Genomic DNA, 56,952 nt, shown 5'->3' on the forward strand with positions numbered 1-56,952 from the left:
ATCGCCGCTCCTTCCCGATCCAGATAGGCCTCAAGAAACGCCTCCGAAAACTCCCGCATCGTCAGACGCGGCGATGCCAGATGCTCCCAGATTTTCTCGCCCCCCTTATAAAGAACGACCGCCGTGCGCAGAACATGCGTCCGCCCCCGCAGCCGACGCAGATGCTCCCCCGCCTCCGCCACAGAACCCGGCTTGGCAAACGCCACCCCGTCCAGATCAAGAATCTGGTCCGCCGCAACCGTCAGGTCCTCAAACCCCGCCTCCCGTGTCGCAAGGTTCGCTTTCGCATCCGCCAGAGCAATCGCCGTTTCCGAAAGCGTCTGCCCCTGCGCCTCGCAGGATTGCCGCAACACCTCCTCATCAAGATCGATCGGTCTGGCCTGCACCGTAAGACCCGCGTTTTCGAGAAGCATCCGCCGGGCTGATGAGCCGCTGGCAAGAATCAGGGAAGTACTGAAAGACATCATAATGTACGACTCCGTACTATCGACTGTAAGAACGAGGGCGAGTACTGCAAAAAACCCTGTGAAGGCATTGCGTCAGTACTGGGGTACATGGGGATAGTACCTGCCCTCCCGAAAAGAGTACCGAGTACCGTGGATTGTACGGTACACCAGCCATAACTGGGGGTTGTACACAGCCTCTCTGTGGGCAATTCGGGATAGAATCAACGACTCCCTTGCAGACTGCGGCTTCCAGAGTTGTACACAGTGTGAACAAGACGGGGTACATTTTCAGAAAGCCGGGTACCCCGGTATCCACAGGGATCATCTTAACCTCCAGCATTTCTTTCTTTTTTCTTTTATGATTAGTGGGCGGCATGATTTCGGAAAACGCACCTTCCTCACCCTCGTCGAAACCGCTTTCGAAGCCCCTTCTGCGGGCCCTCCGTGGTGAAGCCATCTGGCCGCCTCCGGTCTGGCTCATGCGTCAGGCAGGCCGCTATCTCCCCGAATTCCGCGCCATGCGCGACAAGGCCGACTTCCTGACCCGGTGCATGACCCCGAACATGGCCACCGAACTGACGATACAGCCCATCCGCCGCTACGGCATGGACGGCGCGATCCTGTTTTCCGACATCCTGATCCTGCCCTGGGCCATGGGTCAGTCCCTGGACTTCATCGACGGCCGTGGCCCGGTCCTCAGCGCCATCCGTTCAGAAGCCGACCTCGCCCGGCTTGATCCCAAGCGCGTACAGGACGCCGTCGCACCCGTGCGCGAGACCTTGTCCCGCCTCGCAAAAGAGCTTCCCGACGTCACGACACTTCTGGGCTTCGCAGGCAGCCCGTTCACGGTCGCCTGCTACATGGTCGAGGGCGGTGGATCGCGGGATTTCGCCGAAACCCGCCGCATGATGCAGACCAACCCGGCCCTGTTTGATCGCCTGATCGACACCCTGACCTCGAGTACAGCCGAGATGCTCTGCGGCCAGATCGAAGCGGGCGCGGAAGCCGTGATGCTGTTCGATTCCTGGGCCGGAATCCTGCCGCCTTCGGCATTCCGCCGCTATGTGATCGAACCGACGCGCCAGATCGTCGCGTACATTCGCGCCCGTCACCCCAACACCCCGCTCATCGGCTTCCCGCGTCTCGGCGGCATCATGGTCCGTGAATACGCGCAGAAAACCGGCATCAACACGCTGGCGCTCGACACGGTCGCCGACCCCGCCCAGATTTCCGAACTGCTGTCCAAAGACGTTCCGGGCCTCACCCTTCAGGGCAACATGGACCCGATGATCCTGTTCTCCGGCGGTGAGGCAATGATCCGCGAAGCCCAGGCCATCCGCGACGCAATGCGCGGAAAACCCCATGTTTTCAATCTCGGACACGGCGTCATGCAGCATACGCCCCCTGAAAACGTGGCGGCCCTCGTCGAGGCGGTACGGTCTGTATGACAACCGCCCTGGATCCAGCAGGCCAGCTGAAGCTGGTCATTTTCGACTGTGACGGCGTTCTCGTGGACAGTGAAGGCCCGTCCTGCCGGGCCACGGCGGAATTCGCCCGATCCAAGGGCATGTCCATCTCCGACGAAGAGGCGCATGAGCGTTTTGCAGGCATGGCTCTGCCGCAGATCGTGACCGAAATCGAACACGAAATCGGTCATCCACTCCCGCCAGAAACGGCAGTCACTCTGCGCGAAAATCTCGTACAGATGATGCAGAAAATCGCAGAACCCGTAGGCGGCGCGCCTGAAATGCTGGCAGGCGTGCGGTCTTTGGGACTGCCGGTTCGCGTCGGTTCGAATTCTTCCGTCCGTGAGATGGAAATCAAGTTCGAAAAAACCGGAATATCGCAGTATTTCCCCGAAAAACGCGTCCATTCCGCCAATGATATGGGCTGCCCTAAACCCGATCCGGACGTCTATCTGTACGCGGCAAAAGCAGAGGGCATTCTGCCAGAAAGCTGTGTCGTCATCGAAGACAGCGATACTGGAGCAGAAGCCGCTTGGAAGGCCGGAATGGCCTGTGTGCTTCTTCGCCCTGAAGACATGTCTGCACCGCCTTTCTGGCCCGTCGAAGGCTCGGTCCGCATCGCCCATCTGGACGAGTTGGTACCGCTGCTGCGCCGGACGCTAGAAAGCCAGAAACCCGCATGACCGACTTTCTCGCGACGTATCAGAGCTGGATACTGTCCCTGCACATCATGGCGTTCATCGCCTGGATGGCCGGGACATTCTATCTCCCGCGTTTGTATGTCTATCACTGTCAGGTGGTACCGGGCTCGGCCGAAAGCGAGCGGTTCAAGGTCATGGAGCGCAAGCTCCTGCGCCAGATCATGACCCCCGCCATGATCGTGACATTCCTCGCAGGCGGCGCCCTCGCCTCCATCCCCGGTCTGATCGACTGGAATGCGGGCTGGTGGTGGACGAAGCTGATCTGCGTCCTCGCCCTCGCCGGGTTTCATGGAGCCTGCGGAACATGGCGTCGTGGTTTCGCCGAAGACCGCAACCAGCATCCCGAAAAATTCTACCGGATCGCTAACGAAGTCCCCACAATCCTGATGATGGTCATCGTCATCATGATCATCGTCCGGCCCTGAGGGATTTCTGATAAAAGTTTTTGGGTGTCGCCTTTTTTCAAAAAGGTGACGGTCTTTGAAGCTTTTTGAAAAAAGCTTCACCAAAAACTTTTATGACTTTCAGATCAGGCCGTATTTTACGCCGGTCATCTGTTCCGAGACGGTCCACAGACGCGCGGCCAGTTCGGGTACATGCGCCAGAGCCGGCAGCCCCGCGATCCCCGGCACGCCACGGCGTTCTCCCGGCCCCTGCGGACCATAATAGCTGCCGTCATGCGCCTGCGGACTGGCAAGAGCATAGAGCAGCGGCCACGCCCCCTCCTCGACCGTCTGCCCCATCGCATGAAACACCGGCCCGGCGACACTGCGCGCCAGACTGCGCATGAACCGTGCGGCTTTGTTGGCGGACTGATCCAGACTGCCGTTATTCGCGACGATATCACTCGCCGCCCAGCCCGGATGCGCCGCACGCGAATGAATGGGCCAGGGCGCTTTTGCTGCCCGGCGGTTCAGTTCGAGCGCAAACAGTAGGTTGGACAGCTTGCTCTGACGATACCGCACCATCGGATTGTAGGAATGCCGCGCATTCAGATCGCCAAACGGGATTTCGCCCTTCAGCGCCGCCAGGGACGCCACCGTCATGACCGTCGCATTCCCCGCCGCCAGCAACGGCAGCAGCCGTCCGGTCAAAGCGAAATGCCCGAGATGGTTGGTCCCGAACTGCAACTCGAACCCATCTTTCGTCGTCAGACGCGTCGCAGGCCCCATGACCCCGGCATTGTTCGCCAGAAGATGGATCGGCTCGCCCCGGCTGCGCATCGCGGACGCAAACGCCTCGATCCCGGCCAGCGACGCCAGATCCAGCAGCTCGAACCGCGATTTGACGAACGGCACGCGCTCCTGAAGCCGTGCCAGCGCCGCTCGTCCCTTATCATGACTGCGACCGCTCAGCACGATCGCAGCACCCTGCTTCGCCAGCCCGCAGGCGACCTCGAACCCCAGCCCCCCGGTCGATCCGGTGATGAGCGCCGTTTTTCCGTCCAGACGTTCAAGAGAGTCTGTGGACCACTCGGGAGCGGAGGGCTGTGTCATGACGTCTGTCCTTCCAGTCTGTGTCAGCTCGGTTTCTTGTCCACACGCGATTCCTCGCGCTTTTCGTCTTCCTCGGCCTGCCGGAGCGCCTCATCCGTCAGACGCTTCTCGTTCTTCTTGAGAAAAACGAGCGCCCCGATCAGACAGCAGACCCCCACGACCGCCATGGCGATCCCGACCGGCCCGGTGATCTTCTCGATCTGCTTGCCAAGCTCATAGGTCACAAAGGCATAGCCACCGGCCCAGCAGATGCCACCAAGCGCATTGAAGAACAGGAACGAATGCCAGGGCATCCGGTTCGCTCCCGCCAGCAATGCGACGAACACGCGCAACACCGCGACAAAACGCCCCAGAAACACGACGATCCCGCCATGCCGACGGAACAGATACCGCCCCAGCATCAGCCGCTCTTCGGTCAGACCGACTTTCTGGCCGTGCTTTTTCAGAATGCCGTAACCGAAGTGATGGCCGATCAGATAGCCGATATTGTCGCCCATGATGGCGCCAAGCACGGCTGCCAGCGCGATCCAGCGGATTTCAAGATGATGGGTGCTGCCCGCATAGAGCGAAGCGGCGATGATGACGCTCTCCGCCGGAAGAGGAAGGCCCATGCTCTCGAACATGACGGTGATGCCGACGACGCCATAGCCATACTGCACCAGCATGTGATCGAGAAAATGACTGAGATGAAACAGTGTCCTGGTCCTGTTCAAGCTGTGGCGGAAGAGAGTGCCACCGGCTACGATACTACGGCATCGGAGACAGGATGAAAAATGACGCCCCCTTCCCCCGCATCTTCCGCAGCCTTATCGGGACACTGGCCGTCCTGGGTGACGCCTGAACTCGTAGCCGGACGCACGGTGTCTTTCTCCGAACTGCGCACTGCTGGGGAGTGGATCTTCTGGCTCGAAAGCCGCCCGGACGAACAGGGCCGCTCCGTCATCACGGCCCGCGACCCTGAAGGGAACATCCGCGATCTGATCCCGCCGGAATATTCGGTCGGCACCCGTGTGCACGAATATGGCGGTGGCGCATGGGATGTGCGCCTGAAAGACAACGCCAAAGACAGTGCCCCGCAGGTCGTCTTCAGCGATCGCAAACGCGGTGGCGTCTGGTTCAGCGACGGTACCACCGCCACGCAATGGGCCACGTCGGGCGAAACTCCCGAACACCGCTACGCCGACCTGACATTCGATCCGGCTGCCGATGCCGTATTCTGCGTGCGCGAAAGTCACGGCGACGGTGTGCCGGTCGCAACGCTGGTCCACGTTCAGGCCGACGGACGCGAAACCGTGCTGGCCGAAGGCGCGGATTTCTACGCCGCCCCCCGGTCCTCACCCGATGGAAACTTTCTGGCCTGGTTCAGCTGGAACGACCCGGCCATGCCCTGGACCGTCACGACCCTTTCCGTCGCCCCTTTTGACCGCACAACTGGCGCACTCGGCTCCGTCACCGACCTGACCGGCCCCGAACCCTGCAGCATCATCGAACCCTGCTGGTCGCCCGACGGCATGCTCTACGCCACGTCCGACGCTGAAGGCCGCTGGACCCCCATCCGCTTTTCCCATGACGAGACAGGCTGGCACCCACACTCTTTCGACGGCGCCAACGCCGAAATTGGCCTGCCGCACTGGGTTTTCGGACAGCGCAGCATGGCCCCCCTGTCCGAAAACCGCTTGCTGGCCCTCGGCATCCGCCACGGCCTCAACCACGTCCTGCTGGAAGATCACGACCGCTGGACCGAGCTTGCGCTCGGCACGCCCGTCAACGTCCCCGAACCTCTCGGAAACGAGCAGTTCGCGTGGATCGACGCCCCTGCCGATGCCCCAGCCGCCATCGCCTTCGGCCGCCCCGGCGAAGCCTACAACCGCTTCCGAAGCAGCGTCACCCTCCCGCACGGCGTCACGAATGCCGATATCGCAACCCCCACCCCCTTGAGCTTCCCAACCGCAAACGGCGCAGAAGCTCATGCCTTGGCCCACGCCCTGTTCTACGCCCCCGCCAGCAGCACCAGCGCCCTGCGGGACGGTGAAAAACCCCCGCTCGTCGTCATGGCACATGGCGGCCCGACCGGCCGCGCCAATCCATCCTTCGCGTTCAAGGTGCAGTGGTGGACGTCGCGCGGTTTTGCCGTCCTCGACGTCAATTATCGCGGCTCAACCGGCTTCGGCCGCGCTTACCGCGAAGCACTGGACGGACAATGGGGTGTCGCGGATATCGAAGACTGTCTCGCCGGCGTGCAGGCCGTGCTCGATCGCGGCCTCGCCGACCCCGCCCGCTGCGTCATCCGCGGCAGCAGCGCCGGCGGCCTGACCGTTCTAGGCGCCCTCGCGCAGTCGAACCTCTTCGCCGCCGGAACCTCCCTCTATGGCGTCACGGATCTGCGGGCCCTCGCCGAAGAAACGCACAAGTTCGAAGCCCGCTATCTGGACGGGCTGATCGGCCCCTATCCCGAAGACGAGACCGTGTATCTGGAACGTTCTCCCATTACGCAGGCCGAGGGCATTACCGTTCCTGTCCTGTTCCTGCATGGCGGCGCAGATAAGGTCGTTCCCCTGTCACAGGCGGAGTCCATGCGCACAAAACTCGAACATTCCGCCCTGCACGTCTATCCGGAGGAAGCCCACGGCTTCCGCGCCCGCGAAACCATAGAAGACGCCCTGCAACGGGAACTCGCCTTCTATCAGCAGGTCTTCACTCCATAGATCCAGGCAGATCTCGGTTTCAGTCGTCGGCGAGCCCGAACTGGCTGGGATACGGCATGGCATTGCGGCTGAGCTTCTTCTTTTTCCAGTCCGCCAGCGCCCTGTCATATTCGACATGGCGCAACGCGAACTGCAACGCTTCCACATGCCGCTCGTCGGCCGGGTCCATCATGTTCCGGCGCCAACCCGCCGCAATCAGCCAGTATTCCCCAGCCAGTCGCCAGTCTCCGGCCTCATGATGCTCAAGCGCCAGTCGCTCAAGCCCATGATATTTATTCTTCGGATTGGCAAGCGCTTCGGGCGTAAGAATGAAATCATCCCCTTTCCAGAGGAAGGTCGATTTCATGTAGGGAAACTGCCGGGTCATCACACCCGGATCTCCAAAATGCTCTTTAATCAGCATCGGAACCAGTCTGTCGTAAGACCTACGCCATTCGCACTGCACAGACTGTCTCCTGAAGATCACGTTAAATAGAGTGCCGCCTCTATAACGAACCGCTCTTCCAGAGTCGATTTTTTGCCGATTTTGCCTTCTGGCACCTGATTTAAAAAACCGCTTTGAAAAATTACCGCACCAGACGGGACCAAATTTTAAAACATGGCATTAATAGCGAATTGTGGTGACGCCTGAATATTCTTGTTGTGTCCGGCAAAATAAAAAGGCGAACCAACAATTATCCCCCAATGCGGGTTCCAGTTATATTCAATGGCCGGAGCAATCTGCCAATCCGTGGCGGAAGCGCCTGTTTTATGGATGTAAGCGCCGTTATGGTCATGTCCACGCAAAGTGGAACCATTGGCCCAGTCCCGCGCAAGGTCCATGGCCAGAACCCATTTCTGGTTCACACCATATTCTAATGAAAACCCCGTCTGTCCGCTCATGCCAGGCTGACCCGAACCGCGAAAGCCATTTGTCGTTCCGTAGCTGGTCATATCAGTCAGTTTTGCTGACGTAACAGCACGCCGAAACCAGTTCCAGACCCGAAGACGCAGTTCATGATGACCTGGAAGGGTGTAAGTTGACTGTTCAGTCAAAGCAAAGCGGAAAACATAAGCACCGCTTCCCAGCCCGTCCTGGGAGCTGCCAAGTTTTGTATAATTTCCTGTGGGAAAAATCATGCCCACAAACAGATTAAAAGCCGGAATATAATGCGCGGGGTCAGGCCGAACGAGACGATAGATCAGGTCAACAGGCATATCCCCTGCCTGAGGGCCGTGAGAATGCCCTTCATCGTGCTTCCATCCGTAGTTAACGATGGTATGCAGCTGAATGCTGAAGTCTTGGGAAATGCCATATTTCCAGAGTGTGGAATTGGTAAACATGCGCTGCATGGGATGAGTGGCGGACAATGTCTGTCCGTGCGGACCGAACCGTCCCAGAGGCTGGGTATAGGAAGAATAAGGCTCAACATTCAGGACACCTTTTTGCGTAGTGCCTGATGGAGAAACCAGTGACCCTGTGTACCATTGGCCGGCATAAGCAGGAGATATGAAAAACCCTGCCGCAAAAAGAAGGCAAAAACCGGATTTTCTTATGAAGGATGCGCCTGTCCTACAGATCCTATGTTGAATGCGGCCTGCCATTTATCCATTTACCTTGTTTGTTTCTTTGAAAGACCGAAATAATTTTTTCTATAATTTCTGTAGGATCATCGATGCTTTTGCGTTTTCATGTTCCTCAGGACAGCGCGCGTGGACCATATAATGATGACGCCGGATTTTGAGAGACCTGCCCTGCCCTGCTTGTCATAACCAAAAAAAGCAGTGTCACCGAAAGGGGTTTCCCCCTTTCGGCTTCACACCGGATTCAGTTCTGGGATTTCAGAAACTCAGAATGATATTCGTCCAGCATCTGGCGTAATGAACGACCAATAGCGGCATATTGAAACTCATTAAGGTTCGCGAGAGATGCTCTGGCTGAAGGGCGGGTCGCCCCGAAACCGGCTCCCGGAAGCAGGACAATACCCGTTTCGTTTGCAATCCGGAACAGAACTTCCCCTGAGCTGGCGCGCTTGAGCATCCACTGCGTGAAGTCCTCGCCATAGAGCGCGCGACTGGTGTCCTCCAGATCGATCAACGTATAGTAATCAACGGCATTCGCATCTTCCGACGGCGCAACACCCAGTTCCTGATACAGCGCGGCTTCGCGACGACGGATAAGGCTTTTGAGTGTCGCCTTGTAACGCCCTTCATGATCCATCAGCGCAAACAGGGAAAAGAGCACCATCTGAACCTGCTGCGGCGTTGACAGTCCGGCAGTGTGATTCAGTGCCACGGCACGACTGTCGGCAACGAGCCTGTCAATAAACTTCAGATCCGCAGTATCTGTCGTCAGGCTGGAATAGCGCGTTGCCAGGGCGTCTTTTGCATCAGTCGGCAATTGCCGGAGATGGGCATCGATTGCGTTGTCCTTGTGCATGCCGATAACGCCCAAACGCCAGCCGGTTGCCCCAAAATACTTTGAGAAGGAGTAAACGAGGATCGTGTTACGGGGGCAGATGGCATAAAGCGACCGGAAACCGTCAGCGAACGTGCCATAAACATCATCCGTAAGGATCATCAGATCAGGGCGATCCTGCACGATGGAAGCAATTTTTTCCAACGATGCATCGTTCATTTTGACGGATGGCGGATTGCTGGGATTAACGCAGAAAAATATCTTTACGGCCGGATCACGGAGTTTTTCCAGCTCGCTATCCGGATACTGCCAATCCAGTGCCGGATCTGCCTGTATGGCAACAACTTCAAGGCCGTATTCTTCAAGCTGTGGGATTTCAATATACGGAGAGAAGATCGGCATACCGATCGCAACCTTGTCTCCCTTTTTGATCAGTTTGTTCTGTTTGAACGAATTGAACACATAGGCCATGGCGGCCGTGCCACCTTCGGTCGCAAAGAAGTCCGTGGAGTCCAGAGAGACCTGCCCTCCGACCATTTCACGCAGCACATACTGACCAACAATTTTTTCACTTAATGCCAGCATACGCGGAGGGGTTGGATAATAACAGCCGAGAATCCCTTCCACCATTTCAACAAGAAACTTATCGGCCGGAAGCCCCATCTGGTCACGGACATAGCTCAGAGCATGACCCAGAAGCTCTGCTTCCTTCTTCTCCTGATTGCTGGCGATAAAGTGGTCAAAACGCCCTTCAATGCCTTCAATCCGAACCGTCCCACCAAGATCGGGGGAAAGATAGGAAAGAGACAGACGCGCTTCTGACAGAGCATATTGCCCCAGAAGAAAGAATGCCGCGCGGGGAAGGGTTGCCAGAAAGTTGGGATTGCCACGCCCGGCATTCAGCATGACCCGGTCGGCTTTTGATGAGGCGAGTTCAATGAGCGTATCTTTAAGCTCAAAAGGGCTGAGATTGCGAAGTTTTGAATAATCGTAAGTCATTATTGAATATCCCTCTTAAAGATTTAGGAGAACGCGACCACAAGGGGGCCAAGAAGGGTAAGAAGAACATTTGCAACGGCGTATGTAATGGCGAAAGGCGTCGTGGGAACGGCATTCCCCGCCTTGTTCAGAACCTCACCAAAAGCCGGATTGGCACTGCGTGATCCAGCCAGAGCGCCAGCAAAAATGGCCGTGTTGTCGTAGCGAAGCACATAGCGCCCAAAGAGCATTGTCAGGATCAGTGGCACCAGCGTTACAACAACACCCAGAAGAAAGAGCGTCACGCCATGCTGCATGATCGTGGCAATGGCTTGCTGACCTGTCTGCAATCCCGTTACAGCCACAAAACCCGCCAATCCGAAATCGACCAGAAATGTCGAAGCCGCGCGAGGCATATTCCCCGTAGCGGGATGGCGGCTTTGATACCAGCCAAACAGAAGTCCCGACAGAAGAGCGCCTCCGCCACTGCCGAGTGTGAGCGGAACTGACCCCAGATGAACCACACCCAGACCGATCAATAACCCAACGGCTACACCCAGGGCATGGAAAACCAGATCGGTTTTGAGACTTGGAACAAGAGGCGTACCGATCTGCGCCACGGCTCTGTCCACGTCTGTGGACGTTCCCAATAACGTAACAACATCCCCGGCCATAATCTTCAGGGAGCCTGTAACAGGAACCGTCTTGCCCGCACGGGAAAGAGCCACGAGATAAACACCATGCCGGACAGCCGCCGAAACAGACTGCACGCATTGATCAATTGTCTGTCCCACAAAATCCTTGCGAGACAGAACAACATCCCGACGGATCAGGGAAAGATCCAGATCAGGCGATTCACCGATCTCCTGACCAATTTTTTGTCCCGCAGCCAGCACCTCTGAACGATGGCCAACCAGCAGCACCCTGTCACCCGGGACCAGCGCTGCAGTACCTTCTATTCCAATCGGCTTATCGTCCCGGATCACTTTCTCGACCGTGATCCCGGCTGCCATTTTCTCAATCATTTCAATGGTCAGCTCGGATTGGGTCAAACGGTAGGCGCGTCCAACCAGATGAGGGAAAGCAGATACTTCCCCCTCACCCATGATATGCACGCCACCAGCCTGCTCCGCTTCAGCCCGGATAGCATCTTCGCGAATGCTGCGTTTCATGAACCAGGGTAAAACATTGATGCACAGCAGAATGGGACCAATGGAGCCAAAAATATACGTTACGGCATATCCGACCGCGACATTGCCCTGGAGCTGCTGCACCTGAGCAAGAGGCAGCCCGATTTTTTCCAACGATGATCCCGCTGTGCCAATAATGGCCGACTGGGTAAGGCCACCCGCCGCAAGTCCTGCCGCAAGGCCTTTATCAAGATGGAAAATGCGGGCAACGGCCACGACGGTAATTAATCCCGTAACAGCCAGCACAACAGCCATTAGAATTTCTTTAAGAGACTGACGCCCCAGAGACCGAAAAAACTGAGGTCCGCTCTGATACCCAACGGCATAGATAAAAAGTGCAAACAGAACGGTTTTGATACCAGAGTCGATATGCACGCCGACCTGACTGATAAGCACTGCCGCGAGAAGAGATCCGGCTACACCACCAAGCTGGAACGAACCGAAACGAAAACGCCCTATCCAGCATCCCAGAACAAGAGCAAGAAACAGGGCCATTTCCGGACACGCACCAAAAACATGGGACAGAGAAGTAGTGAGTGCTTGCACAATTAGAGTCCCCGGAAAGCTATTGCCCAAAAGGTATAGATCAAAGGAAAATATGTAAATGATTCATATCAAATAATAGATACAAACAACCTATTACATTCCGCATAAAGAATAATAAAGTCAATGTATATGTCAATTTTGTTATGCTTATATTAAAATTAAATAGTAATTATTGAAAATAAACACTTTTGATTTACTTCATAAATCTTCGTCGTAATGAATTGTCTTAATTCAAAACTGTATTCTGGAGATATTGCTAGGAGAACGGTCTGTCCGCACCAGACCACACTGCTCCCCCGTGCTTTAAGTGAAGCAGCGCGTTCAGACAGTGCCGACACTTACGGGAGAACAGGCATGTGCGATGTGCTGGATTCCGCTCGAAATGATAGAGCGGGACATCACTGCTGCCAGCGACAATATCTGCCTGAGCGAGGAGCCATGCAGCAAACCCAATGCGGGAGATGTCGCTATGACTTTATAATATCCGGCTCCAGCTTCCGGATGACCCGGAACGCCGTCACCACGGCCAGACTGCCAAACAACACTACGCCCAGCGACTGCCCAATCAGAATCCCAACCGGCCCATAAGCCGACCCGATCCAGACGAACGGAATGGTCCCCAGTGTCGCCCGGCCCCAGTTGAAACCGGTGGAATAAAACGGGTGCCCCAGATTGTTGAACGCCGTATTGGCGACAAACAGCAGGCCCACAAACATGTAACTCAGCACCAGCCAGCAGCAGAACAGCCGCACGATGTCCACGCCTACACCCTGAAGCTCGAAAAGCTGGATGATGTAAGTGTGCGCCCCCGCCAGAACCAGCCAGGTCACGCCCACACACAGCGCCGTCAGCTTCAGTGCCGCCAGAAGCGCTTCCTGCACGCGGTGGATCTGCCGGGCGCCAAGATTCTGCGCCATGATCGGCCCGACCGATCCCGTCAGTGCAAAGACGAGCGAAAACGCCACCGGCACGATCCGGTCAATGGTCGCCTGTCCCGAAACAGCATTGAGCCCGAACCGCGCCATCGCATGCGTCACGAACAGCGCGCCCGTCGGGGTCGCCAGATTGGTCGCAATAGCCGGAACCGCAATCCCGCCAATCAGCCGCGTGGACGGCCCGAAAGCGGAACGCTGCGGCCATTCCAGCATGGCATGACCCCGAAGGTTCAGAAATCCGCTCGCCGTAATGGCCAGCCGCGCCAGAACCGTGCTGATCGCTGCCCCTTCAAGCCCCAGATGCAGCCCGAAAATCATGATGGGGTCCAGACATGCGGAAACGACGGCCCCCGTCAGCGTCACGCGCATCGAGCGTTTCGCATCCCCCACCGCCCGCAGAAGCGCCGACAGCGCCATCCCCAGACACACCAGCGGAAGCGCCGGTGACACGATGTGCAGGAACGTGGCCGCATTTTTCTGGGCCTCGCCATGCGCGCCCAGCAAACCTAGCAGAGGCGTGGCAAATGTCGCCGTCAGCAGTCCCAGAACGGCAGCAATCGCCACCATGACCACCAGAAACGCCGAGGCCATCCGGCGCGCCTCGGCATGCTGACACGCCCCGATCAGTCGTCCCGTGCAGGCGCCAAGCCCGATCGTCATCCCGATGGAAACCGACACCTGCACATAACTGACCGCCGTCGCAAACGCGATCGCCGCCGTCAGCGTCTTGTCATGCAGATGCGAAATATAACCGTAATTGAGCAGATCCACGGCAAACACGGCCATCAGCCCGATCGCCCCGGTCCCGGCCATCGTCACCACATGGCGCATGATGTTGCCATGAACGAATCTGGCCGGTTTTACCGGAGAATCGTCAGGAATACAGGGCTTTTTGGGATCGTCGTCTGGCTCTGGCATGCCGCCCCATCATGCCCGTTTCAGACCCGGAGAACCAGAGGTCGACAGCGTTTTTTCGTCTCCGTCTTTGTTCGTAACAGGCGGCGAATCCGCCCTTTTCACGCTTGTAAGGACTTCTTTAATATCCGTTGTGGAATCCTCGGCAGTGATGCTCGGGCATACGACCCGCAGCCTGTTCCATGTCCGGGAGTATGCCATGTCTTCGATCATCAACGCGGTTCACACCGCCGTCAGCGGCCTGAACTCGCAGTCACATGCCTTCAGTGACCTGTCCAACAACATCGCCAACAGCCAGACCACAGGCTACAAGGCCAGCACCACCAGCTTCGAGGACTACGTCACCAACAACGAACTGGCCAATGACGGTCAGGCGCTGAGCGACAGCGTCGTCGCCACCACCCGTCAGCACAACGACAACCAGGGCATGGTGACGACCTCGACCAATAATATGGCCCTGGCCATCTCCGGAAACGGCTTCTTCAACGTCGTGCAGGCTACCGGCCAGAGCAACAGTAATACTCCCGTTTTAGGCACACAGCAGTATTACACCCGCAATGGTGACTTCTCGCAGGACAAGAACGGTTATCTGGTCAACACGTCCGGCTATTACCTTGAAGGCTATAACGTCAACGCCTCTACAGGCACCCTGAGCACAGCCCTCAGCCCCATTCAGGTGCCCTCCACCGTCAAGTTCCAGCCGACGGAAAGCACGAAGCTGACCATGACCGGCCAGATCGGTAGCACCACCACACCAAGCGGCGGAAGCGCCACCACATCCGCCACGGCCTATGACAGCAAAGGCAATGCCCAGACGGTCTCCCTGAACTGGACACAGGTGAACGCCACGACCTGGACCGTCAGCAACGCCAATGACGCGACCAACAGTGCGACCGTGAAGTTTGATTCTTCCACAGGCGCCATCGCCTCGGTCAACGGACAAAGCCAGGCTTCCGGCTCTTCAGCCAGCTTCGAATATGACGGCGCGCCCCAGAACATGACCGTCAGCCTCGGAACCATCGGCGGTACGGGCGGCGTCAGCCTCGCAACAAACGGCTCCACCCCGACCGGCGTCACCACAGTGTCCGACAGCATCACCACCGGCACATTCTCCGGCATTGCCATGCAGACAGACGGCTCGGTCATGGCGTCTTTCGACAACGGTTACTCACAACTCGTCGCCAAGGTCCCACTAACAACCTTCGCAAGCCCGAACAATCTGTCTCCTCAGAACGGACAGGCCTATACCGCCACGTCACAGTCCGGCACGCCGCAGGTCAACGCCGTCAATACCAACGGCGCCGGAACTCTGAGTACGGCTTCGGTCGAAGATTCTACAACCGATCTGACCGGTGATCTCAGCAAGCTGATCGTGGCCCAGCAGGCCTATGGTGCGAACACGAAAGTCGTGTCCACGGCTAACCAGCTGCTTCAGACAACCCTGGCGATGATCCAGTAAGCAAGACTGAAAGGACACCGGCTCCATGGGACTGAACAGCGCACTTTCGATTGCAACTTCCGGCCTGAATGTCGTTCAGAATGCCATGGCCGTTGCGTCCAACAACGTCTCCAATGCGGGAACAAGCGGCTACATCAAGGAAAATGCCAACGTCCAGTCGAGCATCGCTGGCAACACAGGCACCGGTGTCCGTACTGCCGCCACCACACTGGCGACCAACCAGCAGGTGCAAAAAGCACTCTACGCCCAAAATGCGGATGTCGCGGGCTACACGGCCACCAGCAATTCCCTGTCCAACATCACGGCACTTCAGGGCTCCACCAGCGCCACATCCGGCAGTAGCGGAACGCTTTCCGATGAACTCGGCAATCTGCAGTCCGCCCTGACATCTCTGACCTCCACCCCGGACAGCGCATCGGCCCAGAGCACGGTTGTCTCCGCTGCATCCACCTTCGCCCAATCCGTCAATACGCTGGCTTCGGCCTATCAGACCCAGCGTCAGACAGCGCAAAATGCCGTCGTTTCCTCGGTCTCGGACATTAATACCGACCTCACCACGATCGGCACCCTCTCCACCAAGATCATGAACCTCAAAAGCACCGGTCAGGACACGGCCGCGCTGGAAAACCAGCGCTATACGGCCCTCTCCTCCCTGTCCTCCGAGCTTTCCGTCTCATGGTCCGAGTCCTCAAACGGCGACATGACCATTGCGACGGCCGATGGCGTCACGCTTCCTACACGTGACATCAGCAGCCCCAATGGCGCGACCGTCTCGTCCACATGGCCGCTCACCACGTCTTCCGCCCAGATTTCAGTCAGCACGACCTATCCCGGCACATCGTCCAGCAATACCATTCCCGCAATCACCCTGAATGGCCGCGATGTCACCACACATCTGACCGGGGGAACGCTAGGCGCAAATATCACCCTGCGTGATACGACGCTTCCTACCATGCAGGCGCAGCTGGACTCCCTGTCTTCAACGGTCGCCACGCGCTTTCAGGCTCAGGGCATGTCTCTGTTCACGACGTCAGGCACCCATGGCGTCGTCCCAGGAGCCTCACAGACAGATCTCATTCCCACCGGCAGCGTCGGCTTCTCGCAGGATATGAGCGTATCCAGCGCTTATTCCAACGACCCCTCCCGACTGCTCGACAGCACGACCTCCGGCACGCAGATAATTCAGAATGTCCTGAGCTATGCGTTCGGAACAGCTTCCGACGCTGCCGGAACTGCTCAGTCGGCCGCGCCCAGCACGAATCTCGGAATGACGGGAACCCTGTCCACGGGATACACGGGCAACCAGAAAATCATTTCCCTTGCGACATCCCTGACCGCAGACCAGGCGGCCACGGCCAGTAATGCAAGCAGCGGACTTGCCTTGTCGAAGACAACGCAGAGCAGCCTGACATCCAATCTGTCCGGAACGTCCACCGTCTCCATTGATAAGGAGATGGCGAATATCGTTACGCTTCAGAACGCTTACGCTGCTAACGCCAAAGTCATTTCGACCGTCCAGACAATGTTCAGCGCTTTGCTGAGCGCAATCGGAGCCTGATCATGACCGGAACCATTTCCAGCTTCGGCTTTGGCGGAATCTCCAGCCAGCTTCTTCTCGGCGTCCAGAATCTGTCGCAGGCGAAAGACGCGCTTCAGCTTCAGGCCAGCACCGGCGTTCTGGCCAGCAGCTACGCCGATCTCGGATCGTCGCGGACACAGGCCCTCGCGCTTCAGCCCGCCATCACGCAGGTTTCCGCCTGGAAAAGCAACGTCACGAACGCCCAGACAACGCTCACCACAACACAGAGCGCCCTGTCCCAGATTTCCACCATAGCCCAGGACCTGACGAGTTCGCTCTCCACTCTGGGAAGTACGCTCTCCTATTCGACCGTCACGACCGCTGCGTCTGCGGCCCAGTCGGCTCTGACCTCTCTGGGCAACCTGCTCAATACCCGACAGGGGGACAGCTACGTCTTCGCCGGGCAGCAGAACACAACCGCTCCCGTCAGCACGGATCTGGGCACATCGGACCTCGCGACCCAGATCGCGCAGACCGTCAGTCAGCTCGGTTCGACGGATGCAGAGAATGTGCTCAGCACAACGCAGAACCTGGCTGGCAATACTGCTGCCGGACAGCCTTTCTCCGCAACGCTTTCCACGTCGCCCGATCAGGCGCAACAACTACAGACGCGCGTCGTCGTCGGACAGTCTGAAACAGTGTCCGTCGGAATGGTCGCCACACAGGGCGCGACATCCACGTCCACCACTTCCCCGATCCGCGATCTCATGCGCAATCTGATGGTGGTCGCCTCCCTCGGCTCGTCTTCAACCAGCATCACGGACTATTCGAGCCTGATTTCCGGCCTTCAAAGCTCCATGGATACGGTCACGAGCGGCCTCGGCACCATGAGCGGCCTTCTGGGTGTCCAGCAGAACAGCCTGTCCAACCAGACCGCCATGCTGACCCAGATGTCCTCGGCTTTGACGACCCAGCTCGGTCAGGTGAAAGACGCTGATCTTGCACAGGTTTCCACGCAGGTGACGGACACCAACAACCAGCTTCAGGCGTCCTATTCCCTGATCGCGGACATGAAAGGCATGACGCTGGCCTCTTACCTCTGATCAGGCCTCTGATCCCGGTTGAAAAACCGTTTGTGACATCGCATATCAAGATCACTTTCCTAAACGGAGATTGATGAGATGAGTGAAACGAACAACCAGCAGCCCGCCGAAAAGCATGAGTTCAGTGCAGAGGTTGGACGGCTGCTGGACCTTGTGGTCCATGCCCTTTACTCGGATCGTGAAATCTTTCTGCGCGAACTCGTCGCCAATGCGGCGGACGCGACGGACAAGCGCCGTTTCGAAGCCCTGACAGACAGCGCTCTGGCGCTTCCCGAGAATGCGTCCATCCGCATCAATCCGGACAAGAGCCAGAAAGAGCTGACAATCTCCGATGACGGCGTGGGTATGACCCATGACGAACTGGCCCAGAATCTTGGCACGATCGCCCGCTCCGGCACGCGCGCTTTCGGAGAAAAGCTGAATTCGGCAAAGCCTGAAGACCGCCCGAACCTGATCGGTCAGTTTGGCGTTGGTTTCTACGCAGCCTTCATGGTCGCGGACCGTGTGGAGGTCACCTCCCGCAAGGCCGGTTCCGATCAGGCCTGGACCTGGTCTTCGGACGGCAAGGGCGCCTTCACGCTGAGCCCCGCATCCCGCTCTACGCCGGGCACCGACATCGTCCTGCACATGAAAGACGATGCCGACGAGTTCCTCGACAGCTGGCGTCTGCGCTCCATTATCCGCAAATGGGCGGACCATATCTCCTGGCCCATCACCCTGCGTGAAACCAAGGAAGACGGCACCACGGAAGATCAGGCTGCTAACGAAGGCACGGCCCTGTGGAGCAAGCCGAAATCCGAAATCACGCCGGAACAGTATGCCGAATTCTACCGGCATATTTCTCACGCTTTTGACGAACCCTATGCGACGCTGCACTGGCGCGCGGAAGGCGTGACCGAATTCACGGCCCTCCTGTTCTTGCCCAGCGCTCGCCCGTTCGACTTCATGGAACAGTCCCGCGAAAGCCGGATCCATCTCCATGTCCGCCGGATGTTCATCACCGACGAAGCGGAACTGGTTCCGAACTGGATGCGCTTCGTGCAGGGCGTGGTCGATACGGAAGACCTGCCGCTCAACGTCTCGCGCGAAATGCTTCAGGCCACCCCGGTTCTGGCCCGCATCCGTAAAGCGGTCACCAAGCGTGTCCTGACCGAGATTCGCAACCGTGCGAAGGACGCCGATGGCGGTTTCAACACGTTCTGGGAAAACTTCGGCGCGGTCATCAAGGAAGGTCTGTGGGAAGACGCCGAACACCGGACGGAAATCGCCGGTTTCGCCCGCTTCCATTCCACCCAGGGCGACGATCTCGTCACGCTGGATGACTATATTGCGCGCATGAAGGATGGTCAGGACGCCATCTATTACCTGACAGGCGACAATCTGGACGCACTGAAATCCTCTGCCCAGCTTGAAGGTTTCCGCGCCCGGGGTCTTGAAGTCCTGCTGCTGTCCGATCCGGTTGATGGCTTCTGGCCGGAGCGCCTGTCCTCCTATCAGGACAAGCCGCTGCGTTCCGTCGTCCATTCCCATGGCGATCTGGAAAAATTTGAATCCACGGATGCCGACACGACCGAAGCCGCGGATGTCGAAAAGCTGGTTCCGGCCCTCAAGGACGCCCTTGGCGAGCAGGTCAAGGACGTTCGCAGCACGGTGCGTCTAACGGGAAGTGCCGTCGTCATCACATCCGATGGCGGCCCGGACCTGTCGATGCAGCGCCTGATGCGCCGCTCAGGTCAGGCCATGCCCGCCATGCCGCCGATCCTCGAAATCAATCCGAAGCACCCGCTCATCAAGGCTCTGGCCGAGCGTGTTGCAAAGGGCGAGAGCATCACCGCCTATGCCAGCGTCCTGCTGGATCTGGCGCGTGTGCAGGAAGGCGAACCCCTGCCCGACCCGACCGGTTTCGGCCGCTCGCTCGCCACGCTGCTGGCTGGTCCGGCCGTCGGGTGAACGGGATCTGAACGCAGCATTCGCTCCGTTCCTGTCCATCAAAGGCGAGGGAGTTCATCCCTCGCCTTTTCTTTTTGCTAAGCTCCTGTGAGATATGAAACAGGCGCATGACTGAAGGAGCAGCAGGCCGTGATCGACGATTTCCGCTTTGGCCGCATAACGGTTATCGGCGACTTGCTGCTGGATCAGTATATTTCGGGCGGCGTCAGCCGCATTTCTCCTGAAGCTCCCGTTCCGGTCGTTCTTCATGATGGCCTGCGCTGTGTGCCCGGAGGAGCGGCAAATGTCGCGGTTAATGCTGCCGCTCTGGGCGCGCAGGTGCATCTGGTCGGTCTCGTCGGCGAAGATGAGTCGGCCCAGCGACTGAAAGACAGTCTGAACCTCTGGCCCACCATCCAGACGGACGGGATCGTATCTTCCCCCGACTGGACCACCATCACCAAGACCCGTGTTGTCAGCGGTCGTCAGCAGATCGTGCGTATCGACGTCGAAAAACTGACTCCCCTTTCCGAAATACTCCAGAAACGTCTCATGGATGAAGCCCTCCGCGCGATAGACGTCTCAGACGTGCTCGTCTGCTCGGATTATGCCAAGGGTGTTCTGACGGATGAGGTCCTGCGGGTTATCATCGCAGCCGGTCGTGCCAAAGGCATCCCCGTCATTGTCGATCCCAAAAGACGCACGCTGGAAGCCTATGCCGGCGCCACACTCGTGACACCCAACCGGATCGAAGCGGAACAGGCCAGCGGGCTTTCCGCCCGAACCGATGGTGACGTCCTGAAGGTGGCGGAAACCCTCTCCCGTCAGTTCGGCGGCGACGTTCTTGTCACCCGCTCGGAAGACGGAATGACGCTCTGGCAGCGTGATGCGAAACCGCTGCATGTCGCCAGCCGCAAGTCCGAAGTCTTCGATGTTTCCGGTGCCGGAGATACCGTCGTCGCCACGGTCGCCGCAGTGCTGTCCGCTGGTCAGACGCTGGAAACCGCCGTTGTCATCGCGACTGCCGCCGCCGCTCTCTCTGTCAGCAAGTTCGGGACCGCAACCGTCTCACGCGAAGAGTTGTCACGTGAGCTGCTTCAGGAAATGCCCGAGACAGGCGCGCTCGTTCCGGTCGAGCAGGCCGCGCGTATCGTGGGAAGCTGGCACCGGCATGGTGCGAAAGTCGTATTTACCAACGGGTGCTTCGATCTGGTCCATCCAGGGCATGTGAGTCTGCTTCAGGCTGCCGCCCGCGAAGGAGACCGCCTCATCGTGGCGCTCAACACCGACAGCTCTGTCAGCCGCCTTAAAGGGCCAACCCGCCCGGTCCAGAAGGAAGATGCTCGGGCCAGAGTGATCGGCGCCCTGCGTTCAGTCGATCTCGTCGTGCTGTTCGACGACGACACCCCCCTCGACGTTATCCGCACCCTGAAGCCCGATATTCTCGTCAAAGGCGCGGATTACACCGAAGGCCAGGTCGTCGGTGCCGATGTGGTGAAGGGATATGGCGGTAAGGTGGTGCTGGTGGACCTCGTGGACGGGCAGTCAACCACACGTCTCGTTAAAGGGATGCAGTCAGCCCCGACCTGAGGTCCGTGTCCCCGGCTGCATGGCGACACGCTGCCGGATTTCGCGTGGAGACGCACCAAATTTCTGCCTGAAACGCCGCGAGAAATGCGCAGCATTGCGAAAGCCGTGATTCAACGCAATCTGGGCAATCGGGAGCGCATCATGCGACGGATTTGTCAGGTCTGAATGGATGCGTTCCAGTCGGCGGTTGAGAATCCAGCCCGCAACCGCGCCTTCTTCTCCGTCGAAAAGCTGGTAAAGCGCCCGCGTCGAAATCCCGGAAGCCTCTGCAATGCTCTGGGGAGTCAGATCATGTTCGTGCAGACGCGATTCAATATAGCGCCGGATATGCCTCTGCCGGTGCCGCCGCCGTCCCGCCACACTGACTTCCAGATCCAGACAATCCAGAATTGTTGTGATCAGCAGATCCGTAACATGCTGCAAAAGGCGCTGGCGTGTCTGGGGGATGGCATTCTCCAGAGCTCCGGATTCGAGCATAGATGCCGCCGACAGCAGAAAAGCGCCCGGCCCCCGTGCCAGATCGAAAGAAAGCGGCGGAAGCCCCGAAAGCATGGGAAGATGCCGCAACAATGCCTGACGCGTGACACTGAACAGAAAGACGTCGGCTGTTGGTTCGATGCTGGGTTGTCGTGCCAGTGTGGAGAACTGATGCGGATCCAGATATAATTTGCCCGTGGATTGCCGCGAGAGCACCAGAACTGTCCGCCCCTGATCCAGCAGAGCAGCAATGGCGGGCGACAGTGCCGTGCTGAGCCGAACGACAGCCGGATCCATCCCACGAGGAGATGCCGCAAGAGTCGCCAACGGAATGATCCGCTGTGCACTCAGGCTGGCTTGCGGAATATCAGTCACGACCGTGTTCTGGGGAAAATTTGGGGGATGTCGCTAAAGACCATTTTTGGTAGTAAAACCATATGAAACAACCATAACGGAATGGCTATAGAAAGAATCGCCTCAAATGGAAATAGTCGACATGTATTTCATATTGTGTCTTGAGAAAGAATCGCTTATTCTGATGAAATATTAACGAATAAAATGATAAATATTTTTTTATAAAATAAGTTATAACTTTATAATGGATGGAATTTCTTTTGAATTATTTATCATATACCCGTGGTGGGTAAAAAACAAAACCTGCGTTTTCTCTGAAAACTCCGCCAATATCTGTAACCCGACCGTTGTCCGTTCTTCATCGAACGTCACGAACAGATCATCCGCCAGAAAAGGCAGGCGAATGCCGCGGTCCAGAGCCTGCTCGACCGACGCCAGACGCAGAGCCAGATAAAGCTGGTCGCGCGTGCCCTCGCTCATGGCCTGAACCGGAACAGGCGTCGTGCTTGCCGACCGCTGCCCCGCCAGAACCAGCCCGTCCGAACCGCTCTCTTCCGTCACAAGCCCCTCGTAACGACCAAGCGTCAGCCGCGAGAACAGAGCCCCCGCCCGCGACAGCAGAGGTCCATGCGCCTGCTGTCGCCCCTGTTCCACCAGCCGTGATAGCATCAACTGCTGAAGCCGGAGTGAAACATACCGGCTGGCCCGCTCGGCAATTTCCGCTTCCGTTTCCTGAATGTCTTCCGCGACCCCACGCACGCCACGAGCACTTTCCAGTTCCGCCAGCACGCTCCGTGCCTGCAACAGCCGCTCTGTAACTATGGATCTGCGGGCATCGAGCGCGATCGTTTCAGCTTCGATCTCCTCGAAATCCCGCTCAAGCTGCTCCGGGTCCGTCACGCGCGCTTCGTCCAGAAGCGACTCAAGCGACCGGCCATTTCCGGCCTGAAGAATCTGCTCCCGCAACTCATCGCGCCTGTCACAAAGCCCTGCCCGTTCTCGCGCGCGGGACAGCGCATGACGCAGATCGTCCTCTGCCCCAAGACCCAGAAGACGCCGCACGGGGTCCAGCCCCTGCCCCAGTTCCACAATCCGCAGATCGGCCTGTGCAATCTCTTCGGCGAGAGCCGCATGCTGCTGCATAACGGATTTCCGTTCCCGCTCGCGCTCCAGTTCCTGCGTCAGGAACCGCTCAAGCTCCGCCGCTGATTCCTGCCCGTAGCGCTGAAGAAACCCGCCCAGTTCCGTACGAAACGCTGCGATATCGCGCGCCTCGGAGTCCTGTTCCTTCTGCTCGCTGTCCAGTCGCGTCCGAATTGTCAGCGCTTCTGTCACATCCCGCAGATCGGCCTGCTCCGCCCGCCCCGGATAGCGGCAGTCCCCACATGCCCGTGCCCAGTCTTCCTCCCAAAGTGCCAGCTTCTGCTCCACACTCGACAAGGCCGCTCGGTCTTTGACTAAAGCCTCTTCCCGCTGAAGACGATCCTTTTTCCGCGCATCCGCTTTCCGGGCCTCGTCCTCGCGCTGCTCCAGCAAAGACGTCGCCTGCCGGATCTGAACCGCCAGCCGTTCGGACGCAGATTCCACACCGAAAACCCGCAACCGTCGGCTCATATCGCCCCGACTGTCCATCGCTGCCTGAAGCTGCATTTTAGTGCTTTGCAAAGCCTCTTCGGCGGCCAGAACCTCCTGTCGCCGACCCACCCAGACCTGCAATGACGCAGGCGGCAGCACCGGCGCCCCGAATGTTTCCAGCAAAGCGCTCCACGCAGCATGGCGCCGGTCCAGTTCGTCCTGCGCCTGCATTCCTCGCCGACGGTATTCCTCCGCCCGAAGCGCAGCATCCTTACCCTGCCGCAACAGGGTTGCAAGCTGCGCCGACTGCTCGGCATGGGCATGGCGCCGGTCCGCCAGACTGTCCGCATTCTGGATCAGAACTCCGAACGCCTCCCGCGTCGCAGGAGCGGGACACCCGCCGGAGTGAAACTGATCCTCCATGCCCTGCCAGAACCGGTCGCGTTCCTGCCGTGCTGCGGAAAGCTGCTCCCACGACACGGCCTGCCCGTCTTCTTCCAGGCGCCGGCATTCCTGCGCCAGACGCGCCCCTTCCGTCTCCGCCGCCTGTGCGTCGTCCTGTGCAACGCGCCGCTTCTCGTCCAGCGTCGCCCAGAGCCGCACCTCGTCCTCCAACACGGCCCCAGCGGGCAGGGCCAACGCCGTGAGGTCTCCCTTGCGATCGTCCGTGCTGGCGCGCCACGGCATCAGCGCCCCATAAGCCGCAGTCGCAGCGTCTTCCTGCCGCAAGACTTCAGCGGCAAGACTGTCAATCCGCTCATCCAGTGCGCCCAGACTGCGGGCCTCATCCAGCTCCAACCGGAACCGGCGCAGATTTTCAGGACGGATTTGTTCATCCATTTCCGAAACGGCTTCAGGGTGCAGAATATTCAGCGCCTGTTCCGTTTCCTGAAGCCGCGCCCGGAGATCCTGTTCCTGCGTTTGAAGTAACGCCCGCGCCTGAAGCCGTTGTCCCAGATCGTCCAGTTCTTCCAGAGTAGGCAGCACACCAGCCTCACAGCCATGCCGCGCCCAGAACTGTTCGAGCGAGATCGCATCCCGCGTCAGTCGAGTTTTCCGCTCTTCGACCTTTGTTTCAAGCCGCGCAACCAGATCGCTGCGTTTCAGAAGCGTTTGGATGGCGTCCTGTTCCACAAGGACAGGGGAGGCGTCGCCAAAATCCCGAATCTGGACGCATAACGCTTCGAACCGGCGCCGCAAAACAGAGGCATTATGCCCTTCAATTTGTAACGATTCAAGAATGTTCTCAAAACGAATACAATCTTCAATCGTTAAATCCCAGCTTGGAAAAGATCCTATTTCCGTTTCGATTTGTGTTAGTTTCTGAAATGGAACGGATGTCATTTTCAGTCGGGAATTGGTTCTCCGGCGCACGCCAAGGTCCTGTGCTACTGCATCACAGGACTGTTTTTCTGTTTCTGATTCGGAAAGTTCCTTATTTGCAACAGATAATTTCTTGATGGTTACAACGTCGCTCCGCAGGGTCCCCTGCAATGTCGTCAACTTCAGTCTAGCCTGTTGCAGCGCCGAACGCGCGCGTCCGGATTTCCATTCCGAACCGACATCTTCCTGCAGTCGCGCACTCAGTTTTCCAACGCCCTCAAGCCCCAGTCCGGCCGCCAGAATCTGAAGTCCGGCATCGTCTTTCAGGCGGCGCATCTCCTCGCCGCCCTCACGCAGCCGCGTATGATCCAGCGCCCAGGCCGCTTCAAATCCCTTCGAATCCAGTCCTCCTAGCCAGGTTCGCAACGGCAGATCTTCGAGCGCAGTCCTGTCATCTACCGCAAACAGCGTCTGGGTCCGCCCCCGGCGTCGCACGCCCTCAAAAACCGTCCCATCCTGCTCCAGACTGGCCCCGACCCGTAGCAACGACGCCGCCGTCATCCAGTCCCCGGCGATATGATGCGGAAACCCGAACAGGAAATCCCGGATCGCACAGAGCGTCGTCGATTTCCCGGCTTCGTTTGCACCATAAATAACGTGCAGGTCCCGCGCCCCTTTCGGAAAACTCAGCGTGGTCTCCTGAAATCCGCCATAACGCAGAAGATCGAGGCGTTCGAACCGCATTATTCCGTCTCCCCCAACAACCGCGCCCTTAATGCCGCCCGCGCCTGTTCAAGCGGAAACTGCCCCTCCGGCATCAGGCTGTCGCGCTCCACACAGGAGGGCAGGGCAGAGAAAAATCCTTCGAAATCGTCGGGCAGGGAGGCCAGAAACGCCTCGTCCTGCATCAACCCGTCTAGCGCCAGATCAAGCTCACGCGTCTCTGTCACGCCGCTTTGCCGAAGGGGCGCAGACGTCTCGTTGCGGATTTTCTCCAGCGCAATCTGTGCCGTCCCGTCGGCGGACTCCTGCGCCATCGACACCGCAATGCCCCGCAGATCATCTTCCCAACCGCGCGACGCACACAACCGGTCATGCAGAATGCTGCGCCCCGTCAGCACGATCCGCGCAATCACCGTGCGCCCCTCCGCTTCAGAAAGGGCGTGTTCCATCTCCCGCCGCGCGGCCCCCAGAACGCCATCCATGCTCTGCATGTCGCTGACATCCAGCTCCAGCCGACACCAGCGCACGACATCACAGTTCACAAAATCGACTGAGCGGACGATCCCGTCCTCGACGCTCACCAGCGCACAGCCACAAGCCCCGGTCTCGCGCGCATGACGTCCCTGAAGCACGCCCGGAAACACGATCCACGGATGCTCGCAGACGATTTCGCGTGCATGGACATGCCCCAGCGCCCAGTAATCATATCCCTTCGCCGACAGCGTTTCGACAGAGCAGGGCGCGTATGTCTCGTGCTCCCCATACCCCGACAGCGACGTATGCAGCACACCAATATTGAAATACTCCGCGACGGGCGCGGGATAGGCCCGCGTCATGTCATGCGGGACATGACGGTCGCGAAAACTCTGCCCATGCAGCGCCACCCCGAGTTCCGGCCAATGAAATGTCTGGGGGGCCTCATAGGAAAAATGGTTGATCCCGTCGGGCAACGGCAATTCGCGCGCAATAACCGACTGCGCATCATGATTGCCGGAAAGCGTCACAACCCGGATGCCAGCCTGAACCAGCCGGCTCAGGGCCTTGAGCATGTAAAGCCCGGTCCCCACGTCCTGCCAGGTCCCGTCATACAGGTCCCCCGCCAGAATGACGAAATCGACTTTTTCGTTAAGCGCCGTCTCAACAAGCCGGTCCAGCGCGCGCCGCGTTGACCCCCGGATTTCCGTCTCGGGAAGCCCCTCGTAACGGCTCAGCCCCTTCAGGGGGCTGTCGAGGTGAATATCAGCAGCATGGAGAAAGCGGAAAGAGGACATACGCCAAGTTTACGCCCTCCCCAATCTCTTGCAAACAGTGCTGCTTATATCAGTTCGCGGCCAGATACTGCGACACGATATCCGGCATCAGGCTTTCAAGCGCCTCGGCCGAAGCCGCCTCCTCGTCCTTCAGACATTCCAGCGCCGATGCGTCCTGCGTAAAGCCAAGCTGTCGCGCCAGCGCGATCAGCATCTGAAGAGACGTGATCTGATGCGCCCGGTATCCGCTCGCCACCAGCACGTTCTTCAGAACGTCCCGCGCTTCTCCTCCATGCAACAGCCCCGAGACAGTGCTGAGAATGGACGAAACCGTCTCATGCGGAACCGGGGCAGGGTGCCCGTGCCGCGACAGAAGGATCGTGATCTCCCGCGCATGGCTCCGGCCCATCGCCAGATCCTGCTCCATCCGCCGACACAGCCCCGGATACTGCTCACATACAGGCAATTCCGAAAGCGCGGTCTCGATGGCCTTGGATTCAATGGACAGGTGATCCCGAAGAGCGTCCAGATAGATATCCAGAGCGGATCTGTCCGTCGTTTTCGTTCTGGCCACCGTGTATCCTTATGTGTCGCTGATGTGGATTTAAATGGCCATATTGTCCCATGGAGCGCAAGAGCGCAGCGTCATGCTGGGAATACCTTTGCAGGCATGAAAAACCCCATGCCGGAGACCGGCATGGGGCATTCAGGGGCAGCAGGATCTGACGGATCAGAAACCGGCGCTGATGGACCCCATTGCAGCGAACGGTGCTGCGATCATGTAGGTCGGGGCCGTTCCCTTGATGGAATTGCCGAAGATGCCAGTCTGTGTCTGGGCGTTCACCTTCGGGCTTGTCGGGAAGCCGAGATAGTGATTGTTCGAGATATTGGTCAGGTTGAGCTTGACGTTCGGAGCCTGGAGGAAGCCGAGGTTCTTGAAGCGATAGCCAACCGTGATGTCCATTTTGACGTAACCAGGGATGCTTTCGTCGTTCATGAAAGAAGCATACTGCTTGGCGACATATTTCAGCTTGTAAGCGCCGAAGATATTGCCGTCGTCATAGTCGAGGTTGAAGCCGACCTGATATTTCGGTGTTTCGGGAGCGAACTTGCCGTTTGTCGGCATGTAGTCGATCTTGTTGCCAGAGCTGGACAGCAGGTTGCTGGTCGTACGGGCATCAACATACTCGAACGAAGCATACGGACGGATATGATAGAAGATCGGACGCGTGCCGATTTCCGCATCCACACCGTTCGTGCTCTGACCACCGGCGTTGATGTTGGTGGACGCGTAGTTGTTACAGGTGGCATCCAGACACTGCGTCGACTGGAACATGCGGTTCGTGAAGTTGTAGTGGAAATATGTGACCGAGGCCATGACCGTCGGACCGGTGTAACGCCAGCCGGCTTCTTCCGAGATGGAGATTTCAGGCTGCTGGTTCTGGGTTGCCTGCGTGCCGTAATAGTTTCCAGCAGAGTTTTTCGAAGGCAGGTAGTAAGTCCCGGCGTCATACAGGGAGTAATTCGTCGGGATACGGAAGTTCGTCGAACCAGAGACGAAGACCTGCATTTCCGGATTGATCTGATAACGGATCGACGCCGTCGGCAGGGGCTCATAATAGGTCTTGCCGACATACGGACCGGTGGACGTATCGGGCAGGAAGTTATGTCCGTCACGTGAGACAATGGCATATTTCAGGCCAGCGTCGATGGTCAGTTTATTATTAAACAGCGACAGGCTGTCACCAATGAACATGACATGCGTGCGCGTCTGCGTCAGACTCTGACGATACTGGTAGGTCGTGCCATCATTAAACACATAGTTCGGTCCGCCGCCCCAGATGTTCCATGGCGTTCCGTTCGCAGCAATACCGGTGGCCGGTGCAGTCTGAGACTGCTTGGCATATTCGAACCAGTATCCGACCATCAGGCGGTTGGCCCCGGTGGTGAGCGTCAGCTTCGTAACAGCGCCGGGACGATAGGTTGTGGTGATGGACGGCTCATACAGCAGGCTTCCCTTTTCAGGTGTCTTCCCGTCGAGCGTACCGCCCATGCTCGTTTTGCCCCAGTTGCCCGGAACTCCGTAAGCGGCGCCGCCGCTTCCGTTACCATACCAGAAATACGGGGTTTCAGTCAGGACCAGGTGATCCGTCAGCTTAAAGGTGGACGGTGCACTGGTATAAATGTTGGTAAACGGGTTCTGATGCAGCTTGTAGTAGTTGGCGTCGTTCTGCTTGTAGGTCCCGTTATAGACCGTATTGCTGATCGTCGCGCCGCTGTTGTTCTTGAATGTCGTTCCATTCGGCCGTGTACAAGTATTGCCGTTGTAACAAGGAGCGACATACTGGTCCTTGACGCCGAAGCCATAGGTGTCCCACGACGCCATGTTGGTGCTGGGCGTGAGGTAATTGTACAGACGGTTCCCGACGATGGCGAGCGAGACGCGGTTGCCGTCGCCCCAGTCGTTCACGAATTTCGCTTCAGCATGCAGCTTGCGGTTCGTGGCCTCGGAATGAATGGCGTCTTCCGTGGCATAGGACCCGGAGAAATAGGCGCGCAGGTTGGTCTGGCCGATCTTGCCGGTATCGAGACGCAGGAAACCACGCGTATAGGCATATGAGCCGTAGGTGACGTCGAATGCGCCGCCCTTCTTCATTTTCGGATCGATCATGTACATGTCGACCACGCCGCCAGTGGCACTCAGATGCGGACTGTCGAGGTCTGCGGAGCCCTGTGCGAGGCTGATCTTACGCAGGTTTTCGGAATCTGCGATTTCCTGAGAATAGACCGCGAAGTTCCCGATATCGTTGATCGGAAAACCTTCAAGGGTGAAGCCCATCTGCGACTGGTCGAGGCCACGGGCACTCATATGGCTGCCTGTCAGGCCTGCCGGGTCGGAAGACGTGACGTTCGCGCCCGGAAGGAGCGCGATCAACTGCATCGGGTCCTGACCCGGGGACTGCTTTTCAATGTAGTCGCGCGAGATGGCCGAAACGGACTTCGCTGCGTCCTGTTTCTGCATCAGGCCACCACCGACATCGCGGCGTGTTACGCCATCGAAATAGGAATGGTGACCGCTGACAGAGACATGTTCTTCATGTTCGTCTGTTGGAGCCGTGTTGCCCATCATGGACGGAGCGGCGGCAGCGACTTTCGTATGGCCCTTCTTTGCAGAAGGAGCCGTGCTGTCTGCGGGTGCGGCAAATGCCGACACAGTACCAAACGCAAACAGGGCCGAAGTCGAAAGCAGGCGAGCAAGGCGCATTGTGTTTTCGGTCTTTCTCGGTCAGGTGAACTTTCGGCCGAGAAAAAGCATGAGTGCAGGTCTCATTTCAATCAGATGTAGCGTGATACAATATGACATGACAGGGGTATGGCAATTTAGTCACATTTCGGCTGCGCAATGGCGATAAATGGCAGGAAACTCCCCATGAATTGTGACATTTGGAAGACACTCCCCGTTTTTCTGGGGAAAGATCGTTTCGGAATCCTATCCTGCGGGACGCAGGTCTTCATCTGCGCTGTAGATCTGTCGAATCCTCTTGGCCTGCGCGGGAGTGGCGGCGGCATCGTGGCTGTTACCGTTCAGATGGGGTACGACCCGGCCGTGTAGGGTGGGCACCAGATCGGGCAGGGATGAGATCTGCTCCATCAGGAAAAGCTGATCAACCGCAAGTCGACCGTTCCGGTCACAGACATAAAGGCTCTGGGGACGGAACACATGGTCCAGATCGTAAACGGATGAACAGGATTCTACGTGGTCGATGGCATCATCCAGCGTGTGGAATGAACGGTAGAGTCCGCTGACGGAGGGATGGATGCGGACCTGTGACGTTCCGCCGCGTCGGGCAAAAGACCATGCGGATACGAAACGCTTCACAGGATCGCGCCAGATCGCAAAGCTGGGCAGGGTCTGACAGAGTTCTGGTGCCACATGATGATAATAGCGCCATGTCTCATGCAGCATGACCCCGCCATAGAGCAGGTCACAGACCGACGTTCCGCCATTTTTTGGAACATGGATGAACAGCGCCCCGGCTTCCCGAATGCGTTCAAGCCGCTGAAGGCGCTTGCGGCCAAGCGGTAGCCGCAGTCGCAGATCGGCGGCACGGGCGTGGACATCGGGATACTGCTGCACTCCGAACAACTGACACAACATTCGCTGTGGCAGGCCGGGGCCTTCTGGCCCGCGACCGGAGGAGCCCGCACGAAGGATATGGCTCTCATCGGTCATCCGAACGGCAGAAGGGGGCGTCATGAACGTGTTCCTGATCCTGTCTCTGTTGAAACGGACACTGGCGGCGGCAGGAAACGGAGGCAAAGGGTAGATTGTAACGGAATGAAATCCATGTTGCGGTCTTTACTGTGTCAAATCCGACACAAAAGGTCTTTTGTATTTGACTTGCCCTTTCCGGAGCGCTTCATGACACCTGACGGTGCCCGTTTTTGCGGGTGAAAAGGGAATGCAGTGTGAAACTGCGGCTGCCCCCGCAACTGTAAATGCTGGCTGCTGCCTCACAAGGCGGGTGGCGCGATTTCAGGACATGAACCCACTGGCGCAGGCCGGGAAGGGGCCTGAAGACGGAGCATGAGCCAGGAGACCTGCCGTCAGCATGAGTTGTCCGAAGGACGGTCCGGGCGGGGTGCATCGGAACGCCGGGTCAGACCGCGCGACGGCGGGTCTGCCTCCTTCTTGAGGGCGACGCAGAACGACGAGACACTACTATCACCATGCCCCGTATCTCCTGCCTTCTCCTTGCGACGAGCATGCTTGTTGCTGTTCCGGCGCTGGCGTCCGTTCCGGTACAGGAACCGGTCTCGCCGCAGAAGCCCAAGGCATCTCCGGCTCCGAAAGCCGTTTCATCGTCCATTCCCGAGACTGTTACGGTGACGGCGAACCGCATCCCGCAGGATCTGAGCAAGGTCGGCTCACAGGTTACGGTTGTGACCCAGCGTGACATTGAACTGCTCCAGCGGCGTGATCTTGCTGACCTTCTGGCGCGCGAGCCGGGCCTGAACATGGTGCGGACGGGTGGCCCCGGTGGTACGGGCTCGATCTTCATGCGCGGCACCAACGCCAACGAAGTGAAGGTGCGGCTGGACGGGATGGACATCAACGATCCGTCCACCCCGGCCGGGGCTTTCGATACGGCGCAGTTCCTGACGGATGGGCTGGCTCGCGTGGAAATCCTGCGCGGACCGCAGAGCGGCCTGTATGGTGCGGATGCGATGGGTGGTGTCATCGACATGACGACCAAGCAGGGGCAGGGACCGCTGCATGGTTTCGTCCGGCTTGAAGGCGGTAGCTATTCCACCAAGAACCAGACGGCCGGGTTCTCGGGATCGCTGCATCGCTTTCATTATATGGTCGAAGTCTCGCATAACCATGTCGGCGATTATCAGGCCGTGCCGAAAGACATCCGCGTGCAGGTTCACGGTCATGACGTCGCGTCCAACCGTAACGACAACCGCACCGCCAATGTGCGCCTCGGCTATGACGTGACGGACAATTTCGATCTCGGCTTTACGGCTCATCTGACGCAGGCAGATTACGAATACGTCGCTGACGATTACAGTTCCTATCCAGCGCTCCCCTCAGCGCAGCAGAACGAGAGCGACCTCAAACAGGCCATTCTGCGCGGGACGGCGCATCTGAAGTCCTTCAAGGGCGTGTTCGAGCAGACGCTGGGTGTCGGGTACGTCACCTATCGCCGTCACGACATTACGGCTGGGGAAGCCAGCATCGCGTCCAATCGCGGTGACCGGCTGAAAGTGGACTGGCAGGGCCTGACGCATCTCGGCCATAACGGCTCATTCCTCGTTGGATATGATTATATCCGCGAGCGCATCCTGACGCCGATCAACGCCCAGACCACGACGAACGCCGCCTGGGGGCAGCTTGAGGGGCACTGGCACGATATTCTCTTCGGCTCGGCCAATATTCGCTACGACAACAATTCGCGTTACGGCAACTACGTGACATGGCGCGTTGCCCCGGCTGTGAAAATCCCCGGAACGGGTCTGACGCTGAAGGCCAGCGGTGGCTCGGGCTTCCACGGCCCGTCCCTGAACCAGCTTTTCGTCAGCTACCCGGCCTATTATTTCCTCGCGAACCCGAACCTGCGGGCCGAGCGCCTTTTGGGCTTTGACGCCGGGTTTGAAGAGCGCCTCCTGAATGGCAAGCTGACCTTCGGGGCCGACTATTACGGCAACCATGTTCGCAATCTCATCAACACGGCGCTGTCGGGCTACAACTACACCTATGTCAACGTGGCGCGCGCCCAGACGCATGGTGTTGAGGCATTCGTCGATTACCGCATCATCAAGAGTGTGGATCTGCGCGGCACCTATACCTGGACGGACGCCACGGATCGCAGCACGGGTGCAGCACTCGTGCGCCGCCCCCGTCACAAAGCGACGGCCAGCGTCATCTGGACGCCGACCAAGCGCCTGAGCATCACGCCGAGCCTGCTGTATGTCAGCGGCTGGCACGATCTCGACCGGTACACGTCCAGAAGCACGATTGGTCATGATTATGTGACGGTGAACATCGCGGCCGAATACAAGCTGGCCGATTTCGTCACCCTGTTCGCGCGTGGCGACAATCTGGGGAACCGGTACTATGAAAATCCGGTCGGCTACCTCCAGCCGGGCCGGTCTTTTTACGGCGGTGTGACGTTTGGCCTTTAAGGCATTCCTTCATATCTTTTCAGCTCCAATGGCAGTGCTTCTGCTGTGGGGCTGTTTTTCCGGGTCGGCCTGTGCCGGTCCGGTGCGGACGCGTATCGTCTCGCTTAATCTGTGTACGGACGAACTGCTGCTCGAACTGGCGCAACCGTCCCATATTCTCGGTCTCAGCCCGTTGGCCATGGATTGCGCGGAATCCGTCCGTTGCGAACTGGCGCAGACCTATCCCGTGCAGCGTCCTGACGGCGAGAACCTCGTCGCCACGCGTCCCGATCTCGTTCTGGACGGGACATGGCACCGCCCGACCGTCCCGCTCGTGACGAATGCCCTGCACGTTCCGTTTGTCCAGCTTCCCTCTATCGCGTCCCTTGCGGATATTCCCGTTCAGATCCGGACAGTCGCTCACGCCATTGGCGAAGAGGCGCGCGGCGAGGAGATGGTCCGCGCCTTTGAGGAGCGGCTTGAAAACCTCCGTCCCGCCCAGCCGGAAAAAACCCTGACGGCAACGGTTATCGGTGCGAACCTTGCAGGAGAAGAGGGTGGGCTGATCTCCGATCTTCTCAAACGCGCCGGGTTCCGCCTGTCCGCTTCCGAGCGTCCGGATGGCACCATCGCGCTCGAAACTCTGATCGCCCATCCGCCAGACCTTCTGGTGACCGGCATGATTTCCGAAGGTTCGTCCCTGGCCGAAAATGTTGTTCACCATCCCGCCTTGCAGGGACGATTTACAGGCGCGCACCGTCTGGCGCTGCCCGGCCGTCTGACGATGTGCGGCACACCGGAGACCCTCGATGCGCTGGAGGCGCTGATCGCCGCGCATGATCGCCTGACCGCAGCGGAGCCTTCACCATGAGCCGTTATGTTCTGACCGTCGCTGTTCTGGGGGGATTGGTTCTGGCCCTCGCCATTCTGTCGCTGGCCGCGGGCCCAGCGGGGATCGGCGTCGTTCAGGGGCTGTCCGACATGCTGCATGGCCGCGAGACGATCGCCGCGACCATCATCGGTCAGATCCGCCTGCCACGGATGATTCTCGCCCTGCTGGTTGGCAGTACGCTCGGCCTGTCGGGGGCGGCGCTTCAAGGGTTGGTCCGCAATCCGCTCGCCGATCCAGGTGTGCTCGGTATTTCGGGCTGCGGAGCACTTGGGGCGGTCCTCGTCTTTTACACCGGCGTCTCCGCAGTTTGGGCGCCTGCGCTTCCACTGGCGGCGTTGTCGGGCGCCGGGCTGGCCACGCTTCTGCTTCTGGCCCTCACGCGCGGCGGGACGCTCGTTCTGGTACTGGCCGGGGCAGCTCTGGGCTCCATGAGCGCCGCCCTTCTGGCCCTGACGCTCAATCTCGTGCCGAGCCCCTATGCGTCCTATGAAATCATGCACTGGCTGATGGGGTCCCTGTCGCGTGCGAGCCTGCATGACGTTCTGATCGCTTTGCCCGGTCTGCTCGTCGGGTCGGCGTTCCTGCTCGGGACCGGACGGTCGCTGGATGCCCTGACCCTTGGTGAAGATGTGGCCCACACGATGGGTTTTTCCCTACGCGCAGTGCAGTGGCACGTCGTGATCGGAACGGCGTTGGCTGTTGGAAGTGGTGTGGCGGTCGCGGGCGGGATTGGGTTCGTCGGCCTCGTCATGCCGCATCTGCTGCGCCCGCTCGTCGGAGCGCGTCCGTCGCGCCTGCTGCTGCCGTCTGCGTTGGGAGGGGCCGCGCTGCTTCTGGCCGCGGATCTGTTCGTGCGCCTGCCTGTCAGCGGCACTGAACTGCAACTCGGCGTCGTCACCTCTCTGATCGGAACGCCGGTTTTCTTCTGGCAGGTCTGGCGCCTGCGCGGTCGGCTGGTATGAGGCACGGATCATGATCCTCCAGACCGACACACTCCGCCTGACCCTTCAGGGGAACAGGCTTCTGTACGACATCACACTCGATGTCCGTCCCGGCGAAGTTCTCGGCGTGATCGGCCCGAATGGCGCAGGCAAAAGTACGCTCCTGCGCGTCATGGCCGGACTGCTCCGTCCCGAAACCGGCCGTGTCCTGCTGGATGGACAGAACCTGTTCTCCATGCCACCCGAACAGCGCGGGCGGCATCTGGCCTATCTCCCGCAGGACGCGCCATCCGCCATCGGCATGAGTGTGCGGGATGTCGTGACGCTCGGTCGTCTGCCCCATCGTCGCACGGCCTCGGCGGAACAGGACGCGGCTGCCGTTCAGCAGGCGCTGAATGCCTTGGGAATGAGCGCCTTCGCCGACCGCTCCTCCGCTAGTCTGTCAGGCGGTGAGCGCGCGCGCGTTCTGCTCGCCCGGGCGCTTGCGGTTGAGGCTCCTGTCCTGCTGGTGGATGAGCCAGTCGCAGCGCTCGACCCCGCTCAGGCCCTGACGGTCATGGAATTGTTTAACCGATACGCGGCGCAGGGTCAGGCGGTGGCCGTCGTCCTGCACGATCTGGCGCTCGCAGCCCGTTTCTGCACCCGGATCGCCGTGCTGTCGGAAGGTGCTCTCGTCAGCATCGGGCCGCCGTCAGACGTACTGACTGACGCGCTTTTCGCTGATGTTTACGGTGTGGCGGTGCGACGCTGCGGAGAGGTCGCCGTCCCCTGGTCGCTGGTGTCGAGGAATCGTGCGCTATAACGCCGGGCCAGCAGCGTGCAGGTGAAAAGCTGGATCTGGTGATAAATCATGAGTGGCAGCACGATGATGCCGACCGACGCTGCCGGAAAAATAACGCTCGCCATCGGCACGCCTGACGCCAGAGACTTCTTTGATCCGCAGAACTGAAGCGCAATGCTGTTTGCTGTTGTCTGTCCCAGCCCCTTGCCCATCAGGTGCGACAGACCCAGAACCAGCGCCAGCATGGCACTGTCGAGCAATGCGACTTCCAACAGATGCGCGCCCGAAACGCGATGCCAGATCCCCTCCACCACGGCGGAACTGAACGCGGTATAGACCACGACAACGATAGATCCGCGATCGGTAAACGAGATCAGGATCTTGTGCTTGCGCACGATCGGCCCGACCCATTTCTGAAGGATCTGTCCCAGCGCGAAGGGCAGCAGAAGCTCTTTGCTCACGTCGAGGATGGAACCCAGCGGCGAGTGCTCCGCCCCCACATGTCCAAGCACCAGCCCGGTCAGCAGCGGCGTCATTGCGATACCCGCAATATTGGAGACCGTCGCAGCACAGATCGCCGCCGTGACATTTCCCCCCGCAATGGAGGTCAGTGCGATGGAAGACTGCACGGTGGACGGCAGGCAGCACAGGAACAGCACGCCCGACCACAGTTCCTCGCCAAACAGCGCATCGGGAAAAACCGCCCGGAACAGCAGATGCAGCCCGACCCCAAGCACAGGAAACAGAGCGAACGTGCAGAGCAGAACGCTACCCTGAAGTTTCCAGTCCTTCACGCTGTCCACAATGGCGTGACGTTCGAGCTTCGCGCCCTGAAAGAAGAACATGAACGTGATGAGGATCGTCACGACATGCTGAAGAATATGCTCCATCTGTCCACGGCAGGGTAGAATGGAGGCCAGCGCAATCGCGCAGATCAGGGAGAAGAGAAAGGGGTCAAGGCGCTTCATGCCGCACTATGTCCGCATCCGGCCCGGACATGCAACGGTCCCGGAGGTCATATCCGGTTTGTCGCCAACCATGTGATTGGTTGCTTGCGCTCTTAGCAATGGGAGGGAAGGTAGGTCAGATATGTTGCTTCGGAAAACAGACCCATTTCCGCCCGCCGTTTGTCCAGTGTCTTTGGATTTTCTCCGCCTGCGTCGAGTGAAAATGGCGCATAATGATGGTTCTGACATGAGAGTTGTGAGCCGTAATGTTGCTTTCCGGTCGTGGCAAGCATGACGCGGTCCGTCAGCAGTGCGTAATCTGGTTTGCTGAATTTCCCCGCCCGCGCATACGGTGCAAGCTGGCGCAGGGCCCTTGTCTGAAAAGCGGGATCGTCATCGGCATGCTGGACCATCAACCATACCATGTTGGCCGCTCTGGGGCCTGCCTGTATCGTGGTTGACCACCCGTTCTTGTCCAGAAGATCTCTCACCCAGTGGCTGTTGTTCCAATCCACGTCCGTGAGTGCCTCGAGCATACGGTTTTTAAGCATTTTAAGCGTATCAGCGTCCACGCCTGACAACCTGTCCAGTGACCCCGTTCCCAAGGGACTGCGCCAGGCCTGATCGGGAATGATACGGGCAGTCGCTTCTTCCTCCAGCGTATTCTGTCCCGTCCCGTGAATGGCATTGGTTGAAGCCGTAATTCCGGCCTCATAAACCTGACAGTAGGGAAGGCTTTTGAAAAGTGCGGTATGAAATGTTTCGAAAGTTTTGAAATCGTTCGCGGCTTCTACCCCATTGAGGATCTGCGAACATAATCGATCCTGATAACCGCGATCTTCTGGAACGGACGCCTTGATCCCAAGCTTTTCCAGCTTCACATCCTGTGTCAGAGCCGCCTCATGCACGCAGGCTTTTCCATAAGCCTCAATGGCTTTCCAGTCTGCCCCCTGTTGTGCTGTTGCCCCCGGAAAAGCGCCCCGAACGAAGCTGTAATCTCCCGGATCGAAGCCCCCGCCATGAATAAAAGGGATCAGAACCGACGGTGGCGCAACGGCTCCAAATGCGGAAGGTATTGCCCCCAGAGCGGCCAGCAGGATCAACATGCGAAAACGGCTCATCATGACGACATCCTGTCAGGAAATGTTACGTCACGATGCCCTGCATCAGAGGCTCAGATCAAGACCGTAATGGTCTTAGCGGCCACACACATGCAGTCGCTCTGAAGTGCGGTGCAAGATAATCATTTCAAGGAAGTAAATGGTGCCCAAGACCGGGATCGAACCAGTGACACTGCGATTTTCAGTCGCATGCTCTACCAACTGAGCTACTTGGGCACCGAAGCTTCAGGAATAACCCCGTTGCGGAGATGGGGTGTAGCTTATCATTGCGGCGGGATCAACCCTCTCCGTCGCGATATTCGTCCTGTTCTTCGTCATTGTCCTGACGAAAGGACGGAACGCGGTATGTTCCGCTGAACCAGCGGCCCAGATCGACATCTGCACAGTGTTGGGAGCAGAAGGGGCGAAACCTTGCATCGGTGGGACGGTGACAGATCGGACAGGTGGACTCGCTCATGACAGGCTCCAGCTTGCAGGGGGGGCGTTGGGGTCAAGGACAAGGTTTAGCGTCCGCGCGCGCCGAGAGATGAACTCTGCGAGCGCCTCAGGGTCACTTTCCAGCGCCTTAATGAGGCTGATCGAGGCCGTCAGCGTCTGGCCCGGGCGCTCTTCGCGCAGGATCGTCCGTAGGATGGACAGGGCCTGACCCTGCGGGGAAGACAGAAGTTCATGTAAAGGAGGGCGACGGCGCGGGCGCGTCAACTCCAGCAGGCCGGATGGTGTCGCGCCGAGCACTTCCGGTTTGAGCGGATCTCCGGATAGCGCTTCTCGGAAAAACGGTGCCAAAGCCGCACGTTTGCGTGTCTTTACACCTGCCGGATCTACCAGAATTGTGCCTGAGAGGTTCCGCAGACGGATCTGCCGTGCCAGCTCGGGAAAAGCCGCGACATTCCCTTTGAAGTCAGGAGCGCCAGTGCTGTCGAGGTCAATGGCAATCAGGGCGGGGGTCGGAAAAAAACTGGCGGTCAGCAGACCCAGATCGGCTTCGGAACTGCCAAGACTGTCAAAATCGGCCTCAAGCGCACCATCAAACGCCTGCTGGCAGCGCTGAAGGCGTGGACGCAGGCGGATGGGCAGTTTTGCCGCAATACCCGGATCGTCCACGAAAATTGGCGCATCCGGATAGCGGTCCGCCAGTTCGTCCAGCGGGGTCGGGCCGCGTTCCAGCAGTTTGGGGGCGGAGGGGGGTTCAGCGGGCATGTCGGCCCGGCGCAGGCGCAGACCCTTGCCGTTCTGGGCCGAACGACTGACACGCGCTGCGGTCAGAGCGCCTTCGATCAGGGCGTCGCGGGTGGAGAGAAAACCACTCTGGCCATCTTCGAGCAGAACGAACGCGCCACCCAGAGCTGGAGCTGTTTTCTGGACGCGGACAACGTGCCAGTCTTCCAGACCATCCGGGCAGCCGGGACGCCAGAGTGTGACGTCCAGCAGCGTGTCATGATCCGTGACGGCAATCCGCACTTCGCCCGGAGAACAGGCTGCGCGGATTTCAGTCATGCGATCCAGCCGCCTGACGGCTTACCCACCGGTTGCCCGCGCAGGAGCTGCGCAGTTTCAAACAAAGGTAGCCCCACAACGGCGGAATAGCTGCCGCCAATCTGGCGGATATGGGCAGCGGCGGCACCCTGAATGGCATAACCGCCCGCCTTGCCCTTCCAGTCCCCCTGCGCGATCAGGGCATCGATCTGCGCATCGGTCAGGCGATGGAAGATGACGGAGGTTTCCACCAGCCGCTCGCAGGAATTGCCTTGCGGCCATCCTGCACTCGGACGCAGGACCACGGCAGTCAGCACTTTGTGGCGGCGGCCTGACAGCAGCTTCAGGCAGGCGCGGGCCGTCTTTTCGTCTTCGGCTTTTGGCAGGATGCGCCGACCGAGCGACACCACGGTATCCGCGCCGAGGATGAGCGCTGCATCCGTGCGCTGCGCGACCACATGCTCCGCTTTCTGGCGGGCGAGGCGCTGCGCGAGCGGGCGCGGCAGTTCGCCGGGGCGCGGTTCTTCGTCGATATCGGCGCTCACGACGGCGTCGGGCACGATGCCGATCTGTTCCAGCAGGCTCAGGCGGCGCGGGGAGGCGGAAGCCAGAACGAGCTTCGGACGGTCCAAAAGGCCGGATGACCCTTCTGCGGAAGACGGGGATGCGGTCATGCGGCGGACTGTCTTACTTGAAGCGGAACGTGATCCGTCCCTTGGACAGGTCGTAGGGCGTCATTTCGACGTTGACGCGGTCACCGGCCAGAACACGGATACGGTTCTTGCGCATCTTGCCGCTCGTATGAGCGAGGATGGTGTGCTCGTTGTCGAGCGTGACGCGGAACATGGCGTTGGGAAGCAGTTCCATGACGGTGCCGGTAAACTCGATCAGGTCTTCTTTTGACATGTGAATCCTTGCTTCAGGGACAGGGTAATAATCTGCGCGCGGCAGTGGCTCCGGTGCGGAGCCAGAAAATCCAGCCCGCTATGTGCGGACTGTCAGCCCAAAGGTCAAGCGCGACCGGCCCCTGTCCCGGGATTCTTGCCGTTTTTATGACGGTTCGGCGTGGTTTTCAGGAGGCTTTGCCAACGCCTTGAGCTGCGGCGCGGGCTGCCATTTTTTCTTCTTCCGTCCAGATGCGGCGTTCGCGCACCTTCTGCGGCTTGACCTGCTTGACCGGACCACCGCCAAGCACGGGCGGGCGCATGGTGGAGTTTTGGGCCTTTTCGCAGTGCCATTCATGGCTGTCATGAACGTCCAGAGTCCGGCCGATCTCACGCTCCACGGCATGGAGCCAGGCGCGCTGTTCGGCATCGCAGAGCGTGATGGCGAAACCGCTGCGTCCCGCACGGCCCGTCCGTCCGATCCGGTGAACATAGCTTTCCGGCAGGCTCGGCAGGTCATGGTTGATGACATGCGTGACCGTATCGACGTCAATGCCACGCGCCGCGATATCGGTTGCCACCAGAACCTGCACGTCGCCTTCGCGGAACGCATTCAGCGCCCGCTCACGCTGACCCTGCGACCGGTTGCCGTGCAGAGCCTCGGCTGTAATGCCGGACTCGGTCAGGAAGGTGCAGACCTCGTTGGCGATGTTCTTCTGCAATGTGAAGACAACAGCCTGACCGATGCCCGGCGTCTGAAGCTGGGACAGAAGGGCCGCTTTCTTGTTGGACGCATCCATAAACATGACCGACTGCGCGATGCGGTCCACCGTGGTGGAAGGCGGTGCGATCTCGACCTTGGCCGGGTCGTGCAGGAGGCTCTCGACGAGGGCCGTAATGGATTTCGGCATCGTGGCGGAAAACAGCACCGTGTGCCGGTCTGCGGGGAGCGTTGCAACAATGCGTTCGATGGGTTTTGCAAAGCCCATGTCCAGCATCTGGTCAGCTTCATCCAGCACGAGCGCTTCAAGCTGCGACAGATCGCACAGGCCCTGCTCAATCAGGTCCAGCAGACGTCCCGGTGCAGCGACGATGATGTCCACGCCCTCTTCAAGCGCCTTGACCTGATGAAACTGACTGACACCACCGAAAATCGTGGTGACGCGCACTGGCTGATGGCGGCTGAAGCTCTCGAACCCGTCCGCGATCTGCGAAACCAGTTCGCGCGTGGGTGCCAGAACCAGAATGCGCGCGCCGTTTTTAGGGGCCGGGCACGGGGTTTCGGCAAGCCGGTGCAGCAGCGGGAGCGCGAAAGAGGCCGTCTTGCCCGTGCCGGTCTGCGCCAGTCCAAGCAGATCGCGGCCTTCCAGCAGAAACGGGATGGACTGGGCCTGAATGGGTGTCGGCTTGACGTAGCCTGCGTCGTCCAGAGCGCGAAGGATCGTGGGCGCAAGGCCGAGATCGGCAAAAGTCACGGACATAATAAAGCGGCGCCTCCGGCGCTGAGTAAAGCTGCGCCTGATGGGGCTTCGCGGATTCAGAAAACGGGCTTGTACGAATGATGCCTCCCGCCGTCAACGCGGTGGAAAGACGTGCAGACTCAGTTCGTCAGGACAGTTTGGAAATATCGCGCATGGCGACGACCAGATTCATATGCGACGCCAGAAGTCTCTGCGGCAGGGACGGCAGATAAATCCGGATAGCCTCAAGCCGTTTGGAGTCCGGAAGGGCCGCAAATGGCGTGCGCGACCCCGGACCGTCACTTCCTGCGTCATAGCTTTTTGCAATCGCGGCAAGCAGCGTCGCGGGGATGGAAGCCAGAAGCGCTTTCTGCGCCGGGTTCAGAAGACGGTCCCGCAGGGGGCCGGAGAGCGTGCGCTCTTCGGCTATTTTCGGAGCTTCGTAAGGCTTGAGCTGGCTCAGCGGAAACTCGACCTCCACGCCATTGGCCTGCTCCACATAGCCGGTGGTGCCGTCGATATCGACCAGCCTGCCGTCATGCGCGCCCTTCAGGTCCGAAACACGATCACCGATCGACAGGCGGGCCATCAGTTCTTCTCCAGTCGGGCTGACAGGCTGAGGGCATGGGCATCCAGTCCTTCGGCGGTCGCCAGAGCCACACCGGCCGGGCCGATCCGGCGCAGACCGGCTGCGTCGGTTTCGATGGTGGTGGTGCGCTTGATGAAGTCGAACACCGACAGACCGGAGGCGAACCGCGCCGTGCGGCTGGTCGGCAGGACGTGATTCGGACCGCCGACATAATCGCCCACGGCTTCGGGGCAGTTGCGGCCCATGAAGATCGCACCCGCATGGCGGACCATGGCCGAGAAGGCGCGCGGGGCGTCGAGCATGACTTCCAGATGTTCGGGTGCCAGCGCATTCACGATCTTGGCGGCTTCTTCAAGCGAACGCACGACGATGATCGCGCCATGATCGTCCCAGCTTTTTGTGGCGATGGCCGTGCGCGGGAGCGTTTCCAGCTCTTTGCGGACGGCCTCGGCGGCGCGCTCTGCGAAGGCAGCATCCGTCGTCACGAGAATGGCCTGAGCCTGCTCGTCATGTTCGGCCTGTGCGAGCAGATCAAGCGCGACAAGGCGCGGATCGTTCTGCCCGTCAGCCACGACCACGACTTCGGACGGCCCGGCGATGCTGTCGATGCCGACATGGCCAAAGACCTGCCGCTTGGCTTCTGCGACATACGCATTGCCCGGCCCGACGATGCGGTCCACCGGGTCGATAAGGTCCGTACCGAACGCCATGGCGCCCACGGCCTGAGCGCCACCGATGCGGTAGATTTCCGTTACGCCGCAGAGTTGCGCGGCTGCAAGAACCAGCGGGTTCAGCACGCCGTCCGGGGCCGGGACACACATGGCCAGCCGCTTCACACCCGCCACGCGGGCGGGCAAGGCGTTCATCAATACGGAGGACGGATAGGCCGCCTTGCCGCCCGGAACATAGAGCCCGACCGCATCCAGTGGGGTCCAGCGCATGCCGAGACGGATGCCGTCTTCGTCCGTGAAGTCCAGATCCTTGGGCATCTGGGCGGCATGGAACGTCTCGATCCGGCGGGCGGCGGTGCGGAGGGCGTCCATCAGGTCCGAGGGCACGCGCGCGGCTTCGGACGCGATTTCTTCCGCGCTGATTCGCAGCTTGTCAGCTGGTAGCGTTAGGCGGTCGAACCGGGCGGTATAGTCGCACAGGGCCTCGTCGCCCCGGCTGCGGACGTCTGCCAGGATCGCACGGACCGGTTCGGCCACGCTGCGTTCGTCGCTGCCACGCGCGGCGAGGAGTGTTGCGAAGTCTGCGGAAAAACCGGCGGCAGTCGTATCGAGGCGTTTCATCAGACCGCACCCTCCGTGGCGAGGGCTGTGCGGAAGCGCTCGATCAGGGCGCTGATTTCTTCAGGCCGGGTCTTGAGCGCGACGCGGTTGACGATCAGGCGGCTCGTGACATGGGCGATGGTCTCGGTTTCCATCAGGCCATTGGCGCGCAGGGTGGAGCCGGTATCGACCAGATCAACAATCACGCTCGCCAGATCCAACGTCGGTGCGAGTTCCATCGCCCCGTTCAGATGCACGATCTCGGCGTTGATGGCGCGGGACGCGAAGTGACGGCGGGCAATGGTCGGGTATTTTGTAGCAACCCGCAGACGGGACTGACCCGTTGCGGGATCTTCGATCATGGTTTTGGGGCGCGCCACGCAAATGCGGCAGCCCCCGATGCCCAGATCGAGCGGCGCATAGATGTCCGGATAGTCGAATTCCATCAGCACATCTGCGCCGCATACGCCGATATCCGCACCGCCATACGCCACGAACGTCGCGACATCGAAGGAACGGACCCGCACGACGTCCAGATTCGGATCGGACGTGCCAAAGCGCAGGCGGCGGCTGCTTTCGGTCAGGCAGTCCGGGTCGGGCTCGATGCCCGTGCGCGTCAGGACCGGAGCGAGCGCCTTGAGAATGCGGCCCTTCGGAAGGGCGAGGATCAGCGGCGTGTGATGATGCGCGGTTGCGTCCGTTCCGTTCCGGGTCATGATCGGGGGGTCGGTCTGGAGCGCTGTCATGCGACGTCTGGTCCTTGGCTGTCCGCAGGCACTGGGAACGGCAGCGCATATCACGAAGCCGGAGTCTTCCCAAGCCTTGCGCGGTTTCAAACGGTCTTGAGTGGACTTTGACACGGAATCTTCTTGACGGACGTTCCGAAAGCGGATCACTCTTGTATGCATGTCTGCTGACATAGAAACATTACTCTTCCCCACCTCACTTTCGGAGGCCAGCGCCCTGCCGCTACGCGTTCAGATCCGCGAGCGCGTGCTGGCCGCCATCGGTGCGGGTCTGCTGAAACCCGAAGATCGCCTGCCGACTATGCGCGCGCTCGCCGTTCATCTGCGGGTGGATCTCAACACCGTTCAGCGAGCCTATGCGGAGCTTGAACGACTGGGCGCGATCCGGACGCTGCGGGCCCGGGGCAGTTTCGTCAGCGACACGCCGCCACATCCGGACGGCGCGCTCAAAGCCGCGGAAGCCCGGGCGCTCGCGGCCTCCACCATCGCCCGCAGTCAGGCCGCGGGGCTTGACCCCGAAGCGGTCGTCATCGCCATGCGCGATCTTCTCGGTCTGCCTCCCACCTCATCCGAGCCCGAGAGCGGCTCTGCCAAAGGCTGATGTCCATGCCGGATTTTCCCGTGCTTCCTTCCATGTCGCTGGTGCCATCCATGAAGCGGAAACTGCCCCTCAACACGATTTCGGCCTCCATCGCAGCGGTCGTTTTTCTGATCTCGGCCGGGCTGACAGCTCTGACGCGGCAGCCCGGCTGGGTCATCGGTGGCGTCGTGCTGGCCCTGCTCGTGCATATGTCGCTCAAGATGTGCAATTCCTGGCAGCGTGTTCTGGTTCTGCGGGCGGGAAAGATTCAGGGACTGCGCGGTCCGGGCCTGTTCCTGATCGTGCCTTTCCTTGATCAGATCGACGCCGTTGTGGACCAGCGCATCCGCACGGTGCCCGTCCATACGCGCCAGACCCTGACGCGCGATACGACGCCGGTGGATGTGGACGCGGTCGTGTTCTGGATGGTGCATGATCCGCTGCGGGCCATTACGGAACTGGACAACTACGAAGGCTCGGTCTCGATGGTCGCGCTCACGACGTTGCGCGAGGTTGTCGGCAGTTCGGATCTGGCCACGCTGCTGGAAGACCGTCGCCGTATTGACGGCGAACTGCGCGACCTTATCGAAAGCAAGACCCGCGAATGGGGCGTTACGGTTCAGTCCGTCGAAATCCGCGACGTACAGCTCCCTGACAGCCTTCAGGACGCCATGAGCCGTCAGGCGCAGGCCGAGCGCGAGCGTGCTGCCCGCGTCACACTGGCTTCAGCGGAGCGGGAAGTGGCGCATGAACTGGCGCAGGCGGCCAAGACTTACGAAGCCGCGCCGATCGCACTCCAGATTCTTCAGATCAACCGTATTTTTGAAATGAACAAGAACCGCGGCACCACCATCCTGATGCCGACGACCATGGCGGATGCCATGACATCTGCAACGGCCTTCGCCGCCGCGATGCAGACCGTTCAGCCGGAAGCAGGTGCCCCGGCTGCGACCGGTGAGGTCAGCGGCTGAAGCTGGCGACCATGTCCGGCAGATTGCGCTGACGCCGCGTTGACAGCCGCGCGGCTGTCAGGACGGAGCGCGCCTGCGAAATCGCTGTGTCCAGTTCCGAATTGATGATCGTATGATCGAATTCGGACCAGTGGGAAATCTCATTCAGCGCTGCCTGCATCCGCTTGGCGATTTCTTCCGGATGGTCCGAAGCGCGCTTGTTCAGCCGGCGTTCCAGTTCTTCCAGCGAAGGCGGCAGAACGAACAGGCTCACCACATCGTCCGGCAGGGCCGCGCGTAGAAGGCGGTGCCCCTGCCAGTCGATATCGAACACCATGTCATGTCCGGCATCCAATGCTTCCTCAACCGGTGCGCGCGGCGTGCCGTAGCCTCGACCGAAGACTTCCGCCCATTCCAGAAGCTCACCATCCGCAGCCATGCGGCGGAATTCCTCGATATCCCGGAAATGGTAATGCACACTTTCGACTTCGCCCGGACGCGGTCCGCGCGTCGTAACCGAGACGGAATGGCGCAGGGTCGGCTCCGAAGCGCGCAGGGCGTTGGCAATGGTGGACTTGCCCGCGCCAGACGGGGCCGAGATCACCAGACAGACGCCACGGCGGGGCAGTTGGGTCATGGGGTCTCCTTGGGAGTAATGAACTGGACAGGACTGTTCTGCCGAAGCGTCTAGCGTAAAAGGGGCTGTTTTGGCCAGATATTCAGAGCCTGTTCAGGGCTCTGCCCTGAAACCGGCAAAGGGACGCGGTCCCTTTGAACCCATAAATTTACGAACGGGATCAAAGGGGCGAGCCCCTTTGTGGGGCGCGGGGCAACGCCCCGATCCTCACGGCTCGGACTGAAGCTGCGCAACAATGGCACTACTGATCGTCCGCCGCGTCGGGCCACCCAGAACATGCCCGAGCGGCGCCAGCACTTCGATATGGTCACAGACAATCTTGAAGACCGCGAGCATCGGCACGGACAGGAACGCGCCGGAGATGCCCCACATCCAGTCCCAGAACAGCAGCGACCCCATGACGAAAACGGGATTGAGCGTGAAGCGCCGGGCCAGCAGCATGGGTGTGATGGTCTCGCCTTCCAGCACATGGATCAGCAGATAGATCGACGGCGGCAGGAGCGCGTAAAGCAGGGAAGGGAAGCTGAAGAGTCCGACCACGAAATAGACCACCACACCCGTGAGCGGCCCGATGATGGGAATGTAGTTCAGCAGGAAGGCCAGGACGCCCCACAGAAGCGGATTGGGCATTCCGGTCGCCCAGCACTGGATCATGTTCACCAGCCCCACACCCAGATTCATCATCGTGATCGTCACGAGATAGAGCGACACGTTCTGCTCGATCTGATTGGCCATCTCCACAAGGCGGCGTTTCTTGGCGTAGGTCGGCATGATTTCGACGCAGCGGCGCAGAAGCGTGTCGCCTTCCGTCATGAGGAAGAACAGCATCAGCAGCATCGAGAAAAAGCCGCCCGCCAGTTCACGCGTCCCCGCCAGAACGGAAGAGCCGAGCCGCGAGAGCGCCGTTTCTCCACTGATTGGTCCAGTAACGCCATGCGCCGTGCGTGCGCTGCCCGAATGACCGCTGAACATGGCGGACAGGCGCATATAGTCGTGCTGGATCATGTCGATCGGCCCGCTGAGAACGGCCAGCTTGCTCTGTAACGCGGGGAGCGTCTGTGGTGCGCGGGTGATCCAGCCAGCAGCCGGGACGGAAATCGTTGTGGCGATTCCGCCCACGACTCCGAACATCATGACGATCAACAGCAATCCTGCCAGATGTCGGGGCAGGCGCAGACGCTGGGTGAGGAATCGCATGGGTGCGATCATCAGCAGGTTCAGCACGAGCGCAAAGACGAAAGGCAGAAGGATGGGGGCCGTGAAATACAGCGAATAGAATACAGCGAGAATCGTCAGGATCAGGACACACATGTCCCGGATGTTCAGATGTTCGCGCAGCAGGTTGCGATCGAGCGTAGGGTCCGGAAAATCACCGTCCGGCAGCAGCTTTTCGCCGGGCTTCTCACGGGGCTTTTCTGACGTGGACGCCGTGTCGCTACAGGCAGGGTCGGCGGAGGACGCAATGGGACGGCCGGACATGTTTTTTGCCTGAAGCGAAAGACGGAGCAGACGGACCACCAGTTGACCCTGACGATCCGCGAAAGGACACAGTTGCGTGTTCTGCCTAAAAAACCCCTTGAACTCCAGTGGCATCAGGTCACTAAATCATGAGGAGCGCCCGTGAATACGTCATCAGACGCATTTACCGGTTTATCGTAGACTCAAGGAGAACCATCATGGCCTGGAACACACCGAAAGTTACCGAAATCCCGCTGGGCGCAGAAATCAACTCGTATGTCTGCGGCGAGAAGAAATAAGCCTCTTCCCCGAGGCCCCGTCCTTGAGGAATATGGCACGGCCGCTCCCCTTCGGAGCGGCCGTTTTCATTCATGGGAGCCGCAGGGCGCCCGATTCAGACGGTTTGTGAAAAAATGATTGATGTCATCGTGCTTGGTGCGGCGGCAGGGGGCGGTTTTCCGCAGTGGAATTCCGCAGCGCCCGGCTGTGTGGCCGCCCGCACGCGACAGGGCGCGAAAGCCCGCACCCAGGCCTCCATCGCCGTCAGCGCCGACGGAAAACGCTGGTTTATTCTCAACGCCGCGCCCGATCTGCGTCAGCAGATCATCGAGACCCCGGCCCTGCATCATCAGGGCAGTCTGCGCGGAACGCCCATTCAAGGTGTCGTTCTGACCTGCGGCGAAATCGACGCCATCACTGGGCTTCTGACGCTGCGCGAGCGCGAACCCTTCAGACTGATGGGCAGCGACTCGACGCTTCGGCAACTGGCGGACAATCCGATGTTCGGCGCGCTCGACCCTGAGATCGTACCGCGCATCCCGCTGCTTCTCAACGAACCCATGTCCCTGATGAACAAGGACGGGATTCCCTCGGGCCTGCTGCTGACGGCCTTCGCCGTGCCGGGCAAGGCTCCGCTTTATGCGGAAGCCGCAGGCTCGAAGCCCGATGAAACGCTGGGTCTGTCCATAACGGACGGGCTGAAAACGCTGCTCTTCATTCCCGGCTGCGCGCATATCACGCCGGAGATCGTGGAGCGGGTGGCTGCGGCGGATCTCGTTTTCTTCGACGGGACGCTGTGGCGGGACGACGAAATGATCCGCGCTGGGCTAAGCCCCAAGAGCGGCCAGCGGATGGGACATGTTTCGGTCAATGACGCCGGCGGCCCGGTCGAATGTTTCACGATATGTGAAAAACCTCGCAAGGTCTTGATTCATATCAACAACTCCAACCCGATTTTGTTCGAAGACAGCCCCGAACGAAAAAGCGTCGAACGCGCCGGATGGACGGTTGCGGAAGACGGCATGACTTTCAGACTGGACACACCATGACGCTCCTCACCCCTGACCAGCTTGAAGAGAGGCTTCGGCAGATCGGTGCCGAGCGGTATCACAATCGGCATCCGTTTCACCGCAAGCTGCATGACGGCAAGCTCAACCGCGCGCAGGTTCAGGCCTGGGCGCTAAACCGCTATTATTATCAGGCCCGCATCCCGGCCAAGGACGCGACCCTCCTTGCACGTCTGCCCACAGCCGAACTGCGTCGGGAATGGCGGCGCCGGATCGAGGATCATGACGGCACCGAGCCCGGAACGGGGGGTGTCGCGCGCTGGCTGATGCTGACGGATGGTCTGGGGCTGGATCGCGACTATGTGGAAAGCCTCGACGGCCTGCTTCCGGCGACGCGTTTTTCAGTCGATGCGTATGTGAACTTCGTGCGGGACCGCTCCATTCTGGCCGCCATCGCGTCCTCGCTGACGGAGCTGTTTTCGCCCACGATCATTAGCGAGCGCGTCTCGGGGATGCTGCGGCACTATGATTTCGTGTCGGAAAAGACGCTGGCCTATTTCACGCCCCGTCTGACCCAGGCGCCGCGGGATTCTGATTTCGCTCTGGCCTATGTCCGCGAAAACGCCCGTACGCCCGAGCAGCAGAAAGAAGTTCTGGAAGCTCTGGAGTTCAAGTGCTCCGTGCTGTGGACCATGCTGGATGCGCTCGATTATGCCTATGTGGATGGCCACATTCCGCCGGGCGCCTTCGTTCCATGATGGACCAGTCCTGTGTTGCGGAGGAGAGTGTTCTCTCCTTTGCGCGCGGTCATCGGCTCCAGCACGATCGCGTGAGAGACCTGTGGATCGTGCAGGCGCCTGAAAAAGCGTTTGTGACCGAAGGCTCCGCACCGCATATTCTGCGGCTTCTGGATGGAGAGCGCAGCGTCGGCGACATCATCCAGCAGCTTGCAAACGAATTTTCCGCCCCGCGTGAGGTCATTGCGAAGGATGTCCTCGCGCTTCTTTCTGAACTGACAGAAAAGAACGTCCTGCACACATGACTCTTCCTTCGCCGCCGATGAGCCTTCTGGCTGAACTGACGCATCGTTGCCCGCTTTCCTGCCCCTATTGCTCCAATCCGCTTGAACTCGAACGAAAAGCCGCCGAACTCGACACCGCCGGCTGGCGCTCTGTGCTGGAACAGGCCGCCGAACTCGGTGTGTTGCAGGTTCATTTTTCCGGCGGTGAGCCGATGGCCCGCCCCGACCTCGTCGAACTGGTCGCCCTTGCACGCAAGCTCAACCTGTATTCCAACCTGATCACCTCCGGCGTCCTGCTGGATGAAGCGAAGCTGGAGGCGTTGGACAAGGCGGGGCTGGATCATGTCCAGCTCTCTTTTCAGGACGTGACGGAAGCGGGCGCGGAGCGGATCGGTGGTCTTAAGGGGGCGCAGGCCCGCAAGATCGAGGCGGCACGGCTTATTCGGGCGTCCGGTATTCCGATGACGCTCAATTTTGTGGTGCACAGGGAAAATGTGGCCCGTATTCCCGAGATGTTTGCACTGGCGCGGGAACTTGGCGCAGGTCGGGTCGAAATTGCGCATACCCAGTATTATGGCTGGGGACTGAAAAACCGCGACGCGCTTCTGCCCAGCCGTGAGCAGCTTCAGGAGGCCACACGTGCTGTCGAGGCAGAGCGTGCGAAGGGTGGTCTTTCGGTTGATTATGTGACGCCGGATTATCATGCAGATCGGCCAAAACCCTGTATGGGAGGTTGGGGACAGCGTTTCGTGAATGTCACACCCTCAGGACGGGTGCTGCCGTGCCATGCGGCGGAAATTATTCCCGATGTTGCCTTCCCGAACGTGAAGGACAGGACCCTGTCGGATATCTGGAACTGTTCACCCCTGTTCAATATGTTCCGGGGGACGGACTGGATGCCGGAACCCTGTCGGTCCTGCGAGCGCAAGGAACAGGACTGGGGCGGATGCCGCTGTCAGGCGCTGGCGTTGACGGGAAACGCCGCCAACACCGACCCGGTCTGTAGTCTCTCGCCGTTTCATGACCGTGTGGAAAAGGCCGTGGAGGAAGCATCAGAAAAGCCGGAACTTGTGTACCGGCGTTTCTGACGGGCGGCGCTTTTCCAGCAGGGATCAGGAGCGGACGGGCACGTTGCGCAGGAAGGCCAGTGTTTCGACACAGGCCGCTGCGGCTTCGCGGCCTTTGTTTTCGGCATCTGCGCGGGAGCGGTCTACGGCCTGCTGTTCGGTGTAGGTCGTCAGGATGCCGAAAGCGATCGGCACTTCGGTGGCAAGCTGGGCCTGCATGATGCCGATGGTGGCACCCAGCGAGATGAACTCGAAATGCGCGGTGTCGCCTTTGATGACGCAGCCGAGGCAGATCACGCCCTCGTATTGGCCGGATTTCGCCAGACGCTGCGCCAGAATGGGGAGTTCGAACGCGCCCGGTGCGTCATAGACGTCCACATCGGTGATGCCGCGCTCTTCGAGCCATTCGAGCGCGCCGTTCTTCAGGCCGCCGGTGATGCTCGTGTTGAAACGGCTGGAGATGATGGCCACTTTCGGTGCGGGAGAAAGGCGCAGATCGGGGGCTACGGGGATATGCTTGCTCATGCCGGCTGTTCCTGAAGGAAGTGGCCCATCCGTGTGCGTTTGGTCGCAAGATAGGCGCGGTTGAAAGGATTGGCTTCGATTTCCAGCCGTTCGCTGGATTGTACGTCAAAGCCGAAGCGGACGAGGTTGGATTCCTTGTCCGGATTGTTCGTCAGAAGACGGAGCGAACTCACGCCCAGATGCCGCAGCAGGTCGGCTGCTGCATCCCATTCGCGGGCATCGGCGGGTAGGCCGAGGGCCTCGTTGGCCTCGACCGTGTCCATGCCATGATCCTGAAGCTCGTAGGCGCGGATCTTGTTGGCCAGTCCGATTCCGCGGCCTTCATGGCCCCGCAGATAAACCAGAACGCCGGATTCGGATGCCGAAATCCGCTCCAGAGCCTCACGGAGCTGCGCGCCGCAGTCGCAGCGCATGGAGCCGAGTGCATCGCCCGTCACACATTCCGAATGCAGACGCACCAGCGGAACGCCCTTAGACGGATCGCCCTTCACCAACGCGACATGTTCCACACCATCAACGGCGCGGAAGGCGTGGATGCGCAGATCGTGGCCGCCGAAAATGCTGGGGAGAGCGGATTCGGCCACCATTTCGCCCGCAGCCGGAACCGGCGTGCAGATCAGGTCGTGGCCCGCGATGGCATCGCGTCCGTGTTCGCGGCACCAGTCCTGAAGGTCGGCGATGCTGACGATAGGCATGTTGTGGCGTGCGGCATATTTCCGCAGTTCCGGCAGACGCATCATGCTGCCGTCATCGGCCATGATTTCGCAGATCACGCCTGCGGGCTCCAGCCCGGCCAGACGCGCGATGTCGATCGAACCTTCCGTATGACCGTTGCGGCCCAGAACACCCTCGGGATGGGCGCGGAGCGGGAAGATGTGACCCGGTGAGACGAGATCGTCTGGCTTGGCTGCGGGGTTGGCGGCGATGACAATCGTGCGGGCGCGGTCGGCGGCGGAAATACCGGTCGTCACGCCTGTTGCCGCTTCGATCGAGACCGTGAAGGCCGTGCCGCGCGGGTCGCGGTTGCGGGCCACCATGGGGGGGAGGGCCAGACGGTCTGCCTGTTCGGCTTCCAGCGGCAGGCAGATCAGGCCGCGCGCCTCACGGACCATGAAGTTGATGGCTTCCGGTGTGGCGAACTGCGCCGCCATGACCAGATCGCCCTCGTTCTCCCGGTTTTCGTCATCGACCATGACGACCATGCCGCCAGCGCGGACGGCCTCGATGGCGGCTTTCAGGGACGGCTTCATGAGGGCACCTTTCCAAGGCTGGGGGAGAACCGCAGCAGGTTCTCGACATATTTGGACAGCACATCGACCTCCACATCCATCCGGTCTCCGACCGACAGCGTGGAGAGGTTGGTGTGTTCCCATGTGTGCGGGATGATCGTCAGGCCAACTTCGAAACCGGCCTGATTGCCGCGCGTGATGTCGTCATGCAGATCGTTCACCGTCAGGCTGATGCCGTCGAAGGTGATGGAGCCTTTTTCCACGACATACTGGCGCAGTGCCTGTGGGACGAACACGCGCAGGGCATAGGAATCGCCTGCTTTTTCAACGCTGGCGAGGGTCGCCACGCCGTCCACATGGCCCTGAACGATATGGCCCGAAAGGCGCGTGCTGGCCGCGACGGCGCGTTCCAGATTGACGCGTGATCCGGCTTTGAGCTGATCCAGAGGGGTGCGGGAGAGCGTCTCGCCGCTGAGATGGAATGTTGCCACGCCTGCTGAATCGAAGGTCTCGACTGTCAGACAGACGCCGTTGACGGCCACGCTCTCGCCGAGTTCCAGATCGGGAAAGCCGGTCTCTACGGTCAGGTCCATGGCCTTGTCGCGGACGGAGGCGGCGCGGACTGTACCCAGACGCTCTATGATTCCAGAGAACATGCGTTTTCCCTCAGCAGTTGCAGCGGGCTTTCGTCCCGCGATTTCAGATCGATGCGGTCAGCGCCCGCAGTTTTATGAATGGTGAGCCAGTCGTCCCACAGCCCGGCCTCGGCAACGGAGGCCAGTAGGGACGGTCCCGCCTCGATCATTGCCCAGTTCGCGCCGCGCCCCGCCAGCAGGGTCGGGACGGAGAGCAGGTCGGGTGTCGGGATGACCTCAAAGCCGGTTTCCGTCATCTCGGCAATCCAGTCTGCTGGAAGGCGGCCGTGGCGGTCGCAGACGACCAGAAGGCGCGGTTTGCGGCCCTCGTGGTCCGGGACATGCCGGACTGTGAAGCGCGGGCGGTCCGCCAGAACGGTGCCGATCCCGGTGATGATTGCGTCCGTCGCCCGGCGCAGGCGATGCGCGAGGGTGAGCGAGGCCGGGGAGGTGAAGGTTTTCTGGCCCGGCGGCGGTACCATGGAGCCGTGTTCGTCCAGTGCCTGTTTGACACTGATCCATGGACGATGTCGGACGACGCGGCTTGCGAAAGGCGCCAGAAGAGCCCGGCAGTCCTGTGCCAGATCGGCCATGTCTGGCCGGTCCGCAAGCATGACCACGCGTTTTGCGCCGGGCTCTTCGCACAGCCGGCCGGCTCCACCCGATGCCTGCGGGTTTGGGTCGGCCGCACCAATCCAGACCTCCCGAACCGGGCTGTTGCGCAGGGCTTCGCTGCACGGAGGGGTGCGCCCGGTGTGATTGCAGGGCTCCAGCGTGACAAGCGCCACCCGTGCCTGATCCAGCACACCCGCTGTCCGGGCCTGCGCCAGAGCCATCGCTTCGGCATGGGGCTGCCCCGCGCGTGGATGAACGCCGACTGTCAGCACACGCCCTTCGGCATCCAGCAGCGCACATCCGACGGAAGGGTTGGGCGCTGTGGCACCAAAAGTCTCGACAGCCTGTGAGATGGCCGCACGAAACCCGTCGCGAATGGCGCTTGGAGCGATAGTGTCGGAAAGGGTGGTCTGGTTAGCCAAGTTGCGTCTTCTGGTCCCGTTACGATCGGGACGTCCGCAAGGCGCACGCCGCCCTCAACCGGAACGGAAAACAGGCGGGACGGCACGCGCCCAACCTGTCCGCGACCGGACAAGTGCTGCGTTCTCTTCCATCCGGACTATGACCGTCGGCTCCGGAGTCTCACCGGATCTGCTTGTCCCTTCCGGACCGAAATCCGAAAGGCGCTCGCGGGCTGAGGCGGAGAAATCCGCCAATACCGCCGGTGGGGAGTTTCACCCCGCCCTGAGAACGTCTGTATTCACTCGAACTATGGAACCGTCTGGACGGGAATGACAAGCAAAAATCTACACAGGTCCTTTTCCGAAGACGCAGTCAGGACGTGCGGATACAAAAAAACCGCCGGTCGTGGACCGGCGGTTCTGAAAGCCCGGAGCGGGTTTTCGGAAAACTCAGTTCGGGGAAGCGTTCGTGTGACGCTCGATCGCGCCCTGCGTTGCATTGGCGCCGCGGGAGACGTTGTGACCGACGGAGCTCACGTCCTGACCAGCGCCGCGCACGGTGTTGCAGGCGGACAGCGTGACGGCCGAGCCCGAAAGAAGAGCCAGAGACAGGGCAATGCGTGCGATGGACTTGGTGGACATAGAAAAAATCCTCTTAAAGAGCGTTTCGGCCATTAAACGACATTTCATGACAATGGTTCGCGGACTTGGGAGAAATTTTTTCAGGGTGCCACCGGTCCGGATTGAAAGTCGTCTCATCCGTTCTGAACGAATGGCGCTGTCGGACGCTTTATGAGGAATTTTCCCTTTTTGTGAGGATCCATGCCCAGTTCCCGGCCTGAACGTACTTCATCTCGCCAGAACCACAACCAGACCCGGCCAGCCATCGTCTGGTTTCGGGACGATCTGCGTCTGGCGGACCATCCTGCGCTGCATGAGGCTGTGGCGTCCGGTCGGCCGCTGATTTGTCTTTATGTTCTGGATGATGTGACCCCGGCTCTGCATCCGGCTGGAGCTGCATTGCGGTGGTGGCTTCATGGGGCTCTGGCGGATCTGCGGGCGCAGTTGGAAAGTCGGGGCGGGACGTTGCTGACGCTTGCGGGGTCGGCTGAGGAGTTGCTTCCGCAACTTGCGCGGCACATGGATGTGGCGTCGGTACACTGGCACCATCGTCTGCATGAACGCGAACGGGCACAGGATGACCGGATCCGGCAGGCTCTGGAGCAGCAGGGTTGTGAGGTTCGGGCGCATTGGGGGACGGTTCTGCTTGATCCGGGTCTGGTGCGTACGAAGCAGGGTGGGTTCTACAAGGTCTGCGGTTCGTTCTGGAAAGCGCTTCAGACCCATGCCGTACCAGAGCCGTTGGGCATTCCTGACATGGCGTCGTTTCAGGACGTTCCGGGCTCTGTTCTGCCGGATGTGCGGCTGAACGAAGCGGATCTCTGTCCGCAGGCTCCGGACTGGGCGGCGGGGTTCCGAAAAACTTGGGAGCCGGGAGAAGCGGAAGGGCAGGAGCATCTTGAAGATTTTCTGAAAGATGCTGTTGCGGAGTATCCGAGGGGCCGGGACAGGGTGGCGGAAGAGGGAACGTCGCGTCTGTCGCCCTATCTTGCGTCCGGTGCTGTCTCGCCCCGGCAGGTCTGGGCCGCTTTGCAAAAGCATGGTGCGCATACGGATGGACCGCGGATTTTCC

General features: G+C 59.8%; 52 protein-coding genes, 1 tRNA gene and 2 riboswitches (2 of these 55 cut by a window edge). Of the genes, 21 read left to right on the forward strand and 32 right to left on the reverse strand.

The genetic code is table 11. The annotated features are described in order from the left end of the window. Positions 1-467 carry the 5' portion of a Maf family protein gene (locus tag ABDK74_RS09175; protein ID WP_346003561.1) on the reverse strand. It extends 145 nt beyond the left edge of the window, so only the first 467 of its 612 coding nucleotides appear in the window; its start codon is at positions 465-467; the stop codon falls past the left edge of the window. Between the two features lie 353 nt (positions 468-820). Here ABDK74_RS09175 and hemE point away from each other — a divergent pair, with 353 nt between their 5' ends. Genes hemE through hemJ form a run of 3 tightly spaced genes read left to right on the forward strand, consistent with a single transcriptional unit; the run spans position 821 to position 3,038 of the window. Further along, on the forward strand, positions 821-1,894 hold the full coding sequence (hemE, locus tag ABDK74_RS09180; protein WP_346003562.1) for a uroporphyrinogen decarboxylase: 1,074 nt from the start codon (positions 821-823) through the stop codon (positions 1,892-1,894). Then, positions 1,891-2,595 (forward strand): HAD family phosphatase, encoded by a 705-nt coding sequence (locus ABDK74_RS09185; protein ID WP_346003563.1) that lies wholly within the window; start codon positions 1,891-1,893, stop codon positions 2,593-2,595. Before hemE ends, ABDK74_RS09185 begins: the two co-directional genes overlap by 4 nt. Further along, positions 2,592-3,038 (forward strand): protoporphyrinogen oxidase HemJ, encoded by a 447-nt coding sequence (gene hemJ / locus ABDK74_RS09190; protein ID WP_346003564.1) that lies wholly within the window; start codon positions 2,592-2,594, stop codon positions 3,036-3,038. Before ABDK74_RS09185 ends, hemJ begins: the two co-directional genes overlap by 4 nt. Positions 3,039-3,137: 99 nt before the next feature. On the opposite strand, the gene ABDK74_RS09195 is transcribed toward hemJ, so the two are convergent. Beyond that, complete coding sequence (locus ABDK74_RS09195) at positions 3,138-4,109, reverse strand: SDR family oxidoreductase (RefSeq protein ID WP_346003565.1); 972 nt, start codon at positions 4,107-4,109, stop codon at positions 3,138-3,140. Positions 4,110-4,132: 23 nt separating this feature from the next. Next, positions 4,133-4,732 (reverse strand): DedA family protein, encoded by a 600-nt coding sequence (locus tag ABDK74_RS09200; RefSeq protein ID WP_194255517.1) that lies wholly within the window; start codon positions 4,730-4,732, stop codon positions 4,133-4,135. 150 nt (positions 4,733-4,882) lie between these two features. Here ABDK74_RS09200 and ABDK74_RS09205 point away from each other — a divergent pair, with 150 nt between their 5' ends. Then, a complete protein-coding gene (locus ABDK74_RS09205) occupies positions 4,883-6,814 on the forward strand; it encodes a prolyl oligopeptidase family serine peptidase (protein ID WP_346003566.1) in 1,932 nt (643 codons plus the stop codon). Between the two features lie 19 nt (positions 6,815-6,833). Here ABDK74_RS09205 and ABDK74_RS09210 read toward each other — a convergent pair whose 3' ends face one another. The 5 genes from ABDK74_RS09210 to ABDK74_RS09230 all read right to left on the reverse strand — a co-directional run bounded on the left by ABDK74_RS09210 (position 6,834) and on the right by ABDK74_RS09230 (position 13,692). Further along, positions 6,834-7,181, reverse strand: coding sequence for a hypothetical protein (locus tag ABDK74_RS09210; protein ID WP_062032903.1), 348 nt, complete (start codon positions 7,179-7,181; stop codon positions 6,834-6,836). A 224-nt stretch (positions 7,182-7,405) separates the two neighbouring features. After that, a complete protein-coding gene (locus ABDK74_RS09215) occupies positions 7,406-8,398 on the reverse strand; it encodes a hypothetical protein (protein ID WP_346003567.1) in 993 nt (330 codons plus the stop codon). A gap of 223 nt (positions 8,399-8,621) precedes the next feature. Beyond that, complete coding sequence (locus ABDK74_RS09220; protein ID WP_194255454.1) at positions 8,622-10,211, reverse strand: bifunctional aspartate transaminase/aspartate 4-decarboxylase; 1,590 nt, start codon at positions 10,209-10,211, stop codon at positions 8,622-8,624. 23 nt (positions 10,212-10,234) lie between these two features. Beyond that, complete coding sequence (gene aspT, locus ABDK74_RS09225) at positions 10,235-11,926, reverse strand: aspartate-alanine antiporter (protein WP_346003568.1); 1,692 nt, start codon at positions 11,924-11,926, stop codon at positions 10,235-10,237. A gap of 467 nt (positions 11,927-12,393) precedes the next feature. After that, positions 12,394-13,692, reverse strand: a complete 1,299-nt coding sequence (locus ABDK74_RS09230; protein ID WP_408874509.1) for an MATE family efflux transporter — start codon at positions 13,690-13,692, stop codon at positions 12,394-12,396. A gap of 235 nt (positions 13,693-13,927) precedes the next feature. Between ABDK74_RS09230 and flgE the strand changes: the two genes are divergently transcribed. The 5 genes from flgE to rfaE1 all read left to right on the forward strand — a co-directional run bounded on the left by flgE (position 13,928) and on the right by rfaE1 (position 21,376). Next, positions 13,928-15,235: a flagellar hook protein FlgE gene (gene flgE / locus ABDK74_RS09235; RefSeq protein WP_346003570.1), complete on the forward strand. Its 1,308-nt coding sequence runs from the start codon at positions 13,928-13,930 to the stop codon at positions 15,233-15,235. Positions 15,236-15,260: 25 nt separating this feature from the next. Next, a complete protein-coding gene (gene flgK / locus ABDK74_RS09240) occupies positions 15,261-16,793 on the forward strand; it encodes a flagellar hook-associated protein FlgK (protein WP_346003571.1) in 1,533 nt (510 codons plus the stop codon). 2 nt (positions 16,794-16,795) lie between these two features. Further along, complete coding sequence (locus ABDK74_RS09245; protein ID WP_346003572.1) at positions 16,796-17,857, forward strand: flagellin; 1,062 nt, start codon at positions 16,796-16,798, stop codon at positions 17,855-17,857. 78 nt (positions 17,858-17,935) lie between these two features. After that, positions 17,936-19,807, forward strand: a complete 1,872-nt coding sequence (htpG, locus tag ABDK74_RS09250; RefSeq protein ID WP_346003573.1) for a molecular chaperone HtpG — start codon at positions 17,936-17,938, stop codon at positions 19,805-19,807. A gap of 129 nt (positions 19,808-19,936) precedes the next feature. Then, positions 19,937-21,376: a D-glycero-beta-D-manno-heptose-7-phosphate kinase gene (gene rfaE1 / locus ABDK74_RS09255; protein ID WP_346003574.1), complete on the forward strand. Its 1,440-nt coding sequence runs from the start codon at positions 19,937-19,939 to the stop codon at positions 21,374-21,376. On the opposite strand, the gene ABDK74_RS09260 is transcribed toward rfaE1, so the two are convergent. The 6 genes from ABDK74_RS09260 to ABDK74_RS09285 all read right to left on the reverse strand — a co-directional run bounded on the left by ABDK74_RS09260 (position 21,362) and on the right by ABDK74_RS09285 (position 31,336). Further along, positions 21,362-22,228: a helix-turn-helix domain-containing protein gene (locus ABDK74_RS09260; protein ID WP_346003575.1), complete on the reverse strand. Its 867-nt coding sequence runs from the start codon at positions 22,226-22,228 to the stop codon at positions 21,362-21,364. The genes rfaE1 and ABDK74_RS09260 overlap by 15 nt on opposite strands. A gap of 210 nt (positions 22,229-22,438) precedes the next feature. After that, the gene (locus ABDK74_RS09265; RefSeq protein ID WP_346003576.1) at positions 22,439-25,849 is read right to left on the reverse strand and encodes an AAA family ATPase; all 3,411 of its coding nucleotides are present in this window, start codon (positions 25,847-25,849) and stop codon (positions 22,439-22,441) included. Further along, a complete protein-coding gene (locus tag ABDK74_RS09270) occupies positions 25,849-27,099 on the reverse strand; it encodes a DNA repair exonuclease (protein WP_346003577.1) in 1,251 nt (416 codons plus the stop codon). The genes ABDK74_RS09265 and ABDK74_RS09270 overlap by 1 nt, the downstream gene beginning before the upstream one ends. A gap of 49 nt (positions 27,100-27,148) precedes the next feature. Next, positions 27,149-27,652 (reverse strand): DUF892 family protein, encoded by a 504-nt coding sequence (locus tag ABDK74_RS09275; RefSeq protein WP_194255464.1) that lies wholly within the window; start codon positions 27,650-27,652, stop codon positions 27,149-27,151. A gap of 156 nt (positions 27,653-27,808) precedes the next feature. Continuing rightward, entirely contained in the window at positions 27,809-30,343 is a 2,535-nt protein-coding gene (locus tag ABDK74_RS09280) for a TonB-dependent receptor domain-containing protein (protein ID WP_346003578.1), read from the reverse strand. Positions 30,344-30,568: 225 nt separating this feature from the next. Next, positions 30,569-31,336 (reverse strand): sulfotransferase family 2 domain-containing protein, encoded by a 768-nt coding sequence (locus ABDK74_RS09285; RefSeq protein ID WP_346003579.1) that lies wholly within the window; start codon positions 31,334-31,336, stop codon positions 30,569-30,571. 159 nt (positions 31,337-31,495) lie between these two features. Further along, positions 31,496-31,703: riboswitch (cobalamin riboswitch) on the forward strand. A gap of 106 nt (positions 31,704-31,809) precedes the next feature. On the opposite strand from ABDK74_RS09285, the gene ABDK74_RS09290 reads away from it, so the two are divergent. The 4 genes from ABDK74_RS09290 to ABDK74_RS09305 are packed head-to-tail and all read left to right on the forward strand — an operon-like array spanning position 31,810 to position 36,382. Further along, positions 31,810-33,768, forward strand: a complete 1,959-nt coding sequence (locus ABDK74_RS09290; protein WP_346003580.1) for a TonB-dependent receptor domain-containing protein — start codon at positions 31,810-31,812, stop codon at positions 33,766-33,768. A gap of 28 nt (positions 33,769-33,796) precedes the next feature. After that, the gene (locus ABDK74_RS09295; RefSeq protein WP_346003581.1) at positions 33,797-34,618 is read left to right on the forward strand and encodes an ABC transporter substrate-binding protein; all 822 of its coding nucleotides are present in this window, start codon (positions 33,797-33,799) and stop codon (positions 34,616-34,618) included. Further along, positions 34,615-35,601, forward strand: coding sequence for an iron ABC transporter permease (locus tag ABDK74_RS09300; RefSeq protein ID WP_346003582.1), 987 nt, complete (start codon positions 34,615-34,617; stop codon positions 35,599-35,601). Before ABDK74_RS09295 ends, ABDK74_RS09300 begins: the two co-directional genes overlap by 4 nt. Before the next feature lie 10 nt (positions 35,602-35,611). Next, positions 35,612-36,382, forward strand: a complete 771-nt coding sequence (locus ABDK74_RS09305; protein ID WP_346003583.1) for an ABC transporter ATP-binding protein — start codon at positions 35,612-35,614, stop codon at positions 36,380-36,382. On the opposite strand, the gene ABDK74_RS09310 is transcribed toward ABDK74_RS09305, so the two are convergent. The 11 genes from ABDK74_RS09310 to hisG form a co-directional block, all read right to left on the reverse strand. Further along, positions 36,307-37,329 carry a bile acid:sodium symporter family protein gene (locus tag ABDK74_RS09310; protein ID WP_346003584.1) on the reverse strand — a complete coding sequence of 341 codons (1,023 nt, stop codon included), beginning with the start codon at positions 37,327-37,329 and terminating at the stop codon, positions 36,307-36,309. The genes ABDK74_RS09305 and ABDK74_RS09310 overlap by 76 nt on opposite strands. A gap of 92 nt (positions 37,330-37,421) precedes the next feature. After that, entirely contained in the window at positions 37,422-38,432 is a 1,011-nt protein-coding gene (locus ABDK74_RS09315; protein ID WP_346003585.1) for a DUF6624 domain-containing protein, read from the reverse strand. 137 nt (positions 38,433-38,569) lie between these two features. Beyond that, positions 38,570-38,645 (reverse strand) — tRNA-Phe (locus ABDK74_RS09320). A 61-nt stretch (positions 38,646-38,706) separates the two neighbouring features. Continuing rightward, positions 38,707-38,886 (reverse strand): DNA gyrase inhibitor YacG, encoded by a 180-nt coding sequence (locus tag ABDK74_RS09325; protein ID WP_346003586.1) that lies wholly within the window; start codon positions 38,884-38,886, stop codon positions 38,707-38,709. Beyond that, entirely contained in the window at positions 38,883-39,926 is a 1,044-nt protein-coding gene (locus ABDK74_RS09330; protein WP_346003587.1) for a ribonuclease E/G, read from the reverse strand. Before ABDK74_RS09330 ends, ABDK74_RS09325 begins: the two co-directional genes overlap by 4 nt. Further along, complete coding sequence (locus ABDK74_RS09335; protein ID WP_346003588.1) at positions 39,923-40,579, reverse strand: Maf family protein; 657 nt, start codon at positions 40,577-40,579, stop codon at positions 39,923-39,925. Before ABDK74_RS09335 ends, ABDK74_RS09330 begins: the two co-directional genes overlap by 4 nt. A 13-nt stretch (positions 40,580-40,592) precedes the next feature. Next, entirely contained in the window at positions 40,593-40,811 is a 219-nt protein-coding gene (gene infA / locus ABDK74_RS09340) for a translation initiation factor IF-1 (protein WP_007282896.1), read from the reverse strand. 166 nt (positions 40,812-40,977) lie between these two features. After that, positions 40,978-42,270, reverse strand: a complete 1,293-nt coding sequence (locus tag ABDK74_RS09345) for a DEAD/DEAH box helicase (protein WP_346003589.1) — start codon at positions 42,268-42,270, stop codon at positions 40,978-40,980. A 127-nt stretch (positions 42,271-42,397) separates the two neighbouring features. After that, positions 42,398-42,838 (reverse strand): hypothetical protein, encoded by a 441-nt coding sequence (locus ABDK74_RS09350; protein WP_346003590.1) that lies wholly within the window; start codon positions 42,836-42,838, stop codon positions 42,398-42,400. Next, the gene (gene hisD / locus ABDK74_RS09355; protein ID WP_346003591.1) at positions 42,838-44,130 is read right to left on the reverse strand and encodes a histidinol dehydrogenase; all 1,293 of its coding nucleotides are present in this window, start codon (positions 44,128-44,130) and stop codon (positions 42,838-42,840) included. Before hisD ends, ABDK74_RS09350 begins: the two co-directional genes overlap by 1 nt. Continuing rightward, positions 44,130-44,855 (reverse strand): ATP phosphoribosyltransferase, encoded by a 726-nt coding sequence (gene hisG, locus ABDK74_RS09360; RefSeq protein ID WP_408874476.1) that lies wholly within the window; start codon positions 44,853-44,855, stop codon positions 44,130-44,132. The genes hisD and hisG overlap by 1 nt, the downstream gene beginning before the upstream one ends. A gap of 160 nt (positions 44,856-45,015) precedes the next feature. Here hisG and ABDK74_RS09365 point away from each other — a divergent pair, with 160 nt between their 5' ends. Continuing rightward, a complete protein-coding gene (locus ABDK74_RS09365) occupies positions 45,016-45,456 on the forward strand; it encodes a GntR family transcriptional regulator (RefSeq protein WP_194255477.1) in 441 nt (146 codons plus the stop codon). A gap of 5 nt (positions 45,457-45,461) precedes the next feature. Beyond that, the gene (locus tag ABDK74_RS09370; protein WP_346003592.1) at positions 45,462-46,406 is read left to right on the forward strand and encodes a slipin family protein; all 945 of its coding nucleotides are present in this window, start codon (positions 45,462-45,464) and stop codon (positions 46,404-46,406) included. On the opposite strand, the gene gmk is transcribed toward ABDK74_RS09370, so the two are convergent. Both gmk and ABDK74_RS09380 read right to left on the reverse strand, forming a co-directional pair. After that, positions 46,396-47,022 carry a guanylate kinase gene (gene gmk, locus ABDK74_RS09375; RefSeq protein WP_346003593.1) on the reverse strand — a complete coding sequence of 209 codons (627 nt, stop codon included), beginning with the start codon at positions 47,020-47,022 and terminating at the stop codon, positions 46,396-46,398. The genes ABDK74_RS09370 and gmk overlap by 11 nt on opposite strands. A 207-nt stretch (positions 47,023-47,229) precedes the next feature. Next, complete coding sequence (locus ABDK74_RS09380; RefSeq protein ID WP_408874477.1) at positions 47,230-48,501, reverse strand: AI-2E family transporter; 1,272 nt, start codon at positions 48,499-48,501, stop codon at positions 47,230-47,232. Positions 48,502-48,698: 197 nt separating this feature from the next. Here ABDK74_RS09380 and pqqA point away from each other — a divergent pair, with 197 nt between their 5' ends. The 5 genes from pqqA to pqqE all read left to right on the forward strand — a co-directional run bounded on the left by pqqA (position 48,699) and on the right by pqqE (position 51,875). Next, on the forward strand, positions 48,699-48,779 hold the full coding sequence (gene pqqA, locus ABDK74_RS09385; protein WP_010502998.1) for a pyrroloquinoline quinone precursor peptide PqqA: 81 nt from the start codon (positions 48,699-48,701) through the stop codon (positions 48,777-48,779). A gap of 114 nt (positions 48,780-48,893) precedes the next feature. Continuing rightward, complete coding sequence (gene pqqB, locus ABDK74_RS09390) at positions 48,894-49,808, forward strand: pyrroloquinoline quinone biosynthesis protein PqqB (protein WP_346003594.1); 915 nt, start codon at positions 48,894-48,896, stop codon at positions 49,806-49,808. After that, positions 49,805-50,524 carry a pyrroloquinoline-quinone synthase PqqC gene (pqqC, locus tag ABDK74_RS09395; RefSeq protein WP_099285968.1) on the forward strand — a complete coding sequence of 240 codons (720 nt, stop codon included), beginning with the start codon at positions 49,805-49,807 and terminating at the stop codon, positions 50,522-50,524. Before pqqB ends, pqqC begins: the two co-directional genes overlap by 4 nt. After that, entirely contained in the window at positions 50,521-50,808 is a 288-nt protein-coding gene (pqqD, locus tag ABDK74_RS09400) for a pyrroloquinoline quinone biosynthesis peptide chaperone PqqD (RefSeq protein ID WP_346003595.1), read from the forward strand. Before pqqC ends, pqqD begins: the two co-directional genes overlap by 4 nt. Beyond that, positions 50,805-51,875 carry a pyrroloquinoline quinone biosynthesis protein PqqE gene (gene pqqE, locus ABDK74_RS09405; protein WP_346003596.1) on the forward strand — a complete coding sequence of 357 codons (1,071 nt, stop codon included), beginning with the start codon at positions 50,805-50,807 and terminating at the stop codon, positions 51,873-51,875. Before pqqD ends, pqqE begins: the two co-directional genes overlap by 4 nt. A gap of 24 nt (positions 51,876-51,899) precedes the next feature. Here the strand turns inward: pqqE and ribH are convergent, their stop codons facing one another. The 5 genes from ribH to ABDK74_RS09430 all read right to left on the reverse strand — a co-directional run bounded on the left by ribH (position 51,900) and on the right by ABDK74_RS09430 (position 55,901). After that, a complete protein-coding gene (ribH, locus tag ABDK74_RS09410) occupies positions 51,900-52,379 on the reverse strand; it encodes a 6,7-dimethyl-8-ribityllumazine synthase (protein ID WP_346003597.1) in 480 nt (159 codons plus the stop codon). Beyond that, positions 52,376-53,629: a 3,4-dihydroxy-2-butanone-4-phosphate synthase gene (gene ribB / locus ABDK74_RS09415; RefSeq protein ID WP_346003598.1), complete on the reverse strand. Its 1,254-nt coding sequence runs from the start codon at positions 53,627-53,629 to the stop codon at positions 52,376-52,378. Before ribB ends, ribH begins: the two co-directional genes overlap by 4 nt. Further along, the gene (locus ABDK74_RS09420; protein WP_346003599.1) at positions 53,626-54,264 is read right to left on the reverse strand and encodes a riboflavin synthase; all 639 of its coding nucleotides are present in this window, start codon (positions 54,262-54,264) and stop codon (positions 53,626-53,628) included. Before ABDK74_RS09420 ends, ribB begins: the two co-directional genes overlap by 4 nt. Then, on the reverse strand, positions 54,246-55,280 hold the full coding sequence (gene ribD, locus ABDK74_RS09425) for a bifunctional diaminohydroxyphosphoribosylaminopyrimidine deaminase/5-amino-6-(5-phosphoribosylamino)uracil reductase RibD (RefSeq protein ID WP_346003600.1): 1,035 nt from the start codon (positions 55,278-55,280) through the stop codon (positions 54,246-54,248). The genes ABDK74_RS09420 and ribD overlap by 19 nt, the downstream gene beginning before the upstream one ends. Before the next feature lie 116 nt (positions 55,281-55,396). After that, positions 55,397-55,554, reverse strand: a riboswitch (FMN riboswitch). A 155-nt stretch (positions 55,555-55,709) separates the two neighbouring features. Continuing rightward, entirely contained in the window at positions 55,710-55,901 is a 192-nt protein-coding gene (locus tag ABDK74_RS09430; RefSeq protein ID WP_062027319.1) for an entericidin A/B family lipoprotein, read from the reverse strand. Positions 55,902-56,081: 180 nt separating this feature from the next. Between ABDK74_RS09430 and ABDK74_RS09435 the strand changes: the two genes are divergently transcribed. Beyond that, positions 56,082-56,952 carry the 5' portion of a deoxyribodipyrimidine photo-lyase gene (locus tag ABDK74_RS09435; protein WP_346003601.1) on the forward strand. 605 nt of this gene lie beyond the right edge of the window, so only the first 871 of its 1,476 coding nucleotides appear in the window; its start codon is at positions 56,082-56,084; the stop codon falls past the right edge of the window.

It is taken from the genome of Gluconobacter sp. OJB (assembly GCF_039638275.1).
Classification (GTDB): Bacteria; Pseudomonadota; Alphaproteobacteria; order Acetobacterales; family Acetobacteraceae; genus Gluconobacter; species Gluconobacter cerevisiae.

Bases quoted from the DNA above. Each gene is read 5' to 3' on its own strand.
- hemE (WP_346003562.1), top strand. From the start codon at position 821: ATGATTTCGGAAAACGCACCTTCCTCACCCTCGTCGAAACCGCTTTCG.
- ABDK74_RS09185 (WP_346003563.1), top strand. From the start codon at position 1,891: ATGACAACCGCCCTGGATCCAGCAGGCCAGCTGAAGCTGGTCATTTTC.
- hemJ (WP_346003564.1), top strand. From the start codon at position 2,592: ATGACCGACTTTCTCGCGACGTATCAGAGCTGGATACTGTCCCTGCAC.
- ABDK74_RS09195 (WP_346003565.1), bottom strand. From the start codon at position 4,109: ATGACACAGCCCTCCGCTCCCGAGTGGTCCACAGACTCTCTTGAACGT.
- ABDK74_RS09200 (WP_194255517.1), bottom strand. From the start codon at position 4,732: ATGTTCGAGAGCATGGGCCTTCCTCTTCCGGCGGAGAGCGTCATCATC.
- ABDK74_RS09205 (WP_346003566.1), top strand. From the start codon at position 4,883: ATGACGCCCCCTTCCCCCGCATCTTCCGCAGCCTTATCGGGACACTGG.
- ABDK74_RS09210 (WP_062032903.1), bottom strand. From the start codon at position 7,181: ATGACCCGGCAGTTTCCCTACATGAAATCGACCTTCCTCTGGAAAGGG.
- ABDK74_RS09215 (WP_346003567.1), bottom strand. From the start codon at position 8,398: ATGGCAGGCCGCATTCAACATAGGATCTGTAGGACAGGCGCATCCTTC.
- ABDK74_RS09220 (WP_194255454.1), bottom strand. From the start codon at position 10,211: ATGACTTACGATTATTCAAAACTTCGCAATCTCAGCCCTTTTGAGCTT.
- ABDK74_RS09230 (WP_408874509.1), bottom strand. From the start codon at position 13,692: ATGCGCCATGTGGTGACGATGGCCGGGACCGGGGCGATCGGGCTGATG.
- flgE (WP_346003570.1), top strand. From the start codon at position 13,928: ATGCTCGGGCATACGACCCGCAGCCTGTTCCATGTCCGGGAGTATGCC.
- flgK (WP_346003571.1), top strand. From the start codon at position 15,261: ATGGGACTGAACAGCGCACTTTCGATTGCAACTTCCGGCCTGAATGTC.
- ABDK74_RS09245 (WP_346003572.1), top strand. From the start codon at position 16,796: ATGACCGGAACCATTTCCAGCTTCGGCTTTGGCGGAATCTCCAGCCAG.
- htpG (WP_346003573.1), top strand. From the start codon at position 17,936: ATGAGTGAAACGAACAACCAGCAGCCCGCCGAAAAGCATGAGTTCAGT.
- ABDK74_RS09265 (WP_346003576.1), bottom strand. From the start codon at position 25,849: ATGCGGTTCGAACGCCTCGATCTTCTGCGTTATGGCGGATTTCAGGAG.
- ABDK74_RS09270 (WP_346003577.1), bottom strand. From the start codon at position 27,099: ATGTCCTCTTTCCGCTTTCTCCATGCTGCTGATATTCACCTCGACAGC.
- ABDK74_RS09280 (WP_346003578.1), bottom strand. From the start codon at position 30,343: ATGCGCCTTGCTCGCCTGCTTTCGACTTCGGCCCTGTTTGCGTTTGGT.
- ABDK74_RS09285 (WP_346003579.1), bottom strand. From the start codon at position 31,336: ATGACGCCCCCTTCTGCCGTTCGGATGACCGATGAGAGCCATATCCTT.
- ABDK74_RS09290 (WP_346003580.1), top strand. From the start codon at position 31,810: ATGCCCCGTATCTCCTGCCTTCTCCTTGCGACGAGCATGCTTGTTGCT.
- ABDK74_RS09295 (WP_346003581.1), top strand. From the start codon at position 33,797: ATGGCAGTGCTTCTGCTGTGGGGCTGTTTTTCCGGGTCGGCCTGTGCC.
- ABDK74_RS09300 (WP_346003582.1), top strand. From the start codon at position 34,615: ATGAGCCGTTATGTTCTGACCGTCGCTGTTCTGGGGGGATTGGTTCTG.
- ABDK74_RS09305 (WP_346003583.1), top strand. From the start codon at position 35,612: ATGATCCTCCAGACCGACACACTCCGCCTGACCCTTCAGGGGAACAGG.
- ABDK74_RS09310 (WP_346003584.1), bottom strand. From the start codon at position 37,329: ATGAAGCGCCTTGACCCCTTTCTCTTCTCCCTGATCTGCGCGATTGCG.
- ABDK74_RS09315 (WP_346003585.1), bottom strand. From the start codon at position 38,432: ATGATGAGCCGTTTTCGCATGTTGATCCTGCTGGCCGCTCTGGGGGCA.
- ABDK74_RS09325 (WP_346003586.1), bottom strand. From the start codon at position 38,886: ATGAGCGAGTCCACCTGTCCGATCTGTCACCGTCCCACCGATGCAAGG.
- ABDK74_RS09330 (WP_346003587.1), bottom strand. From the start codon at position 39,926: ATGACTGAAATCCGCGCAGCCTGTTCTCCGGGCGAAGTGCGGATTGCC.
- ABDK74_RS09335 (WP_346003588.1), bottom strand. From the start codon at position 40,579: ATGACCGCATCCCCGTCTTCCGCAGAAGGGTCATCCGGCCTTTTGGAC.
- infA (WP_007282896.1), bottom strand. From the start codon at position 40,811: ATGTCAAAAGAAGACCTGATCGAGTTTACCGGCACCGTCATGGAACTG.
- ABDK74_RS09345 (WP_346003589.1), bottom strand. From the start codon at position 42,270: ATGTCCGTGACTTTTGCCGATCTCGGCCTTGCGCCCACGATCCTTCGC.
- ABDK74_RS09350 (WP_346003590.1), bottom strand. From the start codon at position 42,838: ATGGCCCGCCTGTCGATCGGTGATCGTGTTTCGGACCTGAAGGGCGCG.
- hisD (WP_346003591.1), bottom strand. From the start codon at position 44,130: ATGAAACGCCTCGATACGACTGCCGCCGGTTTTTCCGCAGACTTCGCA.
- hisG (WP_408874476.1), bottom strand. From the start codon at position 44,855: ATGACAGCGCTCCAGACCGACCCCCCGATCATGACCCGGAACGGAACG.
- ABDK74_RS09365 (WP_194255477.1), top strand. From the start codon at position 45,016: ATGTCTGCTGACATAGAAACATTACTCTTCCCCACCTCACTTTCGGAG.
- ABDK74_RS09370 (WP_346003592.1), top strand. From the start codon at position 45,462: ATGCCGGATTTTCCCGTGCTTCCTTCCATGTCGCTGGTGCCATCCATG.
- gmk (WP_346003593.1), bottom strand. From the start codon at position 47,022: ATGACCCAACTGCCCCGCCGTGGCGTCTGTCTGGTGATCTCGGCCCCG.
- ABDK74_RS09380 (WP_408874477.1), bottom strand. From the start codon at position 48,501: ATGTCCGGCCGTCCCATTGCGTCCTCCGCCGACCCTGCCTGTAGCGAC.
- pqqA (WP_010502998.1), top strand. From the start codon at position 48,699: ATGGCCTGGAACACACCGAAAGTTACCGAAATCCCGCTGGGCGCAGAA.
- pqqB (WP_346003594.1), top strand. From the start codon at position 48,894: ATGATTGATGTCATCGTGCTTGGTGCGGCGGCAGGGGGCGGTTTTCCG.
- pqqC (WP_099285968.1), top strand. From the start codon at position 49,805: ATGACGCTCCTCACCCCTGACCAGCTTGAAGAGAGGCTTCGGCAGATC.
- pqqD (WP_346003595.1), top strand. From the start codon at position 50,521: ATGATGGACCAGTCCTGTGTTGCGGAGGAGAGTGTTCTCTCCTTTGCG.
- pqqE (WP_346003596.1), top strand. From the start codon at position 50,805: ATGACTCTTCCTTCGCCGCCGATGAGCCTTCTGGCTGAACTGACGCAT.
- ribH (WP_346003597.1), bottom strand. From the start codon at position 52,379: ATGAGCAAGCATATCCCCGTAGCCCCCGATCTGCGCCTTTCTCCCGCA.
- ribB (WP_346003598.1), bottom strand. From the start codon at position 53,629: ATGAAGCCGTCCCTGAAAGCCGCCATCGAGGCCGTCCGCGCTGGCGGC.
- ABDK74_RS09420 (WP_346003599.1), bottom strand. From the start codon at position 54,264: ATGTTCTCTGGAATCATAGAGCGTCTGGGTACAGTCCGCGCCGCCTCC.
- ABDK74_RS09430 (WP_062027319.1), bottom strand. From the start codon at position 55,901: ATGTCCACCAAGTCCATCGCACGCATTGCCCTGTCTCTGGCTCTTCTT.